General features: G+C 71.3%; 48 protein-coding genes, 1 tRNA gene and 2 pseudogenes (1 of these 51 running past the window's edge). 25 read left to right on the forward strand and 26 right to left on the reverse strand.

Features of this window, described 5'->3' with window-relative positions:
- Positions 1–227: 227 nt before the first annotated feature.
- Entirely contained in the window at positions 228–500 is a 273-nt protein-coding gene (locus B1H55_RS00005) for a hypothetical protein (protein WP_073451987.1), read from the reverse strand.
- Between the two features lie 157 nt (positions 501–657).
- Here B1H55_RS00005 and B1H55_RS00010 point away from each other — a divergent pair, with 157 nt between their 5' ends.
- From B1H55_RS00010 to B1H55_RS00060, 10 genes and pseudogenes are all read left to right on the forward strand, one after another.
- Complete coding sequence (locus tag B1H55_RS00010) at positions 658–1,014, forward strand: hypothetical protein (RefSeq protein ID WP_077241111.1); 357 nt, start codon at positions 658–660, stop codon at positions 1,012–1,014.
- A 60-nt stretch (positions 1,015–1,074) separates the two neighbouring features.
- Positions 1,075–2,589 (forward strand): annotated as a pseudogene (locus B1H55_RS00020) (DUF6571 family protein).
- Positions 2,590–3,214: 625 nt separating this feature from the next.
- Entirely contained in the window at positions 3,215–3,967 is a 753-nt protein-coding gene (locus B1H55_RS00025) for a hypothetical protein (RefSeq protein ID WP_080461493.1), read from the forward strand.
- Positions 3,968–4,031: 64 nt separating this feature from the next.
- The gene (locus tag B1H55_RS00030; RefSeq protein WP_073451976.1) at positions 4,032–5,003 is read left to right on the forward strand and encodes a helix-turn-helix transcriptional regulator; all 972 of its coding nucleotides are present in this window, start codon (positions 4,032–4,034) and stop codon (positions 5,001–5,003) included.
- Position 5,004: 1 nt separating this feature from the next.
- Positions 5,005–6,057, forward strand: a complete 1,053-nt coding sequence (locus tag B1H55_RS00035) for a helix-turn-helix transcriptional regulator (RefSeq protein WP_077241112.1) — start codon at positions 5,005–5,007, stop codon at positions 6,055–6,057.
- Positions 6,058–6,144: 87 nt separating this feature from the next.
- Positions 6,145–6,402 carry a Sec-independent protein translocase subunit TatA gene (gene tatA / locus B1H55_RS00040; protein ID WP_073451972.1) on the forward strand — a complete coding sequence of 86 codons (258 nt, stop codon included), beginning with the start codon at positions 6,145–6,147 and terminating at the stop codon, positions 6,400–6,402.
- Between the two features lie 89 nt (positions 6,403–6,491).
- On the forward strand, positions 6,492–7,355 hold the full coding sequence (gene tatC, locus B1H55_RS00045; protein WP_073451970.1) for a twin-arginine translocase subunit TatC: 864 nt from the start codon (positions 6,492–6,494) through the stop codon (positions 7,353–7,355).
- Between the two features lie 20 nt (positions 7,356–7,375).
- Positions 7,376–10,339, forward strand: coding sequence for a DEAD/DEAH box helicase (locus tag B1H55_RS00050; RefSeq protein WP_073452047.1), 2,964 nt, complete (start codon positions 7,376–7,378; stop codon positions 10,337–10,339).
- Positions 10,336–12,066, forward strand: coding sequence for an apolipoprotein N-acyltransferase (lnt, locus tag B1H55_RS00055; RefSeq protein WP_307190202.1), 1,731 nt, complete (start codon positions 10,336–10,338; stop codon positions 12,064–12,066). The genes B1H55_RS00050 and lnt overlap by 4 nt, the downstream gene beginning before the upstream one ends.
- On the forward strand, positions 12,063–12,827 hold the full coding sequence (locus B1H55_RS00060; protein ID WP_077241113.1) for a polyprenol monophosphomannose synthase: 765 nt from the start codon (positions 12,063–12,065) through the stop codon (positions 12,825–12,827). The genes lnt and B1H55_RS00060 overlap by 4 nt, the downstream gene beginning before the upstream one ends.
- Positions 12,828–12,992: 165 nt before the next feature.
- Here B1H55_RS00060 and B1H55_RS00065 read toward each other — a convergent pair whose 3' ends face one another.
- Positions 12,993–13,349: an RNA polymerase-binding protein RbpA gene (locus B1H55_RS00065; RefSeq protein ID WP_073451961.1), complete on the reverse strand. Its 357-nt coding sequence runs from the start codon at positions 13,347–13,349 to the stop codon at positions 12,993–12,995.
- Between the two features lie 224 nt (positions 13,350–13,573).
- Here B1H55_RS00065 and B1H55_RS00070 point away from each other — a divergent pair, with 224 nt between their 5' ends.
- On the forward strand, positions 13,574–14,197 hold the full coding sequence (locus B1H55_RS00070; RefSeq protein WP_077241114.1) for an alpha/beta fold hydrolase: 624 nt from the start codon (positions 13,574–13,576) through the stop codon (positions 14,195–14,197).
- A gap of 62 nt (positions 14,198–14,259) precedes the next feature.
- On the opposite strand, the gene B1H55_RS00075 is transcribed toward B1H55_RS00070, so the two are convergent.
- From B1H55_RS00075 to B1H55_RS12065, 3 genes are all read right to left on the reverse strand, one after another.
- Positions 14,260–14,835 carry a GNAT family N-acetyltransferase gene (locus B1H55_RS00075; RefSeq protein WP_077241115.1) on the reverse strand — a complete coding sequence of 192 codons (576 nt, stop codon included), beginning with the start codon at positions 14,833–14,835 and terminating at the stop codon, positions 14,260–14,262.
- A gap of 35 nt (positions 14,836–14,870) precedes the next feature.
- Positions 14,871–17,345 (reverse strand): ATP-binding cassette domain-containing protein, encoded by a 2,475-nt coding sequence (locus B1H55_RS00080; protein WP_077241116.1) that lies wholly within the window; start codon positions 17,343–17,345, stop codon positions 14,871–14,873.
- 157 nt (positions 17,346–17,502) lie between these two features.
- Positions 17,503–17,877 carry a hypothetical protein gene (locus B1H55_RS12065; RefSeq protein ID WP_143221428.1) on the reverse strand — a complete coding sequence of 125 codons (375 nt, stop codon included), beginning with the start codon at positions 17,875–17,877 and terminating at the stop codon, positions 17,503–17,505.
- A 228-nt stretch (positions 17,878–18,105) separates the two neighbouring features.
- On the opposite strand from B1H55_RS12065, the gene B1H55_RS00090 reads away from it, so the two are divergent.
- Both B1H55_RS00090 and B1H55_RS00095 read left to right on the forward strand, forming a co-directional pair.
- Positions 18,106–18,813, forward strand: a complete 708-nt coding sequence (locus B1H55_RS00090) for an SGNH/GDSL hydrolase family protein (protein ID WP_370427850.1) — start codon at positions 18,106–18,108, stop codon at positions 18,811–18,813.
- 69 nt (positions 18,814–18,882) lie between these two features.
- Positions 18,883–19,890: a LacI family DNA-binding transcriptional regulator gene (locus tag B1H55_RS00095; protein ID WP_073451951.1), complete on the forward strand. Its 1,008-nt coding sequence runs from the start codon at positions 18,883–18,885 to the stop codon at positions 19,888–19,890.
- 155 nt (positions 19,891–20,045) lie between these two features.
- Here the strand turns inward: B1H55_RS00095 and B1H55_RS00100 are convergent, their stop codons facing one another.
- On the reverse strand, positions 20,046–22,067 hold the full coding sequence (locus B1H55_RS00100) for a sucrose-specific PTS transporter subunit IIBC (protein ID WP_172575572.1): 2,022 nt from the start codon (positions 22,065–22,067) through the stop codon (positions 20,046–20,048).
- 356 nt (positions 22,068–22,423) lie between these two features.
- Between B1H55_RS00100 and B1H55_RS00105 the strand changes: the two genes are divergently transcribed.
- The gene (locus B1H55_RS00105; RefSeq protein ID WP_073451948.1) at positions 22,424–24,052 is read left to right on the forward strand and encodes an Hsp70 family protein; all 1,629 of its coding nucleotides are present in this window, start codon (positions 22,424–22,426) and stop codon (positions 24,050–24,052) included.
- A gap of 158 nt (positions 24,053–24,210) precedes the next feature.
- Here B1H55_RS00105 and B1H55_RS00110 read toward each other — a convergent pair whose 3' ends face one another.
- From B1H55_RS00110 to gndA, 6 genes are all read right to left on the reverse strand, one after another.
- Positions 24,211–24,726: a MerR family transcriptional regulator gene (locus B1H55_RS00110; RefSeq protein WP_073452043.1), complete on the reverse strand. Its 516-nt coding sequence runs from the start codon at positions 24,724–24,726 to the stop codon at positions 24,211–24,213.
- A 370-nt stretch (positions 24,727–25,096) separates the two neighbouring features.
- Entirely contained in the window at positions 25,097–25,576 is a 480-nt protein-coding gene (locus tag B1H55_RS00115; RefSeq protein WP_143163829.1) for a bifunctional nuclease family protein, read from the reverse strand.
- Between the two features lie 93 nt (positions 25,577–25,669).
- Positions 25,670–26,320 carry a transcriptional regulator FtsR gene (ftsR, locus tag B1H55_RS00120; RefSeq protein ID WP_073451944.1) on the reverse strand — a complete coding sequence of 217 codons (651 nt, stop codon included), beginning with the start codon at positions 26,318–26,320 and terminating at the stop codon, positions 25,670–25,672.
- A gap of 89 nt (positions 26,321–26,409) precedes the next feature.
- Complete coding sequence (locus B1H55_RS00125) at positions 26,410–26,856, reverse strand: FHA domain-containing protein (RefSeq protein WP_073451942.1); 447 nt, start codon at positions 26,854–26,856, stop codon at positions 26,410–26,412.
- Between the two features lie 156 nt (positions 26,857–27,012).
- Positions 27,013–29,769, reverse strand: a complete 2,757-nt coding sequence (pepN, locus tag B1H55_RS00130) for an aminopeptidase N (protein ID WP_073451940.1) — start codon at positions 29,767–29,769, stop codon at positions 27,013–27,015.
- A gap of 18 nt (positions 29,770–29,787) precedes the next feature.
- A complete protein-coding gene (gene gndA / locus B1H55_RS00135) occupies positions 29,788–31,263 on the reverse strand; it encodes an NADP-dependent phosphogluconate dehydrogenase (protein ID WP_077241118.1) in 1,476 nt (491 codons plus the stop codon).
- A 240-nt stretch (positions 31,264–31,503) separates the two neighbouring features.
- On the opposite strand from gndA, the gene zwf reads away from it, so the two are divergent.
- From zwf to B1H55_RS00170, 7 genes are all read left to right on the forward strand, one after another.
- A complete protein-coding gene (gene zwf, locus B1H55_RS00140) occupies positions 31,504–33,075 on the forward strand; it encodes a glucose-6-phosphate dehydrogenase (protein WP_077241119.1) in 1,572 nt (523 codons plus the stop codon).
- Positions 33,072–34,073, forward strand: a complete 1,002-nt coding sequence (locus tag B1H55_RS00145) for a glucose-6-phosphate dehydrogenase assembly protein OpcA (RefSeq protein ID WP_073451934.1) — start codon at positions 33,072–33,074, stop codon at positions 34,071–34,073. Before zwf ends, B1H55_RS00145 begins: the two co-directional genes overlap by 4 nt.
- Positions 34,070–34,867, forward strand: coding sequence for a 6-phosphogluconolactonase (gene pgl, locus B1H55_RS00150; protein ID WP_077241120.1), 798 nt, complete (start codon positions 34,070–34,072; stop codon positions 34,865–34,867). Before B1H55_RS00145 ends, pgl begins: the two co-directional genes overlap by 4 nt.
- Before the next feature lie 44 nt (positions 34,868–34,911).
- Entirely contained in the window at positions 34,912–35,835 is a 924-nt protein-coding gene (locus tag B1H55_RS00155; RefSeq protein ID WP_073451930.1) for an aldo/keto reductase, read from the forward strand.
- Positions 35,836–35,914: 79 nt separating this feature from the next.
- Positions 35,915–36,955 carry an HNH endonuclease family protein gene (locus B1H55_RS00160; RefSeq protein ID WP_077241121.1) on the forward strand — a complete coding sequence of 347 codons (1,041 nt, stop codon included), beginning with the start codon at positions 35,915–35,917 and terminating at the stop codon, positions 36,953–36,955.
- A gap of 85 nt (positions 36,956–37,040) precedes the next feature.
- Positions 37,041–37,508, forward strand: a complete 468-nt coding sequence (locus B1H55_RS00165) for an RNA-binding S4 domain-containing protein (RefSeq protein ID WP_077241155.1) — start codon at positions 37,041–37,043, stop codon at positions 37,506–37,508.
- Position 37,509: 1 nt separating this feature from the next.
- Complete coding sequence (locus B1H55_RS00170) at positions 37,510–38,568, forward strand: alpha/beta hydrolase (RefSeq protein ID WP_073451926.1); 1,059 nt, start codon at positions 37,510–37,512, stop codon at positions 38,566–38,568.
- 40 nt (positions 38,569–38,608) lie between these two features.
- Here B1H55_RS00170 and B1H55_RS00175 read toward each other — a convergent pair whose 3' ends face one another.
- From B1H55_RS00175 to B1H55_RS00195, 5 genes are read right to left on the reverse strand one after another with little or no spacing between them, the layout of a single operon-like run.
- Positions 38,609–39,490 (reverse strand): HAD family hydrolase, encoded by an 882-nt coding sequence (locus tag B1H55_RS00175; RefSeq protein ID WP_073452039.1) that lies wholly within the window; start codon positions 39,488–39,490, stop codon positions 38,609–38,611.
- A gap of 24 nt (positions 39,491–39,514) precedes the next feature.
- Positions 39,515–39,910 (reverse strand): type II toxin-antitoxin system VapC family toxin, encoded by a 396-nt coding sequence (locus B1H55_RS00180; RefSeq protein ID WP_077241122.1) that lies wholly within the window; start codon positions 39,908–39,910, stop codon positions 39,515–39,517.
- Positions 39,901–40,119 (reverse strand): type II toxin-antitoxin system Phd/YefM family antitoxin, encoded by a 219-nt coding sequence (locus B1H55_RS00185; RefSeq protein WP_077241123.1) that lies wholly within the window; start codon positions 40,117–40,119, stop codon positions 39,901–39,903. Before B1H55_RS00185 ends, B1H55_RS00180 begins: the two co-directional genes overlap by 10 nt.
- Positions 40,120–40,166: 47 nt before the next feature.
- A complete protein-coding gene (locus B1H55_RS00190; RefSeq protein ID WP_371836556.1) occupies positions 40,167–41,966 on the reverse strand; it encodes an MDR family MFS transporter in 1,800 nt (599 codons plus the stop codon).
- Entirely contained in the window at positions 41,963–42,673 is a 711-nt protein-coding gene (locus tag B1H55_RS00195; protein ID WP_077241124.1) for a TetR/AcrR family transcriptional regulator, read from the reverse strand. Before B1H55_RS00195 ends, B1H55_RS00190 begins: the two co-directional genes overlap by 4 nt.
- Before the next feature lie 234 nt (positions 42,674–42,907).
- On the opposite strand from B1H55_RS00195, the gene B1H55_RS00200 reads away from it, so the two are divergent.
- The 3 genes and pseudogenes from B1H55_RS00200 to B1H55_RS12730 form a co-directional block, all read left to right on the forward strand.
- On the forward strand, positions 42,908–45,376 hold the full coding sequence (locus B1H55_RS00200) for a glycoside hydrolase family 31 protein (protein WP_080461495.1): 2,469 nt from the start codon (positions 42,908–42,910) through the stop codon (positions 45,374–45,376).
- A 637-nt stretch (positions 45,377–46,013) separates the two neighbouring features.
- The gene (locus tag B1H55_RS13060) at positions 46,014–46,100 is read left to right on the forward strand and encodes a sigma factor-like helix-turn-helix DNA-binding protein (protein WP_420866430.1); all 87 of its coding nucleotides are present in this window, start codon (positions 46,014–46,016) and stop codon (positions 46,098–46,100) included.
- A gap of 317 nt (positions 46,101–46,417) precedes the next feature.
- Positions 46,418–47,077: pseudogene (locus B1H55_RS12730) on the forward strand (transposase); the annotation flags it as partial.
- Between the two features lie 584 nt (positions 47,078–47,661).
- Here B1H55_RS12730 and B1H55_RS00210 read toward each other — a convergent pair.
- From B1H55_RS00210 to B1H55_RS00225, 4 genes are all read right to left on the reverse strand, one after another.
- A tRNA-Pro gene (locus B1H55_RS00210) sits at positions 47,662–47,738 on the reverse strand.
- Positions 47,739–47,935: 197 nt separating this feature from the next.
- Positions 47,936–49,030, reverse strand: a complete 1,095-nt coding sequence (locus B1H55_RS00215) for a ThiF family adenylyltransferase (RefSeq protein ID WP_231952972.1) — start codon at positions 49,028–49,030, stop codon at positions 47,936–47,938.
- A gap of 104 nt (positions 49,031–49,134) precedes the next feature.
- The gene (pgi, locus tag B1H55_RS00220; RefSeq protein WP_077241126.1) at positions 49,135–50,790 is read right to left on the reverse strand and encodes a glucose-6-phosphate isomerase; all 1,656 of its coding nucleotides are present in this window, start codon (positions 50,788–50,790) and stop codon (positions 49,135–49,137) included.
- Between the two features lie 67 nt (positions 50,791–50,857).
- Entirely contained in the window at positions 50,858–51,229 is a 372-nt protein-coding gene (locus tag B1H55_RS00225; RefSeq protein WP_073451914.1) for a VOC family protein, read from the reverse strand.
- A gap of 110 nt (positions 51,230–51,339) precedes the next feature.
- Here B1H55_RS00225 and B1H55_RS00230 point away from each other — a divergent pair, with 110 nt between their 5' ends.
- On the forward strand, positions 51,340–51,942 hold the full coding sequence (locus tag B1H55_RS00230; RefSeq protein WP_077241127.1) for a DNA-3-methyladenine glycosylase I: 603 nt from the start codon (positions 51,340–51,342) through the stop codon (positions 51,940–51,942).
- A 127-nt stretch (positions 51,943–52,069) separates the two neighbouring features.
- Here the strand turns inward: B1H55_RS00230 and der are convergent, their stop codons facing one another.
- The 5 genes from der to B1H55_RS00255 form a co-directional block, all read right to left on the reverse strand.
- The gene (gene der, locus B1H55_RS00235) at positions 52,070–54,253 is read right to left on the reverse strand and encodes a bifunctional cytidylate kinase/GTPase Der (RefSeq protein WP_073451910.1); all 2,184 of its coding nucleotides are present in this window, start codon (positions 54,251–54,253) and stop codon (positions 52,070–52,072) included.
- A 358-nt stretch (positions 54,254–54,611) separates the two neighbouring features.
- A complete protein-coding gene (locus B1H55_RS00240) occupies positions 54,612–55,844 on the reverse strand; it encodes a prephenate dehydrogenase (protein ID WP_080461496.1) in 1,233 nt (410 codons plus the stop codon).
- Positions 55,841–56,845, reverse strand: a complete 1,005-nt coding sequence (locus tag B1H55_RS00245) for a pseudouridine synthase (protein ID WP_080461498.1) — start codon at positions 56,843–56,845, stop codon at positions 55,841–55,843. The genes B1H55_RS00240 and B1H55_RS00245 overlap by 4 nt, the downstream gene beginning before the upstream one ends.
- Positions 56,842–57,501 (reverse strand): SMC-Scp complex subunit ScpB, encoded by a 660-nt coding sequence (gene scpB, locus B1H55_RS00250; RefSeq protein ID WP_080461499.1) that lies wholly within the window; start codon positions 57,499–57,501, stop codon positions 56,842–56,844. Before scpB ends, B1H55_RS00245 begins: the two co-directional genes overlap by 4 nt.
- Positions 57,498–57,671: the 3' end of a segregation and condensation protein A gene (locus tag B1H55_RS00255; RefSeq protein ID WP_371836557.1), read on the reverse strand. 699 nt of this gene lie beyond the right edge of the window; the window shows 174 of its 873 coding nt (coding positions 700–873); its start codon lies off the right edge, out of view — the gene reads right to left on this strand; its stop codon occupies positions 57,498–57,500. Before B1H55_RS00255 ends, scpB begins: the two co-directional genes overlap by 4 nt.

Below are 57,671 nucleotides of genomic sequence, written 5' to 3' on the forward strand. Positions count from 1 at the left end.
GGGCGTGGCGGCGCGCTGATGAGGCCGAATGTCGTGCCAGCGGCGGTGAGCCGACAACCAGGCCGACACGGTTCGGGCGGTAGCGCACGGCGCGCCCGAGGGTGGCACGATAGGACAGCATGCGGGGACCTCGCATTCAGGGGAGCTTCTTTGGTCAGAACCCATCCTGGATGCGCTTCCCGCGTGCACCCCCACACGACACGCACCCTCCCCCAGCATCCCAACGATCAGGCCGGGCGCACGCCCCACCCCGGTGAGAAAACCTCATCGATCACGGCCACGGCCGGTTCGACGTCGGTGACGGTGGCGGCTCGGGCATCCCGATTGCTGGTGGACACGGAGGACGGGGATGTGGATTGCACGGGGTTCGGGATCCCGTGGGTGCCGGGGGCTCCGGAGGGATCGTCCGACTGCACGGTGGTGTTCACCCGTTCGAGCGCTCGCCGCCAGGGTGGGGTGACGCCGGTGGACGTGTCGGTGTCGTATGCGGCCTCGTACACCGCCTCGGATAGGACCGGTGGCGAGTTGGGGCGGGCCTCGACCAGCTCTCAGGCACTGATTCCTGTCGCCGAGGTCCAGGCCGTCAACGTGACCCCCACTGGGTGATGAGGGCCTGGACGTGTATCGAGTGTTGAGAACGGGAAGGGGTGGACTGCGGTGGCGCAGAATCAGAAGCGGGTGGCGATCGGTCTTGTCCGTGATGAGTTGGAGGACATCCAACGTGATCTGGGCACGAGTGCGGCGATGGTGCCTTCGAAGGCTGAGCAGCTGACGGAGGGGCTGGGTGGGTCGGGCAGCGTGTGGCAGTCCGAGGTCGCCCAGACGTATCACGATGAGTTGGTGGTGCTGGAGGATGCGGCCTGGGAGGTCAACGCCGTGGTCAGCAGGGCCGGTGAGGCCTTCGATGGAGAGCCGGTTCAGGTGGACGATGATGATAAGGCCTTGCGGCACCGGTGGTTGGCGGATCATCCGGGGATCGTGGGGCGGGCGGTGGTGTCCCATGTATTCGGCTGACGCGGCTCGTGGGGCTGATGTGTCGGAGCTGCATGATGTGAGGTGGTTGCGGTGACCTATGTGTATTTGAATGAGAGGGCGACCCCGGATCTGATCGATGGGTTGAACGCGTATGCGGGCAGGATGAGTGATTGCCAGGCCGATGCCGTTGAGGCGAACGCCGCCGCCGGGAGTGTGGTTGATCTGGGCGTGCTGGATCTGGACTCGTTGGCGGAGAAGGTCAAGGGGTACGCAAAGGGGCTTCAGGATCGTCTTGATGCGGCGATCGCGGCGAACTCGTCAGGGATAACCTTCGGTCAGGGTGGCATGATCGCCTACTACATCCCGGACGGGTACGAGGACACCGCGGGCAACGCGCGGCACTTCAATACCGATACCATCAATCGCGCCAACGCCGATGCCGCCACATTGAGGGGTCTGCACGAGAATGGTGGCACGGCTGAGTAGTGGAACGCCGCACAGGCCTCGATCGCTGAGATGAAGGACGATCCGCACTACTCGCAACTGCTCGTCCAGGGTGTGGGGATTGAGACCTATCTGGCCCTTCCGATCGACGCCCAGAAGGCCTATTGCGCTCAGGAGGATCTGTCGGATGGGACGCCGGGGGAGTACAAGCCGAAGACCGACAAGGACGGTAAGGACCTGGACGTGCTCGTCGCCACCCTGGGCTGCGGTCTGGCTGGAGCCTCGCGCGGTGACACAAATGGCGATCTCGTTGAGCAGGTGGTCACTGCTTATGACCACAACCACAATCTGGCCTCGGGGCTCGACGCTAAGATGTCGGTCCCGCAGGCGGAGTACGATACCACTTTCATCGTCGAACTCGCCGAGCGGATGGAGGAACGCGTCGACGCCTCTGCCGTGTACTTCACCCCTACTGTCGGCCCGGGCGTGAAACCGGATGAGTACTTCGTGGGAGCCTCTACCAACCCTATGGCGGGTCCGTTGTCCGCCATGGGGAACAACCCGGAGGCGGCGCTGGAGTACTTGGCGCCCTCGGATAAGAACCCGGCGATGGTGGTGGGCCCGGACGGCACCCTGACGGTGCCGCTGGAGGGCAGCGAGTACGACCCCAATGCCAATCGCTTGACGTCCACCGGGCGTCACACCACTGGCAGACAGCGCATGGACCTGCTCTTGAGCATGAAGGACACTGATAAGGAGGCCCTGACGGCGGCGCTGTCCGGGGTGTCGGCCAACCGCGGCGACGACAACGGCGCAGTCGACCACCGCGCCACGTGGGCCAGCGGATACGCCCTCAAGACCATGCAGGATTGGGACATCCGGACGATGGATGCCGGCGCCAAGAGGAACATCGGCACCTTCGTCATCAACTTCGGTGGCGAGCTGACGAACATGGGAGGAGAAAAAGATTCACCGACGTATCGTGCGGATTGGAAGACGGCGACGATTCCCGACTCGGTGATCCCGGCCGATCAGCAAGGAAAGGCGATCGACGCGCTCATCAAGGGCATCGTCGATGATGATGATGCCGTCTCGGCGGCCGGTCAGGGAGCGTTCAATTACTCTCAGCGCTGGGCGGACAAGGAGGCGAAGCATGAGTTGACCGACTAGCCCGGCCAATCTGATGCCGAGAGGAACAGGGAGGCCCAGAACGGCATGCATGACGCGTATTACGGGGCTCGCCAGTCCAGCGGGCATATTGATCTGGTCGCCAATAAGGAGAACGCCGACAGGAAGGTCGATGCCGCCAATAACCGCGCCCGGGCCAGTGCCGCGTTCTCGGCGCTGAGCTCATTCGGCGGCCCGTACCTTGCCCCGGTGGGGAAGGTGGGGGCGATCGGTGCCACGCTCGCCGGGGTCAGCGACTACTCCACCGTGGTCGACTCGGGGTGGAGCCGTCTCATTACGAGGCGAGTATCATCCAGACCGCCGCCCGCAACGGCCTCATCGACGACTCCGTCATCCCCGCGAGTTCGTGGTGGGACCCGGATACGCGGACGGTGTCGATCAGTGATTCGCAGTTGAGGAGTGATTTTTCAGCAGTGGTACGAGGAGAATAGTGATGAGATAGGCCTGGAGGATTCTCTCAGGCATATGGATACGGAGGCTGTTGATGTGCACTGAGCGCCCGGTAGGCGGCCCGGGTTCGGGCCGGGGTCAGGGTGAGGAGGCTGGAGGTGGCGCGCCGATCTGGTCGAAGGGTCTTTTCGTGGGGCGTCGCGTGGAATGGGGCGTAGTGATCCTCATCGTCTGCGTGTTGGCGGCCGCCTCGTTCATCCATTATTTGAAGTACGGGCGCGAGGACGAGCCGGCCGTCCCGGAGACGATATGTGACGGCCTGCTCAATGTTGAGGAGATCAGCAGGCTCGCCCACGGTCCTGTTGGGAGCGAGGAATATCATAAGCTCGGCAACGGGGACGAGCTGTGTACCGCGAAGCGTCCGCTCGAACCCGGCAACAAGCACGGCTCCCCCCGTGGCCTGTTTACCTATGAGCTTCAGCGGGTCTACTCGAGGAGCGTCACCTCGTCTGGCCCTCGGTACAAGCCGGGTGGTGGTGTCAAGCTTCGTGTCTCGTCGCTTGATGCCTCGATCGCCGGGGGTGAGGAGGGGGTTGCTCGGATCGATCCGCCTGTGGATGGTGAGGGGGATGCGTTCCTGTGGTGCCCGCCCAACAACGAGGCGGAGCAGTGCCTTGCCATTTGGTTCACTGAGGACTTCATCCTCGTGGTGCGCTTCAACAACCCCGCCCACTCCGATCCCGAGGGCCTGGGAGATGGGCCCACGAGCTTCGGTGAGATCTGGAGCCTCCTTCCCGACCTCATGGACTACGTCGGCACCCGCGTGGTCGAGGCCGGGCCGCCCTCGATCTGGCGCAACACCCCACCGCCCTCACCAACCACCGCTGATCCCGAGGCCACCGCTTCCGACGGGCCGGACGCGGTTCCATCCGACCCCGCATCGCGGGCCCCAACACCGAGCGGCGAATAGGTCCCGAGTCGAGCAGCCTCTGCCCGTGAGGCGCGGCGAGGAGTCCGGGGCCTACGCTGGAGGCGTGCCCACGACCGCCATCCCCGCCGAGGAACGGCAGATCAACCTCCTGCTCGCCCTGCGCGCCACCCGCACGGGCCTGACAGCCGCCCAGATCATCCGGGACATATCCGGCTACGACCCGGCCGGCGGCGCCACCGCTGCCCGCATGTTCGAGCGGGATAAGGAGGCCCTGCGCGAGCTCGGCATCGACATCCTCACCGAGGGCCCCGCCGATGCCGTCCGCTACCGCATCGAGGAGGACGACTACGCCCTGCCCGCCATCCACCTCGACTCCGCCCAGGCCGGCGCCATCGCCCTGGCCGCCTCCGCCTGGTCCGACGGCGCCCTGCCCGCCGCCGCCCGCCGGGCGCTCACCAAACTGCGCGCCGTGGCCGAGACGGGCAGCAGCGCCCTACCGGACCTCACCGTCGACCTCGCCGGCCACGAGATCCCCCTGACGCTGCTGACCGCCATCGAGGACCGCCGCGCCGTCACCTTCGACTACGCCTCCTCCTCACCCGGCAGCTCCGGGGCCACGCGGGCCCGTCGGGTCGAGCCCCATCGGATCGCCCGTCTCGAGGGTGCCTGGTACCTCGACGCCCGGGACCAGGACGCCGGCCGGCCCCGCAGATTCCGCCTCGCGCGCATCCTCGGCCCCATCACCCCCATCGGCCCTGCGGGCGCCTTCGAGCCACCGCCCCCCGCCGCCCCCGAGCCCAGGACCGCGCGGCTCGCCGTGCTGCCCGGGCGTGCCCTCGGCCTCAGGGCCCGAGCACAAGATGCCCCGCCCGACGACGCGCCCGGTGAGCGGTGGCAGGGACGCGAGCTCATCCGCGTCCCCTACGCCGATCCCTTCAGCTTCGCGGGCGCCCTGGCCGCGCTCGGCGACGCCGTCGTCGTCCTCGGACCCGCCGACCTGCGCGAGGCCGTCCTCGCACACCTGCGCGGCGCGGCCGGACTCACGGCCGATGCCGTGACCGAGGGGGAGGACTGACATGGCCCGCACCCCCGCCGCCGCACGCCTCGTCCGCCTCCTCGCCCTGCCCGCATGGGTCGCGGAGAACGACGGCGCCACCATCGCCGAGGCCGCCGCCCACTTCGAGGTCGATGAGGACACGATCCGCCGCGATGTGGGCACCCTGTGGGTCTCCGGCCTGCCCGGCGGCCTGCACGACGACCTCGTCGACTTCTCCGCGACCGCCTGGGAGGCGGGCCGTCTCAGCCTCAGCCAGGCCCACGGCCTCGACCGCCCCGTGCGCCTGTCCCACGAGGAGGCCGTCTCCCTCCTGCTGTCCCTGAGGGTGCTGCGCGGCGTTCTCGGCGCCGACGCCGGGGCCGCCACCGCTCTGGGCGGCGCCGAGAGCACACTGGCCTCCCTGCTCGGCCCTGCGGCGCCCCCGCCCGACGACGACCCCCTCGGCGCGCCCGGGGCTCCCAACGGGCCGGGCTCTCCCGGCGAGCCCGGCCCTGTCGGCCCCGCCTCAGAGGCGGACCCCACGACGATCCTCGCCCAGGTGCGCCGCGCCCTCGACGAGGGACGCAGACTCCACCTCTCCTACGTCTCGGCCACCGACGTTCCCTCCGAGCGCGACGTCGACCCCATCGCTCTGCGCTCCGACGGCTCCATGCTCACCCTGACCGCCTGGTGCCTGACCGCCAGGGCCGAGCGGAGCTTCCGGCTCGATCGCATCCTGTCCGCAAGCGTCCTCGACACCCCGGGCACCGCCCACCGGAGGCGCCGAAGCCCCCAGGGCCGCAGCGCCGGTCACGATCAGGATGAGATCGAGGCCCCCACGGCCGAGCTCATCCTCGAGCCCACCGGTCGCTGGCTCATCGAGCAGCTGCCGCGCACCCGCGCCGAGATCCTCGATGACGGGGCCATCCGCGCCGTCGTCGAGGGGCGGGACTGGGACTGGCTGCGAGGCCTCGTCCTATCCACCGGGCGCCACCTGCGCTCCGTCGCCCCCGCGCACCTGGCCCGGAGTTCGCGCGAGGCCGCCCTCGCCGCGCTCGATGCTTACGCCGACGGTGGAAACCCCTCAGCCTGAGCGAAGCGGTGAACGGGGCGCTCATCCGGGCCCGCTACACTCGGGGGCGATCAAGTCGCGCATCGTCAAGCGGAAGCAGGAATCATCATGGGAGCCCTCAAGCCCTGGCACTGGATCGTGCTGCTCGTCGTCATCCTCCTCGTCTTCGGGGCCGGCAAGCTGCCCGAGATCGCCTCGAGCCTCGGCCAGTCGATGAAGGTGTTCAAGAAGGAGGTCAAGGAACTCCGCGAGGACGACGCCCCCGCGCAGATCCAGCAGCCCCAGCAGGGCACCTACTACACCCAGCCCACCCAGCCGGGCCAGGCCGCCCCCCAGCAGAACGCCGAGGGCACCAACCAGCAGTAGAGCCCGACGCCCCGGAGCGCACCCACGGATCCGCCCGGATCAACGCCGCAGCAGCGGCCCACCACACCCGCCGTCGCAGGAAGCAGCTCATGGTCACCGTGCCCAAGGCCTCCAAGGCCCGCCGCAAGGACAACCCCGAGGCGCGCATGTCCATCGGGGACCACCTGCGCGAGCTGCGCAACCGCATCGTCATCTCGGCGATCGCGATCGTCGTCGGGTCGATCGTGGGCTACTTCCTCTACGACCCCGCCTTCGCCCTCATCACGCGCCCCATCTCGCAGGCGAACGCCAAGGGCGCCAACCTGTCGCTCAACTTCGGCACGGTGCTGTCCTCCTTCGACATCCGCCTGCGCGTATCGATCTGGCTCGGCTTCATCCTCTCCTCGCCCATGTGGATGTATCAGTTCTGGGCGTTCGTCGGCCCGGGCATGACGCGCAAGGAGAAGCGCTACGCCTGGCTGTACTGCGGCATCGGCGCCCTGCTGTTCCTCGCCGGCGTGGCCCTGGGCATCTGGATCCTCCCGCACGCCATCGACATCCTCACCGGCTTCATCCCGGCCGGGGCGACCACCGGGTTCATCGATGCCAGCCCCTACCTCTCCTTCGTGACGCGGATCATCCTGGTCTTCGGGCTGACCTTCTTGCTCCCCGAGGTCCTCGTGGCGATCAACCAGCTGGGGCTCGTCAAGGGTCGCACCCTCCTGCGCGGCTGGCGGTGGGCCGTGGTGGGCATCGTGGCGCTCATGGCCGTGGCCAACCCCCTGCCCGACCCCTGGTCGATGATCTTCATGTCCATCCCGATCATCGGCCTGTACTTCGGGGCCTGTGGAATCGCCATCGCCCACGACAACCGCCTCGCCAAGCGCCGCGCGGCCCTCGATGCCGAGCTCGACGCCGCCCTCGCCCGTCCCTCGCGATCCGCGATCGAGGCCGGGCCGGAATCGGCCTCCTGAGCCGCGCGCTCCCGATGCCGATGACGCCGCCCCGCCTCCCGGACACCGCCGCCTCGCCCGCGGAGCGCTACGCCGCCGCCCGCCGCCGCCAGGCCGACGCCCGGACCGAGCTCGCCGTCTTCGCCGCCGGGCTCGACTTCGAACTCGACGACTTCCAGGTCGCCGGCTGCCAGGCACTTGAGCGCGATGAGGGGGTTCTGATCGCCGCGCCCACCGGGGCCGGCAAGACCGTTGTCGGGGAGTTCGCCGTCCACCTGGGACTGGCCAAGGGCCTCAAGACCTTCTACACCACGCCCATCAAGGCCCTGTCCAACCAGAAGTATCTCGACCTGGCGCGCCGCCACGGCACCGAGCGCGTCGGCCTGCTCACCGGCGACACCTCGATCAACCCCCACGCCGACGTCATCGTCATGACCACCGAGGTCCTGCGCAACATGCTCTACTCGGGCTCGAAGGACCTCGAACGCCTCGGCTACGTCGTCATGGACGAGGTCCACTACCTCGCCGACCGCTTCCGCGGCCCCGTGTGGGAGGAGGTCATCATCCACCTCGCCCCCGAGGTGCGGGTCGTGTCCCTGTCCGCTACGGTTTCCAACGCCGAGGAGTTCGGGCAGTGGCTCGGTGAGGTGCGGGGGAGCACCGCCGTCGTCGTCTCCGAGCACAGGCCCGTGCCCCTCACTCAGCACATGATCGTCGGCCGCAGGCTCCTGCCCCTGTACTCCCACAGCCAGGCCGCCTCCGTGGCCGCCCTGGAGGATGCCCGAGGCGACGGCGCCCCGCCGGCGGACTCCGCCCCGGCTCTCAATCCCGATCTCGTCAAGGCGGTGCGCGCCGCCCAGCGGGCCGCGGCCGAGGGCGCCGCGTCGAAGAGCCGCGGCGGGGACGGTCCCCGGCACTGGAAGAGCGGTGGGCGAGCCCCCCGGCGCGGTGCGGGGGGCGCCCGGCTGGGGCGCCTCCGCCCGCCCTCCCGCCTGACCGTCATCAGCGCCCTCGAGGAGGCCGACCTCCTGCCCGCGATCGTCTTCGTGTTCTCCCGGGCGGGCTGCGAGGCGGCCGTCGGCCAGGCGATGGCCGGGGGAGTGGATCTGACCACCCGGGAGGAGACCGAGGCCATCCGGGAGATCATCGACCGCCGCACGTCCGCCATCCCCGCACGGGATCGAGGAGTCCTCGGCTTCCACTCCTGGGCCTCGGCGCTGGAGCGAGGCGTGGCCGCGCACCATGCGGGCCTGCTCCCGGTGTTCAAGGAGACCGTTGAGGAGCTCTTCAGCGCGGGCCTGGTCAAGGTCGTCTACGCCACCGAGACCCTGGCACTCGGCATCAACATGCCGGCGCGCACGGTCGTCCTGGAATCGCTGCGCAAGTGGAACGGCTCCGCCCATGTCACCCTCAGTCCCGGCGAGTACACGCAGCTCACCGGTCGCGCGGGGCGGCGGGGCATCGACACCGAGGGCCACGCGATCGTCCTGGCCGCCGACGACGTCGAGCCCTCCCTCGTCTCCTCGCTGGCCTCCCGGCGCACCTACCCGCTCGTCTCCGCCTTCCGCCCCACCTACAACATGGCGGTCAATCTGCTGGGCCGCACCAGCCGCGAGCGGGCGAGGGAGGTCCTGGAGTCCTCCTTCGCCCAGTTCCAGGCCGACCGGGGCGTCGTCGAGCTCGCCGCGCAGGCCCGCCGCAAGCGCCGCGGCCTGGAGGAGCTCGAGGCCCGGATGAGCTGCCATCTCGGGGACTTCCGCGAGTACGCCGCCCTGCGCCAGGAGATCGCCGAGGCGGAGGCGGACCTGTCCAGCGAGCGCCGCTCGGCCCGCCGCGTCGAGGCAGGGCGGTCCATGGCCTCCTTGCGGCGCGGCGACGTCGTTGTCTACCGCAAGGGACGGCGCTCCCGGCACGCGGTGGTCCTCTCCGGCGGGGAGGACCGCACCGGGGCCCCGGCGCTGACCGTCCTGGGCGAGGACGGGCGCGTGGTCACCCTCAGCCCGGACACCTCGCCCGACGGCGTCATGCGGCTGGGCTCCCTGCGCGTGGCCAGCAGTGTGGACGTGCGCCGCCGCGAGCACCGCGACCGGCTCGTCGGGCGCCTCATCGACGCCATCCGCTCAGGCACGCTCTCCGAGGCGCCCGTGCGCAAGCGCCGCCGCACCAGCCCCGCCCAGCGGCGCGGCGAGGCGGACGGCCGTGCCCAGGCGACCACCGCCGAGCGCATAGAGGACCTGCGGCGCCGGTTGCGAGCCCACCCGTGTCACGGCTGCCCGGACCGCGAGGAGCACGCCCGCGTGGGACGCAAGTGGGCCAGGGCCCGCGCCGAGGCCGCCCGGATCATGTCCCGCATCGAGACTCGCACCGGCACGATCGCCCGGCTCTTCGACGCCGTCTGCGAGGTCCTCCTGCAGCTGGGCTACCTCGAGCCCGCCGAGGAGGGGCGCCCCGAGGCCGAGCTGCGGGTCACGAGCGCCGGGCGCCTCCTCGCCCGCATATACGCCGAGAGGGACCTCCTCATCGCCGAGTGCCTGCGCTCCGGGCTCTGGGACGCGCTGGGGCCGGCCGAGCTCGCCGGGGCGGTCTCGGCCTGCGTGTACGAGCCGCGCCTGAGCGCACAATCCCTGGGCCTGCCCGTCTCCCCGGACAGCGGGCTGGGGCAGGTCCTGCGCGGCGAGCTGCGGATCTCCCGGTCCATCAACGACCTGGAGGGCCTGGGGCGCATCGCCCACTCGCCGGGTGCAGAGCCGGCACTGGCCGGGGCCGTGGCCGCCTGGGCGCGGGGAGCCGGGCTGGCCGAGGTCCTCGACGCCACCGATATGACCGCCGGGGACTTCGTGCGCTGGGCCAAGCAGCTCCTCGACGTTCTGGGCCAGCTCGCCGGACTCGTCCCCGAGCCCGGCACCGATGCGCGCGCCGCCGAGGCGCTGACCGCGCTGGCGCGCACCGCCGCCGAGGCGAGCCTCGACGTCGGCAGAGGGGTGGTCGCATGGTCCGGGGTGTGAGCGTCCGCGCGGGCACTGGTCCGGGCCGGGGGGAGCGCCTCGCCCGTGCACTGCGGGGGATGATCCTGCCCACGGCCTGGGCGAGCGCCTCGGGCCTGGCCCTCACCTCGGCCTTCGCCCCGCTCAACTGGTGGTGGGCGGCACCGGTGGGCGTGGCCGGGCTCGGCACCATCGTGCGCGGGCGGACGTGGGGGAGGAGCGCCTGGCTCGGCTTCGTCGTCGGGCTGGCCTTCTTCGCCCCCCTGCTCCACTTCACGGTGCCCGCCATGGGCAACGCCCTGGGCTGGGTGGCGCTGACGATCACCGAGGCCGCCTACCTCGCGCTGCTCGGCGCCGCCTGGTCCTGGGTCAGCGGGCTCGGGCCGCTCGACGACCGGCGCGGAGAGGACCGCGAGGATGGCGGGGACGGCGTCCCGGGATGGCACGGCGCCGCAGCCCGAGTGGCCGCCCTCGCGGTGCTGTGGGCCGCCGTCGAGGAGCTGAGGTCCTCCTGGCCCTGGGGAGGCTTCCCCTTCGGGCGCCTCGCCTTCGCCATGGCCGACTCCCCGCTCCTGCCCCTGGCCTCCATCGGAGGCGTCACCGGGCTCGGCCTGCTCGTCGCGCTCATCGGCGCCCTCCTGGCCGAGGCCGCCCGCGCCCTGCGCCACGGCCCGGGCCTGGGGGCGCTGGCCGCCGTCATCGCCGCGGGAGCCGCCGCCGTTGCGCCGCTGGCCATTCCCATGCCGTCCCGGGCCGAGTCCGGCACGCTGCGCCTGGCCGCCGTCCAGGGCAGCGTCGCCGACGCGCAGGACTCCTACGATCGCGCCCTGGAGGTCACCGGCAAGCACGCCGATGAGACCACCCGTCTCGCGGGCGGGATCGGCCCCAGGGCCGTCGACGCCGTCGTCTGGCCGGAGAACGCCGCCGACCTCGACCCGCGCGACCACTCCGCATCCGCGCAGCGGATCGACCGGGCCGCCCGGGTCATCGGCGCCCCGATCCTCGTCGGAGCGGTCAAGTACGAGGACGACGCGCGCTACAACGACCTCCTCCTGTGGTCCCCGGGCACCGGGGCCGGTCCCTACTACCGCAAGCACCGCCCCGTGCCCTTCGCCGAGTACGTCCCCCTGCGCCCCTGGATCAGGCGCGTGACCACGCAGGTGGACCGCATCGGCGTCGACATGCTCCCCGGGACCGGCCCGACCACCCTCGCCGTGCCATCGGCCTCCCAGGGGCGGGACGTGCCACTGGCCATCGGCATCTGCTTCGAGGTCGCCTACGACGATCTCCTGCGCGACGCCGTCCGCCAGGGCGGCGAGGCGATCATCATCCCCACGAACAACGCCAATTTCATCGGCACCTCGGAGACCGGCCAGCAGATCGCCCAGGGCCGGGTGCAGGCCGTCGCCCACGGCCGCGCCGTCCTCCAGGTCTCCACCACCGGCACGACCGCCGTCATCAGCCCTCGAGGGGTCATCGAGCAGGAGCTCCCCGACAACGAGCAGTCCTCGCTCGTGGCCGATCTTCCGCTGCGGACCACGCTGACCATCGCCGACCGGCTGGGCCGCCTGCCGGCCATACTCGTCCAGGCCGCTGGGGCGGCGCTGGCCATCGCCGGTATGGTGTCCGCTGGACGACGGCGCTGGGCGGCCCGCGCCCCGCGCGCGCATGCGGCTACCCGCCGTCGCCAGTCAGGCCCGGCGCCCACGGCCGGGCGATCATCGACCACACGGAGGAAGCGCACGTGAAGGCACTCGTCGTCATCCCCACATACAACGAGATCGAGTCACTGCCCGTGGCCCTGGATCGAGTGCGCGAGCACGCCCCGGCCGCCGACATCCTCGTCGTGGACGACAACTCCCCGGACGGCACCGGTGACCTCGCCGATGGTCGTGCCGCTGCGGACGAGCAGATCCACGTCCTGCACCGCACCGAGAAGAACGGCCTCGGCCCCGCCTACCTCGCCGGGTTCTCCTGGGGACTGGGCGCAGGCTACGAGCTGCTCGTCGAGATGGACGCCGATGGCTCCCACCGCGCCGAGGACCTCGCCCTGCTCATCCAGCGCGCCGAGATGGCCGACGCCCCGGACCTCGTCATCGGCTCGCGCTGGGTGGCCGGGGGAGCCACCGAGGGGTGGGACGCCAAGCGCGTGGCCCTGTCCCGCGCGGGCAACCTCTACATCAACGCCATGCTCGGCCTGCGCGTCAAGGACGCCACCGCCGGCTTCCGCGTCTACCGCGCCGACCTGCTGCGCCGCATGGACCTATCGGCGATCGAGGCCCTCGGCTACGGCTTCCAGGTGAACATGACCAAGCTCGTCGACGAGGCCGGCGGGCGCATCGTGGAGATGCCCATCACCTTCCTGGAGCGCGAGGCCGGCCAATCCAAGCTCAGCGGCGGCATCTTCACCGAGGAACTCGCCCTCGTCACCCGCTGGGGTGCCGCCAAGCGGGGCGCGCAGCTCGCCGGCCTCGTCTCCGCCGCCGCCCAGCGCCTGCGGGGCAAGTGAGCTCGGGTCCCGACTGCGCGGGCACGGGATCCGTCGTCGGGGCCACCGAGGTGCGGTGGCGCGCCTGCGCGAGTACGGCGGCGGAAGAACAGGCGCGGCCGGGCCGGCTCCTCATGGGAACCGCCCGGCCGCGCCTGTCTCTTCGGGGCCTTGCTTCGGGGGAGCTCAGAAGCGCTCGCGATAGATCTCGCCGGTGCGCAGCATCTCCAGGCGCTCGTCGAGGAGGACCTTGAGCTCGTCCATCTCCCGCCGCTCCAGGAGCATGTCCCAGTGCGTGCGGGGGGCCTTCTTGGGCTCATCGGACTCCGGCTCGTCCTCCTCGCCGCGGCGCACCGCGGGAAGACCGCACTCGGGGCACTCCCAGACCTGGGGGACCTCCGCCTCCATCGCCATGGGGACCACCGTGACATGCGCCTCGGGGCACTCGTAGGTGATCTCCTGGCGCTGGACGAACTCGACGCCCTCCTCGGACTCCATCGACTTCGCGCCGATGGTCATGCCTCGCAGTGCGCGGTCTGCCATGCCTGTGCCTCCTGGGTGCGGTGAATCGGGGCGCCGTCCCGCCCGATCACCGCGCGGGTGAGGGGCCAAGGGGGCGGTTGGCGCCGTGGACCTCAACACGGGGAGGGCCGGGAATGTTCCCGGGCCCCGTCGGGCCAGGCCACATCATAGCGTTCGCGGGCGCGCGGCCTCATCACGTGAGATGCTGCGGTCATACCCTGAACGAATGGCTGGAGGAGGCCCTGATGTCCGACGCCATGACAGCCCTGCAGCCCACGGCGCGCGGATCACGGGCGCGCCTGCGGCTCTGGCCCGGGCGCCGCGCCGAGCCGCTCGGCCTGTGCCTCGTGGTCCCCGGCCTGGGCTACACGGCCTCCATGCCGCTGCTGTTCTGGCCGGCAACCGCCCTCACCGAGGCGGGATGGGCGGTCGTCGCCCTGGAATGGGACGAGCCGCCGGGCAGCCTGGAGGAGCTGGAGAGCCAGGCCCACTGGACGCGGTCCGCGTCCAAGCGCATGACCGGCCGGGAGTCGCCGATGATGATCGTCGGCAAGTCCTTGGGCACCCGGCTGGCCCCCTGGGCCGAGCGCGAGGCGATCCCGGCGGCCTGGCTCACCCCGATGCTCGACGACGAGGCGATCCTCACCACCCTCGAGCTCGGCAGGGCGCCCGCGCTCGTTGCCGGCGGGACCGCGGACCCGGCGTGGCGCGGTGGGCCCCGGCCCCGGATGGACCTGGAGGTCCTGGAGTTCCCCCAGGCGGATCACTCCCTGCTCATCGCGGGCGACTGGCAGCGCTCCATGCGCGTTCAGAACCGCATCACCTCGAGGATCCTCGATCTGGCCGCCAGGGTCGTCGCGCGGGGCTAGCGGCCACCGCCGTCGAGTTCGTACTTTCGGTGACGAGCTCGTCCTCCCACCCACCGAACTCGTCACCGAAAGTACGAACTCGCATCCGGCATGGGCGGTGGGACTCGCAGTGCCCGGCTCATGAGGGTGAGGTCGAGGAGGCGCCCGTGCTTCTCGCCCGCGGCTGGGATCGTGCCGACGACTACGAATCCGTGGCGCTCGTGCAGATGGATGGAGATGTCGTTGCCCGCCTCGATGGCGGCGATCATCGTGCGGTCGCCCGCACGCCTTGAGGCGTCGATGAGCGCGGCGAGGAGCCTTCCGCCGACGCCGCGGCCCTGGGCGGTGGGGGAGAGGTAGACGGAGTCCTCGACGGTGCGCGCGTAGCCCTCGTAGGCGCGCCAGGGCACGGCCACTGCGAAGCCGATGATCCGGTCGTCGTGGGGAGGGATGCCATCGCCCGTGCCGGTCCCGGGCGGGTGCCGCTCGACGGCGACGAGCGCCGTGCCGCGCGTGACGGCGGGCTCCAGCCAGGCGACGGCCTGCTCCGGCGTCTGCTCCCGCTCGGTCCACACGGCCAGCGTGTCGCGCACCGCCGCATTGCGAATGCCCCTGATGCCCGCCGCGTCGTCGAGGCTCGCGGCCCGGATGATCATCATTCCCGCAGTATGCGCCCGGAGTGGCGCCTCGGCGCTCAACCGCCGAGGTACTCAGCGAGGTGCCGGCCGGTCAGGGTGGCGCGGGAGGTCACGAGATCGGCCGGTACCCCCTCGAAGACGACGCGGCCGCCGTCGTGCCCCGCGCCGGGGCCCATATCGATGATCCAGTCGGCGTGAGCCATGACGGCCTGGTGATGCTCGATGACCACGACGGTCCTCCCGGCCTCGACGAGGCGGTCGAGAAGGTCCAGCATCTTGTCCACATCGGCCGGGTGCAGGCCGATGGTCGGCTCGTCCAGGACGATGACGTCGCCGTCCTCCCCCAGGTGGACGGCGAGTTTGAGGCGCTGACGCTCGCCTCCGGAGAGCGTGCTGAGGGCCTGCCCGAGCCTCACGTATTCCAGGCCGCAGTCCGCCATCCGGTCCAGGATCCGCATCGCCGCGGGCAGGCGGGCCTCGCCGTCGCCGAAGAACTCCCGCGCGGCGCCGACGCTCAGCTCCAGGACGTCGGCGATCGACAGGCCGCCGAGGGTGAAGGTCAGGACCTCCTCGCTGAAGCGCTTCCCAGCGCACGCCTCGCAGCGCGATTCGACGGTCTCCATGAAGCCCAGCTGCGTCTCGATGATCCCCGAGCCGCCGCACACGGGGCAGGCTCCTTCGGAGTTCGCGGAGAAGTGCGCGGGCTTGGCCCCGGCGTCCTTGTTCGCCTTGGCGAAGGCCTTGCGGATGGGGTCGAGGAGCCCGGTGAAGGTGGCGGGGTTGGAGCGGCGCGAGCCCCTGATGGGGGACTGGTCGATGGTGACGACGCCGTCCATGGGGGACAGGTGGCCGTGGACGAGGCTGGACTTGCCCGAGCCGGCCACGCCTGTGACAACAGTGAGCACGCCGCGCGGGATATCCACGTCCACGTCGCGCAGATTGTTGGTGCTGGCACCGCGGATCTCGATGGCGCCGGCGGCCCGGCGCGGGGAATCCTTGAGGCGGGCTCGGTCGGCGAAATGGCGGCCGGTGAGGGTGCCGGAGCGCCGCAGTCCGTCGACCGCGCCCTCGAAGCAGATCCTCCCGCCGGCATCGCCCGCGCCCGGCCCGAGGTCGACGACGTGGTCGGCGATGGCGATCGTCTCAGGCTTGTGCTCGACGACGAGCACCGTGTTCCCCTTGTCCCGCAGGTCCTTCAGCAGGGCGTTCATCCGGTGGATGTCGTGAGGGTGGAGCCCGATAGTGGGTTCGTCGAAGACGTAGGTGACGTCGGTGAGTGCCGAGCCGAGGTGGCGCACGAGCTTGGTGCGCTGGGCCTCGCCGCCCGAGAGCGTGGAGGCGGGCCGGTCCAGGGAGAGGTAGCCCAGGCCGATGCTGACGAAGGCGTTCAGGCTCTCGCGCAGGGAGACGAGCAGGGGAGCGGCGCCCGTCAGGCCGTCAACGCGGGGCAGTGGCGCGGGGCCCGGGGCGCCGTCGCCGTTCTGGCCTGCGGCCGCGCGCTGAAGGCGGGCGATCCAGTCGGCGAGGTCCGAGATCTGCATGGCGCAGGCATCGGCTATGGAGCGACCGTCGATGAGGCAGGTCCGGGCGGGCTCGGCCAGGCGGGTGCCGCCGCATTCCGGGCAGGTCCCGAACACGACGGCGCGCTCGACGAATGCCCGGATATGCGGCTGCAGGGCCTCCGGCTCCTTGGAGAGCATGGACTTGCGGATCTTGGGCACCAGACCCTCGTAAGTGATGTTGACCCGACCGACCTTGATCTTGGTGGGCTCCTTGTAGAGGAAGTCGTCGAGCTGCTTGGGCGTGAAGGTGGAGATCGGCTTGTCGGCGGGGAAGAAGCCGGAATCGGTGAACGCCCGCACGGACCATCCATCAGCGGTGTAGCCGGGGATGGTGATGGCGCCGTCGGCCAGGGAGCGGGTCCCGTCGTAGAGCTCGGAGAGCCTTATGTCAGAAATGCGGCCGAGGCCCTCGCAACGCGGGCACATCCCGCCGACGACGCTGAACCGCTTGCGCTCGACGACCTTGCGTCCACCGCGCTGGGTCGTGACCGCGCCGCCGCCGGTCACGGAGGGCACGTTGAAGGCGAAGGCCTGGGGGCCGCCGATACGGGGGGCGCCGAGGCGCGCGTACAGGACGCGGAGCATCGCGCCGATGTCGCTGGCCGTGCCCAGCGTTGATCGCGGATTGGAGCCCATGCGCTCCTGGTCGACGACGATCGCGGGGGTCAGCCCTTCCAAGCGGTCGACGTCGGGGCGCGCGACCGACGGCATGAATCCCTGGATGAAGGCCGGGTAGGTCTCGTTGATGAGCCTGCGCGACTCAGCGGCGATCGTGGATAGCACGAGCGAGGACTTGCCTGAGCCCGAGACTCCCGTGAAGACCGTGAGGCGCCGCTTGGGGATCGTCAGGCTGACGCCGTCGAGGTTGTTCTCGCGCGCGCCGATGACGACGATCGCGTCGCGGTGGTCCCGCGACTCGTGCGCGGCCACTGCCGTTGTGCGGCTCGCGCGCTGCTTCTCACTCCGCATTCGGCCGATCATGCCAGATATGGGAAGCGCGTCCGCGCGGCCATGCCACGAGCCGGCGCCCCTCTCACGATTCACCGATAATGGACATTATGTCATTTTCGATTGGTTGACCGCACCGGGGCGCCCACCAGGATCGGTCCCGTGCCGACTCCCGCCCTCAGGCGGGCCCCTCCTCCGTCGCCGCCAGGTCCATCAGCAGTCGGCGCGCCCGGAGAGTCACCATCATGATCGTCGTTCCCACGACGAGGCCGAAGGCCCCCAGCGGCCACAGCACGAGTGCCGCCGCGCCGCGCCCGAGGACGATCGCGAGCAGCCCGAGGCAGGCCAGGACGGCTCCCGCGGTGATTCCCGTGCGCCATACGGGCGCCAGGGCTCCGCGCCCCACCTGCCCGGGGACTCCCTCGTCCCGGGCGAAGGCTCCCGGGCGGGCGTCGAGCCGAACCTGAGGCGCCTCGATCGGTGCCCCCGACTCATCGATGTAGATTGTCCCCGACGTCCCCGCCCCAGTTCCTGCGGACCCACTTCCGGCCATGATGCGAAGCTATGACCGCGACCTTCGTCGGAGCCCTGAACGACCTGTGAGGAGGCTGGTAGCGATCCGTCGATGAGCCGCGCTGATCGACGATGACATGAATGACATAAGTATTCATCTGGTGATGGCTCTCCCGCAGCGCCGGTGCTCGCTCGCGCCCGGCTGTGCCGGGCGACGGCGCAGCCGCAACGACCTGCGCCGTCGCGACCAGCGGCCTACGCTCGGGGCATGATGTCCCCAGACCCGCCGGAGGGACCCAATGGCCCGACAGTCCCCCGGCCGACGCCCCATCCCACCGCCGTCTTCCTCGGCGACTCCGTTGTCACGGGCTGGAGGTCTGTCAGCCACCCCCGTAACCGTTTCTCGTCGCTGGTCTGCGAGCATCTGCGTTGGCGCGAGGTGAACCTGGCGGCCGACGGCATCGGCTTCTTCTGCCGACGCGGCGGGAAATTGCCCGGGGGCGGCCGCTCCCCCTCCTGTCGGGACACCACCTGGCTGGAGACGGCCCTGCGCGCCGAGCCCGATGTCGTGACCGTCTGCCTCGGGCTCAACGACGCCGCATTCCTGCCCTCCCAGCGGGAGCTCGTTGAGCAGGCCATCGAGCACGACCTCGCCTTCCTGGCCGAGCGCCTCCCGGGCGTTCCCACGATCATCGCCCCCTACTTCCCCGCCCTCGGTGTCGGGCCCCGCTTCGGCGTCATCCACCGGCTCGTGCACGACCACGCCACCCGCCTCGGGCTGGCCTCCACCGACGCGATGAGCGCTGCGATCGACGCCGATGAGAACAAGCTCGCGATCGATGGGATCCACCCCAACGACGCCGGTCACGCCGCCATCGCCCGCGCCATGATCGCCGTCTACCGCGAGATGGTCCCCGGCCTCGCCGCCACTCCCCCGCCCTCGGCCGCATCGTCGGGCACGGGCGCCCCGTTGTAGCAGTCCGGCGCGCGCGGGCATAGGCTTGCCCGCGGTTCTCCGTCCGGACGTCAAGACATAGGAGTTGCTGTGCCTCAGCGCCGAGAGCCGACGCTCACCGACGTCGCCGAGCTCGCGGGTGTCTCGCTGACCACCGTGTCACGAGTCCTCAACAACCGCGGGTACCTCAGCGAGGCGACCAAGGAGCGGGTCAGCGCCGCCATCGCGGAGCTGAATTACCGGCCGAACCAGGCCGCCCGCGTCCTGCACGGCATGGCCACCCGGAGCATCGGCGTCATCGTCCCGACGGTGGCCCTTCCGTTCTTCGGCGAGCTCGCCGCGCAGCTCGAGATCGCATTGGCGGAGCACGGCTACCGCATCCTGGTGTGCAACTCCCAGGGCCGCGCCGAGCGCGAGCGGGAGTATCTCGACCTGCTCGTCTCGCACCGGGTGGACGGCATCATCTCGTCGGCCCACAACGAGGACCTCGCTGACTACGGCACGGTCCGCATGCCGCTGGTCATGATCGACCGCGACCTCTCCCCCGCCATCCCCAACATCCGTTGCGACAACGTCCGGGGAGGCGTCCTCGCCACCGAGCACCTCCTCCAGCGAGGGGCGCGCCACCCGCTGCTCCTCACCTCGCGCACGGGTCGGCGCAACGGCCGTGAGGCCGGCTACCGCAGTACGTTGGCCCGGGCGGGCATCGAGACGCAGATCGTGGCCGTCGACTTCAACACTCCCGAGCCGGAGCGGACCCAGCGCATCAACGACGAGCTGACCAGCCGGATCGGCGGTTTCGACGCCGTCTTCGCCACCGATGATCTCACCGCGGCCGGCGTCGTGGAATGGGCCCGATCGGCCGGCCTGAGCGTCCCCGAGGATCTGCGAGTCATCGGATTCGACGGCACGCGGGCGATCCGCCAGGCGATGCCGGGGCTGACCACCATCCAACAGCCCATCGCAGAGCTCTCGCGCCGCGCCGTCGCCGAGCTGCTGGCCCAGATCGAGGCAATTCACGACGGCGTCGAACTGCGCGCGCCGGGGATCGCCCCGATTGAGCTGCCCGTCGAGCTCATCGTCGGCCGGACCACCTGAGCGGCACTGCTCCTCATCAGCGCTGCGAACCGGTCTCGGTGACGTTTTCGACCGGTCTCGATGGCGATAACGACCGGTCTCGAGCAGGGAGCCGGGCTCATCGCATTCCCGCGATGGGCCCGGCTCCCTGCCGGCGGTGGGTCAGCGGCGGACGCTCAGCCGTGGTTGACGCTGAACAGCGCGTCGCCGCGCGAGGCGTCGTGGGTCCCGGCCTCGGAGATACCGGAGAACTTGTCCCCGTTGGACACGACGATCGGTGTGACGATCTGGTATCCGGCCGCCTTGACCGCGTCCCAGTCGACCTCCACCAGCGGCGTGCCGCGGCGGATGACGTCGCCCTGGTGGACCTTCGGGCTGAAGTGCTTGCCGTCGAGCTGGACGGTGTCCATGCCGACGTGGATGAGCACCTCCACGCCGCTGGCGGCGCGGATGCCGTAGGCGTGGCCGGACGGGAAGGCCACGATGACCTCGCCATCGACCGGCGAGACCACCGGTCCCGCCGACGGGACGACCGCCAGGCCCGGGCCGAGCAGCCCCTGGGAGAAGACGGCGTCCTCGACCTCGGACAGCGGGACCACGCGGCCCTCGATGGGCGAGGTGACGGAGAAGTCCTCAGCGGCCTCGGCGGGGAGCTCGACCTTGACCGCCTCATGGGGCTGGCCCTCGGCGGTGTGCTCGTGGATGGCCTCCGCCTCGGCCTCGAGCGCGGCCTCGTCCTCGACATCGCCGTCGGCCAGGGAGGCGGCCCCCTTGGCGGTGCGGGAGTAGAAGTAGGCCCCGCTGAAGGCGAGCACCGCGACGAGGACCTCGAGGGCGAGATAGGCCGGGATGTGCTTGGGGACCATGGATACGAAGCCCACGAAGCCCGCAGCGCCGAGCGCCTGGCTGCGCACATCGAACAAGGACACCAGGGCGGCGCCGATGGCCGCCGACCCCATGCCGATGAAGAACGGCCAGCGCAGGCGCAGGTTGACACCGAAGATCGCGGGCTCGGTGATGCCGAGGAGCGCGGAGACACCACCGGCGCCGGCCAGGCCCTTCATCTTGGCGTCCCTGGTGCGCAGGAAGACCGCGATGGCGACGGCGCCCTGGGCGACGTTGGCCATGGAGGCGATCGGGAAGATGAAGGACCCGCCGGTGTTGGCGATGTCGGAGATGAGCGGGATCTCCACCGCCGGGAAGGACTGGTGCAGGCCGGTGACGACGATCGGCGAGTAGACGAGGCCGAACAGGGCGCCGCCCAGGGGGCCGAGCGTGTTGTACGTCCAGTCCAGGCCGTCGGTGATCCAGATGGAGAGCTGGCGCGTGATCGGGCCGACGACGACGAAGGTGAGGAAGCCGGTGCCGAGCAGGGTGATGAGCGGGGTGAGGAGGAAGTCGGCCGTGCCGGACAGGCGCTTGTGCAACTGCTTCTCGATGACCGACATGAGATAGGCGACGCAGATGATCGGGATGACCATCGCCTGGTAGCCGATCTTCTGGACCTCCAGGCCGAACAGCTGCCAGCTGGGCGCTGCCCCCGTGAACTCCCAGAACTTCGCGGCCGCCTCGGGGTTGCTCATGTCATAGGCGCTCAGCAGAGAGCTGGAGACCATGGCGGCGCCCATGGCCCCGCCGAGGTAGACGTTGCCGCCGAAGCGCTTGGCCGCCGAGAAGCCCACGAGCACGGGGAGGAACGCGAAGGCCGCCGAGGAGATGAGGTTGATGAGGTCGGCGTAATCGGCCAGCCAGGTCCACCGGTCCTTGAGCGACATCTCGCCGAAGAGCCCCTCGGCCGTCAGGACGTTGTTGATGGCCATCATGAGACCGCCGGCGATGAGGGCGGGGAGGATCGGGACGAAGATGTCCGCGATCATCTTGATGAACCGCGAGGCGAGGTTGCCGGACTGGGCGGCGACCTGCTTGGCCTCATCCTTCGAGACCTCCTTGACCCCGCCGGTCGCGATCATGCGATCGAAGACGTGGTCCACATCGCCGGGGCCGACGATGATCTGGTACATGCCGCCGGCGATGAAGGTCCCCTTGATATCGGGGTCCTTGTCGAGGGCCTTCTGATCGACCTTGTCCAAGTCCGCAAGGACAAGTCGCAGGCGGGTCGCGCAGTGCGCGGCTGCCGTGATGTTCTCCGCGCCGCCGACGTAGGTCAGGACGTCGGTCGCCACCCGGGCGTGATCCATTGCCACCCGGTGCCTCCTCTCAGTGGTCGGCACTGCCAGGCGCCGCCCTCCCAGTCACCGGGCGCGGCGAGCCGCGAGATGGGGATCCTGGGGGTTGGGATGAGGCGCCACGGGGTCATCGATGATCCCCTGGCAGGGCCTGTGTCAAACGTGAGTCACACTACCGTTACACGCCCGCCCGGGCAAGGCCGGTCTGACTGCCGGGCGATGCGACCGCCGATGCCGCTGCAGGCACGGCTCGTGGGCCCGCCCGCGCCCCGCCCGCCGGGGGCCCGGTCGTCGCGTCCGTACCTGATTCTGCCCGTCCCTCGGTGGGGCTCGGCCGCATTCGCCCGGGTCCCGCTAGGCTCAGCACTATGACAGCCGAGCGCCCGCGCACCTCAGGGACCCTGCCCGCCTCCTCCTCACGCGGCCGCCGCCGAGCCAAGGCCCCGGCCCCGGGCGAGAGTCGGCCCGGCCCCTCGCTCGGCATCGACCTGGGCACCACGCGCACCGTGGTGGCCCGCGTCGACCGCGGGAACTACCCGGTCGTGCCCTTCCCCGATGAGCACGGCGACGCCCAGGAGTACCTGCCCTCGCTCACGGCCCTGACCCCCGACGGCCTGGTCCACGGCTTCGCCGCGCGCGCCGCCGCCCGCGAGGGCGCCCCGCTGCTGCGCAGCCTCAAGCGGCGCCTGTCGAGCCCGCGCATCACCCCGGCCACCGAGGTCGAGCTCGGGGGCCGGCGCTTCACCGTCCTGGAGATCCTCACCGACTACCTGCGCCATCTGCGGGCCCAGCTCAAGGCGGCCCCCGGCATGGACGGCACCGACCCCGGCGCGCGGGGATCGCGTGTCTCGGTCGCCGTCGCCGTTCCGGCCCACGCCTTCGGCGCCCAGCGCCTCCTGACCCTCGAGGCCTTCGGCGACGCAGGCTTCAACGTCATCGCCATGCTCAACGAGCCCAGTGCGGCGGGCTTCGAGTACACGCACCGCAAGGCCCGCACCGTGTCCTCCAAGCGCACCCGGGTGCTGGTCTACGACCTCGGCGGCGGCACCTTCGACACCTCGCTCGTGGACGTGCGCGGCGTCGCCCACGAGGTGCTGGCCTCCCGCGGCCTGGGGGATCTCGGCGGCGACGACGTCGACCTCCTCCTCGCCCAGCTCGCGCTCGAGCGCGCGGGCGTGCGGGAGGAGGACCTCGATGATCGCGAGGTCTCCGATCTGCTCGACCAGTGCCGCGATGCCAAGGAGGCCCTCGCCCCCCAGACCCGGCGCATCGCGCTGGACGTGCGGGGCAAGGACATCATCATCCAGACGGCCGAGCTCTACGAGGCCTGCAAGCCCCTCCTGGAGCGCTCCCTGGACGTCATGGAGCCGCTCATCGGCCGTCTCGCCGACGGCGATCCGGATCTCACCGAGGTCGCCGGCGTCCACCTGGTCGGCGGCGGCTCCGCGCTGCCCCTCGTGCCCAGGATGCTGCGCGAGCGCTTCGGCGCGCGGGTCCACCGCTCCCCCTACCCCGGCGCCTCCACCGCGATCGGCCTCGCCATCGCCTCGGACCGCGATTCCGGCTATGACCTCATCGACCGCCTCTCGCGCGGCTTCGGAGTCTTCCGCGAGGCCGATGACGGCCGGCGCACAACCTTCGACGCCATTCTGGGCGAGGACGCGATCCAGGCCGGCGCCACGCGCGAGGGCACGGTCATCACCCGGGAGTACACGGCCGTCCACAACATCGGCTGCTTCCGGTTCGTCGAATGCGCGGGCGTCGACGCCGACGGCGAGCCCCGCGGTGAGCTCGCCCCGTACCAGGAGATCATCTTCCCCTTCGATCCCGCCCTGCGCGACGAGGACCTCTCCGGGCGCCCCGTCGAGCGCACGGGCGCGGGCCGCCGCGTTCAGGAGCGCTACGAGATCGACTCCGCAGGACTCGTGCAGGTGACGATCACCGACCTGGAGGACGGCTTCTCGCGCCGCTACGTCCTGGGGCGTCAGACCGCCTGAGAGCCCGGACGCGGCGGACGCCCCGCCGACCTCAGGGGCCGGCGGGGCGCTCCAGTGCCTCGGGCGATCGCGACGGCGCTTCAGCCGCCTGGCGCCCCGGGATCGACCGCCGCTGGGGGAATACCGCCAGGAAAGGCCGAGGACGGCCTGAGCGGATCTTAACCGGCCTGGCGCTTGGCGGCCCGCCGCTTGGCGAGCTCATCCTCGACGACCGGGGCCTCGGCGCGGTCCACGGGAAGCTCTGCGAGGGAGCCCTCGACCTCGTGCCAGACCCGGCCGACGGCGATCCCGAAGACGCCCTGCCCTCCCTGGACGAGGTCGATGACCTCATCGGCGGAGGTGCACTCGTAGACGGAGGCGCCATCGCTCATGAGGGTCATGGAGGTGAGGTCCTCGACACCCCGTTCGTGGAGGGCGTCCACCGCGGTGCGGATCTGCTGGAGGGAGACCCCGGTGTCGAGCAGGCGCTTGACGATCTTGAGCAGGAGGATGTCGCGGAAGGAGTAGAGGCGCTGCGTCCCCGATCCCTTGGCGCCGCGCACCGTCGGCTCCACCAGGCCCGTGCGGGCCCAGTAGTCCAACTGCCGGTAGGTGATGCCGGCGGCGCGGCAGGCGACCGGCCCGCGGTATCCCGAGGATGTATCGAGGTCCGGAAGGGTGTCGCCGAAGAGCATGCCCTGGGCGAGCTGCGGTGCGGATGCGTGAAGACTCGCTTCGTTCGCGCTCACAGGGCTGCTCCTCACAGTTCGGTTACTGGCCTTCGGTCGTGACGGGCTGCCGCCGACGACCGCATGGTCCACGATAGAGGGCTATCCGCTCCCACTCAACGAAGGGCGCGCCGAGCGGGACGCCCCTTGTGGGTATCAATCTCAACCTCAACTCGATGCGCGATACCCGGGGGCGGGGTTTGGCCTGGCATTTCAGCATTTCATGGGTCGCATGGCAACGTGACCGACGTCACCTCAAAAATCACACCTGTCACACACGCCCCGCGTGTCGCGCTGGGCGGGAGCGGGGTGCGCCGACTGACGCCGGATCCCGCCCTCACCTGGCCGGGGGATCATCCGGGATGGCAGTGGCGAGACTGCGGCGCCAGCGCGCCATCCGCTCGTGCATGGTCTGCTCGCCCAGGTCCACCCCGCGCAGCCGCAGAAGCGTCTCCGAGGCCAGGATCGGCCGGTCCAGGGCGCCCGCCAGGACGAGCGCATCACCCGGGGCGCAGGGGATCTCCCCCACTTCCCCGTGCTCATCCCTGTCGGCGAGCGTAAGGCCGCATACGAGACGAGCATCGGCATCGACCCCCAACCTGATCTGGAGGATGGAGCCGCCCAGCATCTGGACGCTGCGCGCCAGCACGCCCACCCAGCCGGGCTGCGTGGAGGGACCGGGCTCGGAGAGGACGAGTCCCTCGCGCGCGGTGACGGGAATGGCGACCATGCCGGGTCCACCGGCCTCGACGAGGATCGCGACGAGACCGGTGGATGCTGCGGTGGATCGGATGCCCACGAGATGCATGGGGCGCACGCCACAAGGCTACGGGTCGGCCAGGTGCCGCGTCCGGCGAATGGGCCACTGACTGGCGGCGATCGCCATCACGGGGGCGGGCGGCGGTACGGCTCAGGGCAGGGCGCGCACGGCCAGGTGCAGCAGCTCCCCGTACAGCTCGCCGACGAGGCCGGCGAGCCGGGTGGCGGAGTCCTCCGCAGCAGTGGCCGAGCGGCGCCGGGCGGACTGCGTGGCCTGATCGATGGAGTCCGCGGCCCGCTCGGCGCTGGTGCGCACCGATCGCAAGTTGCGCAGGGGCAGCCCCAGGCGCGCGGCCTCCAGCGCGAGGCGCGTGATGCGCAGGCTCTGGGGAGCGAAGCGCCCGCGGGCGTCAGCGGCTATGAGACCGGCGGAGATGAGCTCGTTGACCTCCACCTCGGAGGCCCCTGTGAGGGCCCTGAGGTCATCCAGGCTCATGTCCGCGCCCTCGACGGCGCGGCCCTGCGAGGCCACCACCCGCGCGACCGGGGCCGGATCCGGCGCCAGCGCCGAGGCGTCCATGTCCTCCAGCCGCTCCCGGATGACACCCAGCGGCAGGTACTCGTCGCGCTGGGCGGTCAGGGCGAAGCGCAGCCGGGCGACGTCGGCCTGCGAGTAGCGCCGGTAGCCGTTGCCGATCCTATGGGGCGAGATGAGCCCTTCGGCCTCCAGATAGCGCAGCTTGGAGACCGACAGCGCGGGGAACTCGGCCCTCAGCGCCTCGACGACCTCGCTGATCTTCATCGTGGCCTCGCGGGAGACGCCGCGCGGCCACGGCCCTGGAGCCTCCCGCCTGGCGGCGGGGGCCTGCTCGCGGGCTCGAGTGGGCCGGTTCACAGGGCGGGCGCGGCGGGGCCGGGGTGGTAGGTCATCCGGAACTTGCCGATCTGGACCTCATCACCGGCGCGCAGGACGGCCTGCTCCACTCGCTCCCTGTTGACATAGGTGCCGTTGAGCGAGCCCGAGTCGCGCACGGCGTACCCGCCGCCGTCGACGGCGGAGAAGATCGCGTGCTTGCGCGACACGGTCACGTCGTCGAGGAAGATGTCGGCGCGGGGATGGCGGCCGACGGTGGTCTGCCGGGCGTCCAGGAGGAATCGCGCCCCGGTGACCGGGCCGTGCTGGACGATCAGCAGCGCCGTGCCCGCGGGCAGGGCGGCGATCGCAGCCCGGTCCTGAGCCGAGAGGCCGATGACCTGGACGTCGACGTCGGCGGAGAAATCGATCGCGCCGAGGGTCTGGGTCGACGTGGTGTCCGAATCCGATGGAATGCTCGTCATCGTGGCCCCCTCTGGTAGGGCGGCGCTCGTCGCGCCGCGATGGGCCCACCATACCGGTCCCCGCGCGCCATCGTCGCGCCGTTCGGGCGGTCACTCCCTTACCGAACGCGGGAATACGGCGTCCCGACGGGGCTCCGGGGCGGGACTGCGGGCCCGTCAGGCCAGCACCCGGCGGGCCCGCAGCGACCGGGCCAGATCATCCTCCGACTTGAGCACGAGGCGCCGCAGGGCTGCCGGAGCGCCGGCGTGGTGGACCAGCCAGGACTCCACCTGGGACAGGTCATCGCCATCGCCCGCGAGGGGGAACAGCCCCAGCACGATGCGCGTGGCGATCTCCTGGCGGCGCTCGGACCAGATCCTCTCCAGGGAGTCGAGGTACCGGCCGGTCAGGGGCGCGGTCAGGCCACGGTGCGCGGTGGTGGAGTAGGCGCTGATGAGGGCGCCGACCTCGTCGTTGGACAGGGCCCGGTCCTGAAGGAGCCTGGTGAGGATCTCCTGCTTGGCCTCGGCACTGGGCGCGGCGAAGCCCGCCTGGAGGGCGCTGACCCGGCCGGAGGCCGAGGGATCGGCGCGCCGCTGGGCCTCGAGTTCGCCCTCGGCCAGGGCATCCAGGCGGGCGAGGGCCCCAAGGGCCTGCCAGCGCAGCTCGGCGGTCATCTCCAGGCCCGGCAGGCCATCGTCGAGGAGGGAGTGCAGTCGGGACACCGCCTCCCCCACGGCGCGACTCCCGCAGGGATCCTCCCCGTCCTCCCCCAGCACTGAGGCGTTGCCCGCCAGGGCGAGCCAGGCGCGCGCACGCGCGAGCTGGGCGCCCGAGCCGGGCCGGCTGCGCGTGAGCAGCTCCCAGCCATCGGCGCCGCGGTCCTCCCCCGGGGCCGGCCCCGGCAGGCCGAGGAGCCGCCCCACGAGGTCGCGGCGCTCCTGCCCGTCGGCGTATGTGAGCGCGGCGCGAGCGGCCTGTGAGAGCAGCGTGGCGAGGGTGGAGAGCTCGGTGGCGTCGTCGGCGTGGGCGAGGACCGCCGTGACGAAGTCGGTCGGACTCAGGCGGGCGTCGCGCAGCAGGTTGTGCAGGCCCGACCACGCCAGGGCGCGGGCCATCGGGTCCGTCAGCGCGCCGAGCGAGTCCAGCATGACGCGCAGGGACGCCGAGTCCGGGCGCACGACGGCGTATGTCAGGTCCTCGTCATTGACGATGACCAGGTCGGGCGCGGCCAGGCCCGCGGCCCCGGGGATCTCGGTGACCTCCTCGGCGAGGGTCGCGGGGAGCCTCCTCACGCGCACCAGGGCACCGGAGGCATCGAAGGAGTAGAGGCCGATGATGAGGCTGTGAGGGCGGAGGACCGACTCGCCGGTGACGGGATCGGCGCAGGCCTGTCTGACGGCGAGCCGTGAGATGGCGCCGTTCTCGGTCTCGATCTCCGTGGTCAGGATCGAGGGGCCGCAGGTGCGCAGCCAGGCGCGGGCCCAGGGGCGCATGTCGCGCCCGGAGACCCGGCCGAGGGCGTCGAGGAAGTCATCGAGGCTGCCATTGGCGAAGGCGCGCGAGGCGAACCAGTCTCGCGCGGCGGCGTGGAACGCCTCGTCCCCCACATGCGCGACGAGCTGCTTGAGGACGGACGCGCCCTTGGCGTAGCTGATGCCGTCGAAGACCTGCCGAGCGGCCTCGACGTCGTCGACGTCGGCCACGATCGGGTGCGTGGTGGCGGCGCGCTGATCCTCCAGGTAGGCCCAGGCCTTACGGGTCGAGGCGAAGGACACCCAGGCGTCCTCGTATCCGAGGGCGCCGGCCGCCCAGGTGCCCTGGTGGTCGGCGAAGGACTCTTTGAGCCAGGTGTCGTCCCACCAGCGCGGGGTGACGAGATCGCCGAACCACATATGGCTCATCTCATGCAGGACCGTGTTGGCCCGGGAGGCCCTCTGCGCGGAGGTGGCCGGGCCCCGGAACAGGTAGCGCTCCTCGCTGAAGGTGACGCAGCCGGGGTTCTCCATGGCCCCGAGGTTGTACTCGGGGACGAGGACGGAGTCGTAGGAGCCCCAGGGGAAGGGGAAGCCGTAAGTCCGTTCCAGCAGATCCAGGCCGTCGCTGGTCAGGTTCAGGAGCTCGTCGGCGTCCAGGTGCTCGGCCAGGGAGGCGCGGCAGCACCACGACAGTGGCACCGGCTCCTCGCCGGGGCGCTCGGGGCTGCGCCACCGGCCCATCGCCCGGTGCCATGGCCCTGCGGCGAGCGCCGTGAGATAGGAGGGCAGGGGCCTGGTGGGCGCGAAGCGGGTGATGACGGCGTCCTCGGGCAGCGGGCCCGGCGGCCACCGCCTCGTCGCGCCCGCCCCGTCCCACTCCCCTCCCTGCTCGCCGGCACCGGTGGTGGCCTCGGGCAGGCCGTTGGCCAGGACCGTCCAGGACGCCGGGTGCGCCACGGCGAGGGAGACCGGCGCCTTGAGATCGGGCTGCTCCATGACCGGCCAGGCGCGCCGGGCGTCGGCCGGCTCGAAATGCGTGTAGAGGTACGTCGCCCCGTCCACAGGGTCGTGGAAGCGGTGCAGCCCCTGCCCGGAGTTGGAGTAGAGCCCCCGCGCGGTGACGACGACGTCGTGCTCCCCCTGGCCGAGGAGGGGGAGCGCGAGCCGCGACCCGTCCCAGTCGACTTCCTCCTCGCGGCCGTCGACCACGAGCGAGTCGACACCCTCGCCCTGGAAGTCCACCCACAGGCCCCGCGCGGGGCGCTCCAGCGCGAGGCGGAGGCGGCCGCGCACCGGGAAGACGCGCTGGGAGGCGTCCTGGGCGCCGGTGAGATCGATGTCGATCCCGAGGGCCCTCAGGGTCACGGCGCCGGAGCGCCATGCGGCCTCATCGCGCCCGATGCCCGTGGGCGAGGCGGGGCGCCGCGGAGGCTCGGGCGCGCTGATGGCCTGCATCCTCGTCCCGTCCCGGCCTCAGTCCCACTTCTCCTCGACGCGCTCCGGCGCGGACCAGGTGACGTGGTAGGTGCCCTCCGGGTCGTCCACGCGGTGGTAGGTGTGCGAGCCGAAGAAGTCGCGCTGGCCCTGGATGAGGGCCGCCGGCAGGCGCTCGGCCCGCAGCTGGTCCACGTAGGCCAGTGACGAGGCGAAGGCGGGCGCCGGGACTCCGGCCAGGGCCGCCGTGGCGACGATGCGGCGCCAGGCGGGCAGGGCGGCCTCCAGGGCGGAGGCGAAGACCGGCGCGGTCAGGAGGCTGCCGAGCGCGGGCTCCTCGTCGTAGGCGCGGGTGATGTCGTCGAGGAAGCGGGCGCGGATGATGCAGCCGCCGCGCCAGATACGGGCCATGGCGCCCAGGTCGATCTGCCAGCCGTAGAGTTCGGAGGCGGTGGCGATCTCGTCGAAGCCCTGGGCGTAGGCGGCGATCTTGGAGCCGTAGAGGGCGTCCTTGACCGCCGCCACGAACTCCTCGCGCTCCTCGGGCGTGCTCAGCGCCGGGGGCTGGGCGGCTGCGTCGAGGGAGGCGTGGCGCACGGCCATGCGGGCGCCTGCCGAGGAGGAGGCTGCGCGCGCGAAGGTCGCCTCGGCGATGGCGGGCACGGCCACGCCGAGCTCCAGGGCGGTCTGGGTGGTCCACACCCCGGTGCCCTTCTGACCGGCGGCGTCGACGATGACATCGACGAAGGGCCTGCCCGTGGCGGGGTCCGTGCGCGAGAGGACCTCGGTGGTGACGTCGATGAGGTAGGAGTCGAGCTCGGAGTCCTTCCAGGCGCGGAAGACCTCGGCGATCTCGGCCACGCTCATGCCCGCCACGCCGCGCAGGAGATCATAGGCCTCGGCGATGAGCTGCATATCGGCGTACTCGATGCCGTTGTGAACCATCTTGACGAAGTGGCCCGCGCCGTCGGGGCCCACATGGGTGCAGCAGGGGACGCCGTCGACCTGGGCGGAGATGGACTCGAGCATGGGGCCGAGGCGGTCGTAGGACTCCGCCGTCCCGCCGGGCATGATGGAGGGGCCCAGCAGCGCGCCCTCCTCCCCGCCGGAGACGCCCATGCCCACGAAGTGCAGACCGCGATCGCGCAGGGCCTCCTCGCGGCGGCGGGTGTCGGTGTAGAGGGTGTTGCCGGCGTCGACGATGATGTCGCCGGGCTCCATGAGCTCGGCGAGCGCCTCGATGACCTGCTCGGTGGCGGCCCCGGCCTGGACCATGATGATGGCCACGCGGGGACGGCGCAGGGAGGCGACGAAGTCGGCGAGCTCGGCAGCGGGCACGAAGGCGCCCTCGTCCGCGTAGCGGTCCATGAGCTTCTCGGTGCGGGCCAGGGTCCGGTTGAAGACGGCCACCTCGTGGCCGTGGCGGGCCAGGTTGCGGGCGAGGTTGGCTCCCATCACCCCCAGGCCGACGACGCCGAGGTCTGCGGTTGAGGGGGCAGGGGTGAAGCTGGTCATCGCGTTGCCTTTCGGTGGATCGGGGCCCGGGCAGCCGATGCGGCTGGCGCCTTCGGCCCCGCTGCGCGCGGGGATCCTCGCGTGGGCCGCTGCCAACAGTAGCCCGCGCGGAAGGCCGCGGCGTTACCGGCCCCGGCCCCTTACTCTCCACGTGAAACACGCCGGGGTCCAGCGCGCCGGGCGCCTAGAGTGAGGCCGGTCGTGGAGCCCTGCGGCCGACACCACCCCAGAAAGGCACCCGTGCCAGCATCCACAGCACCGGCCCAGCCCCGTCCCCCCGCGGCGACGGCGCTGCTCGACAGTCGCGACCTGCGACTCCCAAGGATCGCCGCCCCCTGCGTCCTGGTGATGTTCGGCATCACCGGCGATCTCGCGCGCAACAAACTGCTGCCGGCCATCTACGACCTGGCCAACCGCGGCCTGCTCTCCCCCAGCTTCTCCCTGGTGGGCGTGGGCCGGCGCGACTGGGACGATGACGCCATGCGCGACTACGTCGAGCAGTGGGCGCGCGCGGGTGCCCGCACCCCGTGGCGCGACACCACCTGGGAGCAGCTGGCGGCCGGGATGCGCTTCGTCCCCTTCTCCTCCTTCGAGGACGATGACGCCTACCAGCGCCTGACCGGCGTGGTGGAGGACCTCGACGCCGCGCGCGGCACGGCCGGCAACCGAGCCTTCTACTTGTCGATCCCCCCGGGCTGGTTCCCCGCCGTCACCGAGCGCATCGCCCGCTCCGGCCTGGTGGAGCGCGACGAGCGATCCTGGCGGCGCGTCGTCGTCGAGAAGCCCTTCGGCCATGACCGGGCCTCCGCGCGCGAGCTCGACGAGCTCATCGGCCGCATCGTGCGGCCCGACGACGTCTTCCGGGTCGACCACTACCTGGGCAAGGAGACGGTCCAGAACATCCTGGCGCTGCGCTTCGCCAACACGATGTTCGAGCCCCTGTGGAACCAGCGCTACGTGGACCACGTGCAGATCACCATGGCCGAGGACATCGGCATCGGCACGCGCGCCGGCTACTACGACACCATCGGCTCGGCGCGCGACGTCATCCAGAACCACCTCCTCCAGCTCCTGGCCCTGGTGGCGATGGAGGAGCCGACGTCGATGGACGCTGCGGCCGTACGGGCCGAGAAGGAGAAGGTCCTGGCCTCGGTGCGCCTGGAGCGCGGCGGCGTCCTCGACCTGGACGCCACGACCTCCCGGGGCCGCTACGCCCCCGGCTACCAGGGCGGCACCGCGGTCAAGGGCTACCTGGAGGAGGACGGCGTGGCGCCGGACTCGCGCACGGAGACCTTCGCGGCGCTGCGCCTGGAGATCGCCAACCGCCGCTGGGCGGGCGTGCCCTTCTACCTGCGTGCGGGCAAGCGCCTGGCCCGCCGGGTCACCGAGGTCGCCATCGTCTTCCGCCAGCCGCCCTTCCTGCCCTTCGACGACGCCGCCACCGCCGGTATCGGCGCCAACACCATCGTGCTGCGCATCCAGCCCGACGAGGGCGTGACCCTGCGGGTGGCCTCCAAGGTGCCCGGCACCCAGATGGAGCTGCGCGACGTGACGATGGACTTCGGCTACGGCGCCACCTTCAACGAGGAGTCCCCCGAGGCCTACGAGCGACTCATCCTCGACGCCCTCCTCGGGGACGCCCCGCTGTTCCCCCACCAGCGGGAGGTGGACCTGTCATGGAGGATCCTCGACCCGGTCATCGAGCACTGGTCGGCCTCGGGGTCACCGCGGGATTATCGCCCCGGCTCCTGGGGGCCCGAGGACGCACACGATCTGCTCGCCCGAGAGGGCCGTGCCTGGAGGCGCTCATGATCACCACGCTCACCGCCACCACCACCGCCAGGATCACCTCGGCACTCCTGGCCGACGAGGGCGCCCATGGGCACTCCCACGTCCTGACCCTGCTCATCGCCTGCGACGCCGAGCACCTCGAGGCCTCCCTCGAGGCCGCTCATGGGGCCAGCCGGGACCACCCCAGCCGCATCATCGCGGTGGTCCCCGAGCGCGAGGCGACCCAGGAGCCCTCGGGACCCCGCAGCCGGGACGGGCATGTCGCCTCCGACGTCAGGGGGCACCTCGACGCCGAGATCCGCACCGGCCATGACGCCGGCGCGGGCGAGACGATCGTCCTGCGCCCCTGGGGCGAGGCGGCCGACCACATCGATACGCTCGTCGTCCCCTTTCTCCTGCCCGACACGCCCGTGGTCGTCTGGTGGCCCCATGAGTGCCCGCCCGTGCCCGCCGACGATCCCCTGGGGCGCCTCGCCACCGCGAGGATCACCAACACCCCGGCCCTCGAGCGGCCCGAGACCGCCCTGCGGGGCCTGGCGCCGAGATCGCGGCGCGGGGACATCGACCTGGCGTGGACGCGCATCACCCTGTGGCGCGCCATGGTCGCCTCCGCCCTCGCCCCCGCACTGCGCGGCGCCGGCGTGACCTCGATGGTCATCGAGGGCGAGCACTGCAACGCCTCCGTGGCGCTCATGACCTCCTGGCTGAGACTCCGCCTCGGAGTGCCCGTGGAGCGCCGCGATGTGGGGGGTTTCAAGGGCATCGCGTCCGTCCAGGCCCGCACCCCCGAGGGCGAGATCACCATCACCCGCGTCGACACCGACCGGGTGCGCGTCTGCCGCCCCGATGGGCGCGAACCGCAGATCGCCACCATGACCCGGCGCAGCGACGTGACGACCCTCGATGAGGAGCTGCGCCGACTGTCCCCCGATCCCCTCTACGGGGAGGTCCTGGCCGCCTTCCTCGCCGAGGGCCCCCGGGCCCAGGAACCACAGCCCTCACAGGAGGCCACGCGATGACCGACTCCACTGCCTCGCGCCCCGGCGCGCGCCACGACATCGAGTCCGCGGCGGCGGACCTGCCCGCACCTGCGGTCGACATCGCCCCCACCCGCGAGGAGGCCTCCGAGCGGGCGGGCGCGGCGATCGCCGCGGCCCTCGCCGAGGCCCTGTCCACCAGGGGCACTGCCCATCTCGCACTGACCGGGGGCTCCGGGGGCAGGGCCATCGCCCACGCGCTGCCCGCCGCGCTCGCCGAAGCCGGCATCGGTCCCCAGGACCTGCGGGGGGTGCACATCTGGTTCGGCGATGAGCGCTTCGTTCCCGCGGGCGACCCCGAGCGCAATGACCTCTTCGCCGCCCCCCTGGCGGAGGCCGGCGTGCCCGAGGAGAACATCCACCGCCTGGCCGGGCCCGATGCCGCCGCCAGCGTCCTCGTCGCCACGGAGGCGCTCGAGCGCGATCTGGCCCTGGCCGGTCCCGCCGGCGGGCGCTTCGACGCGGTCCACCTGGGCATGGGCCCCGATGGGCACGTCTGCTCCCTCTTCCCCGGCCATCCCGTGGCACTGACCACCGGGAGGGACATGGCCGCCGTCGAGGACTCCCCCAAGCCCCCGCCGCAGCGCGCCACCCTCACCTTCCCGGCGCTCCACCGCTCCCGCCTCGTGGTGCTCCTGGCCTTCGGTCAGGACAAGCGCGACGCCGCCCGCACCGGCCTGGCTTCCCCCGACGCCGCGCTCGCCCCGATCTCCTGCGCCCGGGGCGAGCGGACCCTGTGGTTCCTCGACGAGGGAGCCGCTCCGCGGGACAGATGATCCTCCTCGCTCCGGGCCGGCCTGTGGCTGAGTAGGCTGGCGCCATGAGAAGCTCCAGCCTTGGCACCTCGGAGATCCCCGCCTCCAACATCATCCTCGGATGCATGCGCATCAAGGATCTCGACGACGCCGAGATCCGCGAACTCGTGTCCACCGCTCTCGATGAGGGCGTGTCGATGTTCGACCACGCCGACATCTACGGCGGCGACCACGCCTGCGAGGAGCGCTTCGGGGCGGCCCTGGGATGGTCCGCATCCGAGCGCGAGCAGGTCATCCTCCAATCGAAGTGCGGGATCCGCGAGGGCTACTACGACGCCTCGGCGCAGCACATCATGGCCTCGGTGGACGAGTCCCTGAGGGCACTGCGCACCGACTACCTCGACGTCCTCCTCCTGCACCGCCCCGATGCCCTCATGGAGCCCGACGAGGTGGCATCGGCCTTCGACGCCCTGGTCGCCTCGGGAAAGGTCCGCGCCTTCGGCGTGTCCAATCACAGCCGCGGGCAGATGGAGCTCCTGCGCGCGACCGTGACCCAACCGCTCGTGGCCAACCAGCTCCAGCTCTCGCTCACGCACGCTCCGATCATCGCCGAGGGCGTGGCCCTCAACATGGCCGACGCGCAATCCGTGGACCGCAGCGGTGGGATCCTCGACTACTGCCGGATGACCTCCACCACGGTGCAGGCGTGGTCCCCGATGCGCGGACCGGGCTGGGAGGGCCCCTTCCTCGGGGATCGGGACCGCTTCCCCGAGCTCAACGACGTCGTGGACCGGCTGGCGGCCGAGTACCAGGTATCCCCTGAGGCGATCGCCACCGCGTGGATCACCCGCCATCCGGCTCGGATCCAGGTGGTGCTGGGCACGACCAGCCCGGAGCGGCTCCGCCGCAGCGCACCGGGCGCCGACCTGGTCCTCACGCGGCCGCAATGGTATGAGCTGTTCCGATCCGCCGGGCACATCGTGCCCTGAGCCTGTGGACCCGGGCCCGTGACGCACGCTGTCCACAGGCCTGCGCTCAAGGGCCGGCCCGGCGACGTACGGTCGGCCCATGCGCCGTCCCATCCATGCCCCGCCCCTCGGCATGGCGGCATGCGCCCTCGCCCTGGCGGTCGCCCCGATCGGCGCGACCGCCGAGTCGGAGCCGTCGCCTCCCGCCATGCCCGTCGGCGCCCCCGCCGCCCAGGCATGGCTCGACGGCGTCGCCTGGGACGATCGGGCGAGCGCCGTCCTCGATCCGGCCGCCGCGATCGCGGCGCTCGACGAGCTCCCCGCTGATCAGCCCGCCGTCGAGTCCTGGGGCGCCGGCGGCAGCCGCACCGGCTGGTTCGGTAAGGCGTGGGAGGACGTCGACGGCGATGGCTGCGACACGCGCAACGAGATCCTCGCCCGTGACCTGTCCCATGCGGACTTCTCCCGCGCGGACGGGAAGCAGGGCCGTGAGGACGGCGACGGCCGGGGAGCGGCGGTGTGCCCCGACGCCACGGTGTGGAGCGGGGTCCTCCACGACCCGTACACCGGCGCCTCGGTGAGCTTCCAGCGCGGGCAATCGACGTCCGACGCCGTCCAGATCGACCACATCGTCCCGCTCAACTACCTCTACGCCCATGGCGCCTGGGCGTGGGACGCCCGCGCCCGCCTGCTGGTGGCCAACGACCCGCTCAACCTCGTGGCCGTCGAGGGCCGGGCCAACCAGTCCAAGGGAGCCTGCGGCCCGGCCACCTGCCCGATCGGCTCCACGGAGACCGGCACGTGGTCCACCGCTGCCTCCCCCGGCTGGTGGCCCTCCAACGATTCGTTCCGGTGCGAGTACGCGCAGCGCTTCGTGAGCGTTGCCGCCGCTTACCGGCTCGGCCTGCCGGACGCGGATCGCCAGGCCCTGCGCTCCACGCTCGCCGACTGCGCGGCCGGCGGGGATGGCGCCCCCAGCATCATCGAGACTACGAGGGACGCCGTGACCCGGGCACCGGGGGCTCTCCTGGCCGATGTCCGCTACCGGGCGCTCCTCATGGCGGGGATGCTGCTCCTGGGCGCCGGGATCGTGGCGCGGGCGCGCCGTTCGCTCCGGCGGGCATCACGGCGTCGGGGCTGAGCCCCGCCGAGGCTAGGATGCCGCTGTGAGAACCGACGACGGCACCGGGGCGCGGGAATCCCTCGATCAGGCGCGCCGACGGGCGATCGAGGACGCCGCCGGCGCAGGCGGGCCCACGGGTGCGCGCGTGGACGTGTGGCTGTGGAGCACGCGTCAGATCAAATCCCGGTCAGCGGCGACCGCAGCCTGCCGGGCGGGGCATGTGCGCGTCAACGGGGAGACGGCGAAGCCCGCCCAGCAGGTCAAGGTCGGTGACGAGATCCGCTACCGGGTGGATGGTTTCGACCGCCTGCTCCTAGTCACCCGCATTCTCGTCAAGCGGGTCGGCGCGCCCATCGCCCGCACCTCCTACAAGGACTTCTCCGCCCCCAGGCCCTCCCCCCTGGACGCGCCTGCGGCGATCATCCGGGATCGCGGGGCGGGCCGCCCCACGAAGCGGGAGCGCCGCAGGCTCGACGCGCTCATGGGAGGCACTGCGGCGGATCGCGGCGAGCGGGTGATCGCCGATGAGTTGGATGCCAAGCTCGCCAGGGCTTTCGATGAGGAGGATTGAGATGCCCGGACTCGGTGGGCGCTCTTCGACGGGCGCCGCGGCATTGGCCGGGATCGCCGCGCTCGGCGTGGCGGCGGGGGCGGTGGGCGCCAGGCGCCGCGACCTGGGCCCGGCCTTCCACGACGTCGCCTCGGAGCTGCGCGCTCCCCTCCTGGTCTTCGGCCACGGGCCCACGGGGGAGCCCCAACCCGTCACCCCCGAGTCCTTCACCGGCATGATGCGGCTGACCAGCCAGGGAAGGATCTTTCCCCGCCGACTGGGCCGCGAGCGGGTCATCGACTCGGGCGGTCGGAGCCTGCGCCTGTGGCTCTATGAGACCCCCGCCCGGCGCGAGGCCGGGCCGAGCGGCGCGCTCATCTGGATCCACGGCGGCGGCCTCATCGCCGGCGGCCCCGCCCAGGATCATGGGCTGTGCTCGCGCATCGCGCGCGAGCTCGGCATCCTCGTGGTCTCGGTGGATTACCGCCTCGCCCCCGAGCACCCCTACCCCGCGGCGATCGACGATGTCTGGAGCGCGCTGCGATGGCTGCGCATGAGCGCCCCCGCCCTGGGGGTGGACACCGCCCGCGTGGCGGTGGGAGGGGCGAGCGCCGGCGGGGGCCTGGCGGCGGCCCTGGCCCAGCGCTGCCGGGATGAGGAGATGGACCTGGCCTTCCAGATGCTCATCTACCCCATGCTCGATGACCGCACCGGCGCCGGCGGCGTCGACATCCCGGGCCGGGGCGATTTCGTGTGGACGGCCCGGCAGAACGCGGAGTGCTGGCAGGCCTACCTCTCGCATCCCTCGGGGGAGCCCGAGAACCGCCCCTGGGCGGCGGCGGCCCGCCGCGAGGATCTGACCGGCCTCGCCCCGGCGTGGATCGGGGTGGGCGGGCTCGACCTCTTCGTCGACGAGTGCGTGGACTATGCGGGCCGACTGGAGGCCAGTGGCGTGCCCGTGCGGCTGCGCGTGGAGCCGGGCATGTACCACGGGGCGGATATCTGCCAGTGGGCCCGTTCGATGCGGGACTTCCGCGGCGAATCGATCGACGAGCTCGGGCGGGCGCTGCGCCGCGCCTGAAGGGCTCCTCCCCGATCCCGATGACGGGCCCCCGGGCTGCTCAGCCGCGGCCGGCCGGCAGCCGCTCCATGCGCTCCATGAGGGCGGCGACGACGCGCAGGACCCCGTCCTCGGTATTGGCCGGCGCCGTGTAGTTGGCGGCCGCCAGGATGCCGGGATGGGCGTTGGCCATGGCGAAGGAGAGCTCGGAGTAGTCGTAGAGGCCGAGGTCGTTGAGGTAGTCGCCGAAGACGGCGGTCTGGGCGGGGGTGATGCCCAGGCGCTCCTGAATGGCGGCGACGGCGCGCCCCTTGTCCGCGCCGTGGGACATGAGGTCCACCCAGTGCTTGCCGGAGACGACGGTCTGGACGGTGGGCACGGCCGCGCGCATCGCCTCGGCGGTGCCGTTCTCGACGTCGTCGAAGTCGAACACGGCGACCTTGAGGACAGTGTCCAGCGGGAGCGCCAGGAGATCGTCAACGCTGCGGTGGGCGGTGTAGTAGATGCCGATCCGGGCGGCGAAGGGGGCGTCGTCCCTCTCCGTGTAGGCGCACTCCTTGCAGGCCACGACCGCCCCGAGATCGTGGCCCTCGGAGGCGAGGCGGTGGACGGCAGTGATGGCGGCGCGGGCCTCGGCGGGGCTGATGGTCGCGGAGTGGATCTCGATGCCGTCGTGGACGACAAAGGAGCCGTTCTCGGCGATGAGGGGCGAGTCGACGACGGCCTCGCCCAGCACGGAGCGGAGGTTGGCCATCTGCCGGCCGGAGGCCGGGGCGAAGAGGATGCCGCGCTCGCGCATCTCGGCGACGGCGGCGTCGAGTCCCGCGGGGAGGCGGCTCTCGGCGTCGACGAGCGTGCCGTCCATGTCGGTGACCACCAGTCTGAGGTCGACGGTCTCGGGCAGGGCGGCGGACAGGCGGGCGTCGAGCGGTTCACGTTTCACGGCGCTCATCATGTCAGAGGCTCCTCACCAGGACAGGAGCCGGAGCCCATCGCGGGAGGTGATCTTGCGGTCCGCAGTGACGAGGACGGCGCCCTCGAGCTCGGACTGCGCGACGAGCAGTCGGTCGAACGGATCCCGATGCTCCCAATCCATCATGCCCGCGTGCAGTGCGTGGCGGCGTGTGATCTCCAAGTGGTCCGCCCCGATGCTCGCGATCCTGCGGTCCCATGCGGAGACGAGGTCACCGCTATCGAATTTGCCCCGACGTGTCTTCTGGGCGATCTCCAGTGCCGATACTGCCGACACGAGCAGGCTGTTCCCAAGATCCTCCAAGCGCGCCACCACGTGCTCGGGGATCTGCGACGGCTGACCGATGAGCCAGAGCAGCACGTGGGTATCGAGGAGGTAGGTCACTCCCATAGGAGGAGCTCCTCCCCGGGCATCGGCTCATCGAAGTCGTCGGGGATCTCCAGGTCCATGACCCCGAATCGGCGGCGCTGCTGCCCGACGGCGACGAGTCGCGCGACCGGCTTGCCATGGCGCGAGATGGTGATCTCCTCGCCGTGCTCGACACGGCGAAGCGCCGAGGAGAATTGAGCCTTGGCATCCTGGACGCTCATCATGGTCATGGGACCATGACTACTCGGCAGCGACGATTCTGACCAGAATGAATCGGTCAGAACTGACGCGATTCAGGGCATTGGGCACTGCGACCAGCCGAGTGCCCGACTCCCGCGCTCTCGGAGGGCAGGCTTGACGCCTTCCGGGGCGCGGCATCCCCCGGCACTCGGGCCCGGGCGGCGTCGTCGGCATCGCCCGGCTCGCCGTCGTTCCCAGCATTCTCGGCACTGGTGCTCTCGGCCCGGGCGACCTGCTCGAGGGCGGACTGGCGCGAGAGCGGGACGTCCTTGTAGAAGAAGCCGATGACCATGGCCAGGCCGAAGACGGGCACCATGAGGAGGAAGATCGGTGTGAGCGCGTCGGCGTAGGCGTTGGTGATCGCCGTGTGGAGGGCATCCGGGAGCTGGTTGACGAGGGCCGGTGTGAGCGAAGAGCCGGCATCGCCGCCGTGGAAGCCCCGCAGCGCCTCCTGGATCTGCGGGTCCTCGTTCGTGGCCAGCGCCATGAGATTGGCGCCGAGCCGGTCGGCCAGGTTGTTGGAGAAGGCCACGCCGATGAGGGAGGAGCCCAGCGAGACGGCGACCTCGCGGAAGAAGTTGTTGCCACTGGTGGCCGTGCCGAGGTTGCGCGGCTCGACGTCGTTCTGGACCAATGTGACGAGCAGTTGGAAGAACAGTCCGATCCCCGCGCCGAGGACGAAGACGGCGGTGGAGATGATCCACACGGGGGTGGAGGCGCTGAAGGTGCTCATCCACAGCAGCGCGGCGCCGGCGACGACCGGCCCGACGATGAGGTAGATCCGGTAGCGCCCGGTGCGGGTGACGAGGATGCCCGACCCGATCCCGGAGACCAGCATGCCGACCGTCATGGGGACCAGGAGGAGGCCGGAGGCGGTCGCGGAGTAGCCGTAGCTCATCTGGAGGAAGGTCGGCAGGTAGAGGCTGGCGCCGATCATGCCGCCCATGGCCAGCATCCCCTGGACGGTGGAGAGGATGAAGGTGCGGTTCATGAGGACCGTCATGGGCAGGATCGGCTCGGCTGCGCGCTTCTCGACCAGGGGCAGGATGAGCCAGGCCAGTGCGCCGACGGCGATCATGGCGATGAGCGCTGGGCTGGTCCAGTCGAGCTGGTTGCCGCCGAAGGTGGCCACGAGGACGATGAGCACGGCCCCGAGGTTCATCAGGCTCAGCCCGGCCCAGTCGATCGTGGCCCGGAGCTTGTGGACCGGAAGCTTGAGAACCGCCCACACGGCGATCCAGACGACGACGCCCAGCGGCAGGTTCACCCAGAAGACCCAGTGCCAGGAGACGGAGTCGGTCAGCCAGCCGCCGATGATGGGGCCGAGGACGGAGGCGATGCCGAACATAGCGCCCATGGGGGCCATGTAGGTGCCGCGAACGCGCGGCGGGATGAGGTCACCGGTGATCGCCTGGGAGGAGATCATGAGGCCGCCGCCGCCCAGGCCCTGGAGGGCCCGCCAGACGATGAGCGCCGTCATGGAGTCGGCGGTCCCGCACAGCGCCGAGCCGACGAGGAAGAGGGCGATGGCGATGAGGAAGAGGGTCTTGCGGCCCACGAGGTCGCCGAGCTTGCCGTAGACCGGCATGGCCACGGTGACGGCGAGGGTGTAGGCGGTGATGATCCACGCCATGTGGCTGGCACCGCCGAGGTCGCCGACGATGGTGGGCAGCGCGGTGCCGACGATCGTCTGGTCGAGGGCGGACAGGAACATCACGACGAGCAGGGAGGCGTAAACGGCCCAGAAGCGTCGGTCGGGCTTGAAGACGTCCGCTGCCTCGATGGTCTCTGGCTCCCCGGCCTGCACGGTGGGGGTGTCGGTGTCGCGCTTGGTCACGCGTGGTCCTTTCTCATGACGGCGGCGTTCGCCGTGGGGCCGGTGAGGATGCCGCGGAGGCCGGCGGTGACGAGGTCGAGTGCCTCGGCGAGGGTCCCGGGACCAGCTGATCCGCGGGAGGACGGGGCCGCCTCACCATGGGGCACATCGGTATCGGGATCGTCGCCATCGCCGGCCCACAGCTCGAAGGCCGCCCTGTACAACGTGGCGGCCAGTGCGGCGGCCGCGACCACCTGAGGGGAGCCGAGGTCCGCCCCCAGGCGCTGGGCGAGGGCGGCGCGAACAACCGAGTGGACGAGGCGCACGCGCGACTGGAGCTCGGGGACGACGCTCGGGGCATCGCGGAGCACGCGGCGCAGCCGCTGGAACTCCTCGGCGTCGCTGGCCATAGGGGCGACGGCGTGAGTGATCAGCTGATGGAGGTCGGGCAGGAGCTCGCCGTCGGAAGCGACGAAGGCCTCGATCTCGGCCTGGGGCGGGACCTGGGGCGCCCGGAGAATGAGGTCGGCCTTCGTGGGGAAGTAGTTGAAGACGGTGCGCCGGGAGCACCCCGCGTCCGCCGCCACATCCTCCACCGTGATCGCCTCGTATCCGCGCTCCGCGGCGAGCCGGAGGGCGCTGGCCTGGATGGCCTCGCGGGTGCGGCGCGCGTTGGTGGCGCGCAGGCCCGCCGCAGGAGCGGCGCCGTTCGCGGGTGGAGGACTCATGGCATGAGGATTGCACTCAGTGCAGCCTTGCACCAAGTGCAAAACGTGTGCTCATGAGCACACGGCGTCAGAACACCCGGGTGGTGGTGGCGCGCTGCTCCCCCCGGCGGGCATGGGACGGCTACCCGTTGTGGCGCCTCGTGATGGATGATGAGGCGCAGCAGATGCTCCTCGCCCGCCTCGTCGTCCACGAGCCCTCTCGCGGGCCCCCACCGTCGCAGTCAAAGGCCGATCATGACCTCTCCCCTGTCCTCCGCCTCCAGCGAGCCGCGGATGGCCCCCGCCCGCCCCGACGCCGTCGTGACGGCGGGATCCGCCCGCTTCACCGTGCTCACCGATCGGCTCATCCGCATGGAGCACTCCCCTGACGGGGTCTTCACCGACGCCGCCACCCAGCTCGTCCTGTCCCGGGACCTGGGCCCCACGCCGACCTTCCGGGTGGTGCGGGGCGATGACCGCCTGGAGATCCTCACCGAGCACCTCCACCTGGCCTACCAGCCCTCGCGGGGCTTCTCCCGCTCAGGGCTGAGCGTCAGCCTGCGCACCGCCGTCCTCAACCTCCACGGGGGCACCTGGCATCACGGCGATGCATGGGACCCCCACGAGAGCTACCCGACGAACCTCGGCGGCACCCGCCGCACCCTGGACGAGGCCGACGGCAGGGTGGACCTGGGAGCGGGGCTGCTGTCCACCAACGGCATCGCCGTCGTCGACGACTCCGGCTCCCTGCTCCTCCAGGAGGACCAGTGGGTGCGGCCGCGCCCGGGGGCCGACCCCGTGGACGGGGCCCCGGGCGGAGAGGACCTCTACCTCTTCGGCTACGGCCAGGACTACCGCGGCGCCCTGCGCGACTTCTTCGCCCTGACGGGCCCGACGCCGCTGGTGCCCCGGGCGCTCCTGGGCAACTGGTGGAGCCGCTACCACCCGTACTCCGAGGAGGAGTACCTCGCGCTCATGGACCGCTTCGCCGCGGAGGAGCTGCCCTTCTCCGTGGCGGTGCTCGACATGGACTGGCACTGGGTGGACATCGACCCGTCCATCGGCAACGGCTGGACCGGCTACTCCTGGAACACCGAGCTCTTCCCCTCCCCCTCGCGCTTCCTCGCCGCCCTCCATGAGCGGGGCATGGAGGTGACCCTCAACCTGCACCCGGCGGCCGGCATCCGGCGCCACGAGGACGCCTACGCCCCGATGATGCGGGATCTGGGCCGCGATCCCGGCTCCGGTGAGGAGATCCCCTTCAACATCACGGACAAGGCCTTCGTGTCCGCCTATCTGGAGCGCGCCCACCACGCGCTGGAGGAGGAGGGCGTCGATTTCTGGTGGCTCGACTGGCAGCAGGGAGGCGTCACCGATATCCCGGGCCTCGACCCCCTGTGGATGCTCAACCACATCCACTACCTGGATTCCGGCCGGGAGCGGGAGGGCGGACGGCGCCGCCCCATCACCTTCTCCCGCTTCGCGGACGCCTCCAGCCATCGCACGCCCATCGGCTTCTCCGGCGACACGGTCACCAGTTGGGACTCCCTGGCCTTCCAGCCGGAGTTCACGGCGAGGGCGGCGAACATCGGCTACTTCTGGTGGTCGAATGACATCGGCGGCCACATGTTCGGCGTCAAGGACTCCGAGATGATGGCGCGCTGGGTGCAGCTGGGCTGCTTCTCCCCCATCAATCGCCTCCATTCCACGGCGTCGGTCTTCAACTCCAAGGAGCCGTGGCGCTACTCCCGCGATGCCCGCGCCACGATGAACGCCTACCTGCGCCTGCGCCACCGGCTGGTGCCGAGCCTGTACACGTGGGCCCGGCGCGCGGCGACCGACGGCCTCGCCCCGATCCGCCCGGTCTACCACGATCACCCGTGGCGCGCGGGGGCCTACTCCCATCACACGGAGTTCCTGTTCGGCGGCCTCCTGGTGGTGCCCATGGTCCACCGCTCCGATGCCGCCACCGGGCTCGCCCAGGAGAGCGCGTGGCTGCCGCAGGGCACGTGGTTCGATCTGCCGACCGGGCGACGGTATTCGGTCGTCTCCGAGGACGGCGCCGAGCTCTCGCTCTCGCGGCGCCTGGAGCAGGTGCCGGTGCTGGCGCGCGCGGGCAGCCTCCTCGTGCTCGCCGGTGACCTGTCCGAGGCCGCGGGCACCAATCCGCGGTGCCTCGACGTCGTCGTGGTGCCCGGGGCCGACGGCGTGTTCATCCTGGAGGAGGACGATGGCTCTCCTGAGCCCGGCCCGGATGCCGTGGTGCGCACGCGCTTCGCCCTGACCTGGGATGAGAGTGCCGGGCGCGCGCACTTGAAGATCAGCCAGGAGGGCCCGCGGGACGTGGTGCCCGAGGCGCGGGAGATCACCGTCCGGCTCCTGTCGGCCGGTGGTGACGTGCGCGCGTCCCTGGATGGGCGAGCGCTGGAGGCGCGTGGTCGGCGGGCCGATGGGATCACTCTCGGCGGCGGGATCGACATCGCGTTGGGCGAGGTTCGCCCGGCCGACGGCGCGGTGGTGGAGCTGGAGGGTCTGCGAACCGTGCCGCCGGCTCTGGCCGATGAGGTGTTCTCCATCCTCGAGCCGGTGGAGATCGACTACATGGTGAAGGACCGCGCCTGGGATGTCGTCCGGTCGGGGGCGACCGGCGGGGCGCTGCTCGGCGGCCTGCGCGCCGTGGGAGTTCCCGACGCCGTGCTGGCCGCGATCGCCGAGGTCGCCTGAGGCGCGCTGAGCGTGGCGGCCCAACGAAGCGGCGTCGGGCCGGGCGGCCGGTGCTTCCCCCTATCCCCATCGTCCGCCGTCTCGGCCAGCGTCGAGTTCGTACTTTTGGTGACGAGTTCGTACCCTCACTCACCGAACTCGTCACCAAAAGTACGAACTCGACAGCACGCGCACGCCGCCCGGCCGCTTGATTGTTGAAAGCATCTCTCTGTCAGGCCCCGGGTTTGGTGGAGGGTGTTTGATCTGGTGCCGGTGGTCGCCGGCTGGGGTTGGCTGGTGGTCCGCTCGTCGGCGGCCGGTTGCCAGGCGCTCTCGTGCCCGGGCGGGGGTGCGCATGGCCATGGCGCAGTGGGGACGGGTGGCGCCCGCCCAGCGGGGCCCACTGGGCGGTGGAGATCACGGGCGTCGTCCAGCCCCTGCCAGGGATCGCGACTGTCGAGGTAGGCGCGGTTGCGGATCAGCCCGGCCCTAGTGACGGGAGCCCCGGGCCTGGGCCATCGCGCCTGCGTAAGAGTCGTCTGTGGAGCCGACCGAGGCCACCGCCCGGCAGTCGGCCAGGGCCTGCCCATAGCGGATGGGGCAGTACTGCACCCCGCGGTCGCAAGCGGTGATCCAGGCCCGCACGGTCTCAGCTCTTCTGGCACAAGGGCTGACCGTGCAGGACGTCGCGACCCTGATGGGGATCACCAAGGGGAGGGTCTCGCAAATCGCCAAGGCAGCGTGAAGGACGCCGCCCCGGCGCCGCTGCACTCGGCGGCGTGGGCACCATGCCCGCCTCGGGGCTCCGGACGCTGCTGGCCCCACTCACCGTCGCAGTGGGATGTCGGCTCCATCATGTACCGGGGCTCCATACATGCTGATTCCAGCAGGTGCACTTCTCAACAAAAACGGCCACCTGGACTATTGAGTGTTTTTCGAACTGTGCTTGTTTTCTGGCTCTTCCCAGTTGGTGTGGGTGGTTGGTTGAGTGTGTCGGTGGCTGAGGGGGCGGGGCCTTCCAATGATGGAGGCTCCTGCACTGCCCATCCGGAGGATCTCGACGTGCTCGATGCTGCCTTCGCGGCCCCTGACCTGGCAGTCTTCTGCTGTCTCGATGAGCTCGGTCTGGTGGATGTCGGCCGGCGTCCGGGCCCGGATCGGGCGGTGAAGTGAGTGCCGAGTTGCTCAACCGGATCCCTGGTGGAGGGGTAGCGGCGGCAGGGCGCTGTCGCGTGCGGCGCATACGCGACAGCTCGCGCATGAGCCGTTCGAGCACCGCTCGACCACGCTGCTGGTCCGCGTGCGCCGCTGCAAGTGCTCTGGATGCGGGCGCTCGGCTTGAGGACCTCACCGCTGCAGTGGCGCGGCGAGTGAAGCGATCCCGTCGCGCGATGCGGTGGGCGCTGGAGGCACTGGTGATCGACCACCTCACCATCTCGTGCATCACCACAGGTCTCGGGGTGTCCTGGCACACGGCCGATGATGCGGCCCTCGCCGAGGGCAAGCGCGTGCTGACCGACGACCCGGGGCCGGTTCGACGGCGTGAAGGTCGTCGGCGTCGACGAGCGCGTCTGGCGCCGCACGAGGTCCGGGGACAAGTACGTCACCGTCATCATCGATCTCACCCCGGGTATGTGACAAGACAGGTCCCTCGCGGTCGGCGCGAGCGGGATCGAGGTCGTCGCGATGGACGGCTTCACCGGCTTCAAGACTGAAGCGTCCGGGGTTTGGTTCCGTGGCTATTGCGCAACCTCACGAACCGCACCGCCCGCTCATTACCAGACACCGGCGGATTCAGACACCACCCACACCCCCGTTTGCGATGAGCCATCAATCCCGATATCTTACTTAGTCCGGGCTCCCTGGGCCCGCGTGCCTCAGGACAACGTCTAAGTGAGGGCGAGGAAGACCAGGGAATTGAGCCTATCGCTGAGATTCACCCCCCTGGCGGCGGCAATGATGGACTTTGCATCGATCGCCGGGAAGAGCCCCACGTGCCTGCTGATCCGAGTCCCCCGAACTGCCTGTCAGTCCTGAAGACTCCACTGGTCCAACCAGCCCACAGCGCATGCGATCGAGCACCTCGCTGACGAGCGCGGTGTACGCCGAATTGTGCTCCGGAAGCTTCACCCCTCTACGGGCAGGGGTCCACGAGAACGGACCAGGCCCGGGAGTCGACCTCGTGCACCCCCACCAGACCCGCCAGACCAGGCCCGAACCCGCCCCGCAGGCCCCTCAAACACCCCTTGGCAAGCAAAAACCCGCGCCATGGGTCAACCATGACACGGGTTTGAGTGTGAGGTTAATGGTCGGGCTGGCGGGATTTGAACCCACGACCCCTTGACCCCCAGTCAAGTGCGCTACCAAACTGCGCCACAGCCCGTTGCCTCACGTCCCTGCGGCCGGAATCACCTCCGCCGCTCGGGTCCGCTCGGAACGTGTAGAACCTTAGCCCACCGTGGCCCCGCAGGCGAAACCGGCGCGCGGTGACGCCGGTCACGGCGGGAGCGACGGCGGAGTCAGCCGATGCCGATGCGTCACGATCCCGCCGCAACCGGCCCTCGCGGCCCGCAGCGCGGCTCAGGCCGACTCGTACCAGGCGCGCGCACCGCCCTCGAGGTTGGTCAGCGCTCCCGCGTATCCGGCGGCCTGGAGGGCCTCGATGGCCTTCTTGGAACGGACGCCGCCCTGGCAGGTCACGATCGTCTCCTTGTCGGCGTCCAGCTCCCCGGCCCGCTCGATCACCTCCCCCAGCGGGATGTGGACCGCCCCTTCCACGGGCATGGCGGCGATCTCGTCGGCCTCGCGCACGTCCAGGAGGGTGTAGGCCCCACCGGGCTTCTCCCCCGCCGCGATGCGGGCGCGCAGTTCAGATGCGGTGATGGTGTTCATGGTCTCCTCGTTCCTTTCTGCTGGTTCGGGCGCGGCGCAGGTGTCCTCCACCGCCTCGAGGCTCGTGATGGTGGGGCTCGGCCCGCACAGGGGGCAGCCGGGGCGCTTGGCCACGGGTACTTCGCGCACGCCGGCACCCCAGGCGTCCAGGAGCAGGAGGCGGCCGATGAGGGGCTCCCCTCCCCCGACGATGAGCTTGAGCGCCTCGGCGGCCTGCATGGTGCCGATGATGCCCGGCAGAACGCCGAGCACACCGGCCTGGGCGCAGGACGGCACGGAGCCCGGTGGCGGCGGCTGGGGGTGGAGGCATCGGTGGCAGGGCCCCCGGGCGGCGTCGAAGACCCCCACCTGGCCCGCCGAGTGCAGGACGGCGCCGTGGACGAGCGGGATGCCGAGCAGGGCGCAGGCGTCGCCCACGAGGTAGCGGGTGGGGAAGTTGTCGGTGCCGTCGACCACCACGTCCCAGCCCTCCATGAGGCGCAGGGCGTTGGCGGCGTCGAGCCGCTCCTCGTGGAGGATGACCTCGACGTCGGGGTTGAGCGCGGTGATCGCCGACGCCGCCGAGCGGGCCTTCGAGGAGCCCACGCCGGCCGTTGTGTGGATGATCTGGCGCTGGAGGTTGGAGGCGTCGACGACGTCGAACTCGACGATCCCGAGCGTCCCCACTCCGGCGGCGGCGAGGTAGAGCGCGGCGGGCGCGCCGAGGCCGCCCGCTCCGATGAGCAGGACGCGGGCGGCCCGGATGCGCTGCTGGCCGACGACTCCGACCTCGGGGACGAGCATGTTGCGCGAGTACCGGGCGCGCTCGGCGTCGGACAGGGCCCGCAGGCGCCCGTCACTGATGACGGGCGCCCACGGGGCTCGGCCCTGAGGGGGCGCGGCGGCGCTCAGTGGCGCAGCTCCCGGTAGCGGCGGATGAGGGCCTGCGTGGAGGAGTCCTGAGCGGCCAGCGCCTCGGCGTCGCCCTGCACGGCCGGCGCGATCTCCAGGGCGAGCTTCTTGCCGAGCTCGACGCCCCACTGGTCGAAGGAATCGATGCCCCACACGATGCCCTGGGTGAAGGTGATGTGCTCGTACAGGGCGATGAGCTGGCCCACGACGCCGGGGGTGAGCGCGGGGGCGAGGATCGACGTCGTCGGCTTGTTCCCGGCGAAGACCCGGGCGGGGACGATCGGCTCCGGCGTGCCCTCGGCGCGCACCTCCTCGGCGGTCTTGCCGAAGGCGAGGGCGGCGGTCTGGGCGAGGTAGTTGGACAGGAAGAGCTCGTGGACGTCGACACCGCCGTCGGTGACCGGGTGGGCGGGGTTGGCCACGGCGATGAAGTCGGCGGGGATGAGCCGGGTGCCCTGGTGGATGAGCTGGTAGAAGGCGTGCTGCCCGTTGGTTCCGGCCTCGCCCCAGAAGACCTCGCCGGTGTCGGTGGTGACCGAGGATCCGTCCCAGCGCACGGACTTGCCGTTGGACTCCATGGTGAGCTGCTGGAGGTAGGCGGGGAAGCGGTGCAGGTACTGCGAGTAGGGCAGCACCGCATGGGAGGCGGCGTGGAAGAAGTTGACGTACCAGACGTTGAGCAGGCCCATGAGCATGGGGGCGTTCTCGGCCGGGTCCTTGGTGGCGAAGTGCTCGTCGACGACGTGGAAGCCGGCCAGGAAGTCCGCGAAGTTCTCCGGGCCGATGGCGACGGCGAGCACGGTGCCGACGGCGGAGTCGACGGAGTAGCGCCCGCCGACCCAGTTCCAGAAGCCGAAGGCGTTGTCGGGGTCGATGCCGAACTCGGCGACCTTGTCCAGGGCGGTGGAGACGGCCACGAAGTGCTTGGCGATGGCGCCCTCGGCGCTGATGCCGCGCTCGGTCAGGGCGGAGAGGAACCAGTCGCGGGCCATGCGCGCGTTGGTGAGGGTCTCCAGGGTGGTGAAGGTCTTGGAGGCGATGATGAACAGGGTGGTCTCGGGGTTGAGGCCCTTGACCTTCTCCGCGCAGTCGTTGGGGTCGATGTTGGAGATGAAGCGGCACTCCAGGCCCTCCTGGACGTAGGGCTTGAGGGCCTCGTACACCATGACGGGGCCGAGGTCGGACCCGCCGATGCCGATGTTGACGACGGTCTCGATGCGCTTGCCGGTCACGCCGACCCACTGGCCGGAGCGCACGCGGCGCGCGAAGTCGTAGACGCGGTCGAGGACCTTGTGGACGTCGCCGACGACGTCCTGGCCGTCGACCATGAGCGCGTCGTTGGCCGGGCGGCGCAGGGCGGTGTGGAGGACGGCGCGGTCCTCGGTGACGTTGATGTGCTCGCCGGCGTACATGGCGTCGCGGCGCCCGGGCACGTCCACCTCGATGGCGAGGGAGGCCAGGGCATCACGGACATCGTCGGTCAGGAGGTTCTTGGACAGGTCGATGGTCAGGTCCCCGACCTGGTAGGTGAAGCGTTCGGCGCGCTCGGGGTCCTGGGCGAACCAGGCGCGCAGGTCAGGGCGCATCCCGATGTGCAGCTCGGTCAGGCGGGTCCAGGCGGGCGTTGCGGTGGCATCGATAGGCGTCTGCATGCGCACAAGCCTAGCGGTTGGGCGCGACGGCGTCGCGTGGTGCTCGGGCACTCCGGAGCTGCTGCGCTCAGCCGTGGAAGACTGCCTCGAGGTTGTGCCCGTCCGGATCCAGCACGAAGGCGCCGTAATACCCCGGGTGGTACTGAGGCCGCTCCCCCGGGTTGCCGTTGTCCCTGCCGCCCGCTGCCAGCGCCGCTTCGTAGAAGGCATCGACCTGCTCGGCCGATTCGGCGGTCAGCGCAAGGTGCATGGCGGTCGGCTCATCGGCGGGAACCAACCACAACTCCGCATTCGGACCGTTCTCACGCCCCATAACGCCCAGCCCGATCACTGGACCGTGCTCCACGACCACCTGGTAGCCCAGGGGCTTAAGCGCCCTCGCGTAGAAGGCCTTCGCCGCCGAAGTATCACCGACTCCCAGCGAGATATGATCGATCATACGAGCCATCGTAGGACCTGCCCTGGTGCGAGGTCAACGGCTCAGCGCTGGCCGCCGAGCGGCGCGACCAGGCCCTTGTGATCCGACCCAGCGGTTGAGAAGGTGAAGGCATGAGCGACCTGATCATCGGGGAGGACGGACTGGCGAGGCCGGTGTGGGCGGCGGCGGACCCGCTGCTGCGCAAGTACTACGACACCGAGTGGGGCATGCCCGTGCGCACCGAGCAGGGCGTTTTCGAGCGTCTCAGTCTGGAGGCCTTCCAGTCGGGGCTGTCCTGGCGCACGATCCTGGCCAAGCGGGAATCCTTCCGGGAGGCCTTCGCGGGCTTCGAGCCGGAGGCGGTGGCAGCATTCGGGGATGAGGACGTCACCAGACTGGTCGCGGACGCCCGGATCGTGCGCAATCGAGCGAAGATCCTGGCCACCATCTCCAACGCCCGAGCCACCGTGGCCCTGCGGGAGGACGCCGAGGTGGACGGCGGACTGGCGGGACTCGTGTGGTCCTATCGACCGGCCTCCACACCCGCCCCGCGCAGTCTCGCGGAGGTTCCCACTTCTTCACCGCAGTCCGAGGCGCTGGCCCGCCGACTCAGGCGCCTGGGCTTCCGCTTCGTCGGCCCGACCACGCTCTTCGCCCTCATGGAGGCCATTGGCATCGTCGATACCCACCTGGTGGGCTCGCACCGACGCGGCTCCTCCGGAATATGGTCCTGAGGCGGTGCCGGGCGCCTCAAGCCCGCGCCCGACACGCCTGCGTCAGGCGCCGACGGCGGGCGGGGTGGGATCCGCCCTCATCCTTCTCGCCCTCATCGCCATCCCCCGGCCAGAGCTCCCCGATGACCTACCGCCGCTGGCGCTTCTCCCTCACGCGCACGCCGATCTGGATCGGGGTGCCCACGAAGCCGAACTCCTCGCGCAGGCGGCGCTCGATGAAGCGCCGGTAGCCGGCATCGAGGAAGCCGGTGGTGAAGATGACGATGCGCGGCGGGCGCACCTGCGCCTGGGTGGCGAAGAGGATGCGCGGCTGCTTGCCGCCTCGCAGCGGGTGCGGGGTGGCGGCCTGGAGCTCCCCGAGGAAGGAGTTGAGGCGGCCGGTGGGCACACGGGTGCCCCAGCCCTCCAGGGCGGCGTCGAGCGCGCGCACGAGCCTGTTCGTGTGCCAGCCGGTGGCGGCGGCGAGGTTGATGTGCGGGGCCCAGGAGACGTGCGCGAGGTCGTGCTCGATCTCCCACCGGAGCATCTTCTGGCGGTCCTCGTCCACGAGGTCCCACTTGTTATTGACCAGCACGAGCGCGCGCCCGGCGTCGACGGCCTGCTGGATGACGCGCACATCCTGCTCCGTCAGCGGCTCGGAGGCGTCCAGGAGGACGACGGCGACCTCCGCCTTCTCAATGGCCCCCTGAGTTCGCAGGACGGCGTAGTAGTCGGCGCCCCGCGACTGGCGCACGCGCCGGCGGATGCCCGCGGTATCGACGAACACCCACTGGCGCCCATCGAGCTCGATGATCTCGTCGACGGGGTCCCGGGTGGTGCCGGCCATCTCGTTGACGACGACGCGGTCCCGCCCGGCGATGGAGTTCAGCAGTGAGGACTTGCCGACGTTCGGGCGCCCCACGAGGGCGATGCGGTGCATCCGCCCCTCGGGGGCGGCGGGGGCGACGGCCGAAACCTCCGGGAGGACCTCCATGCAGGCGTCGAGGACCTCCCCGCTGCCGCGCCCGTGGAGGGCGGAAACGGCGTGGGGCTCGCCCAGGCCCAGGTTCCACAGGGCGGCGGCGTCGCCCTCCTGGGCCGGGGAGTCCACCTTGTTGGCGGCCAGCACGACCGGCTTGCCGCTGCGCCGCAGGAGGCGGACCACCTGGGCGTCGGTCTCGGTGATCCCCACCTGCGCATCGACGACGAGCAGGACGGCGTCGGCGAGCTCCACGGCCACCTCGGCCTGGGAGGCGACGGAGGCCTCGAGGCCCTCGACGTCGACCTCCCAGCCGCCCGTGTCCACGATGGTGAAGCGGCGGCCGGCCCATTCGGCGGGATAGGAGACGCGGTCGCGGGTGACGCCCGGCCTGTCCTGGACAACGGCCTCGCGGCGCCCGAGAACCCGGTTGACGAGGGTGGACTTGCCGACGTTCGGGCGCCCCACCACGGCGAGCACCGGCAGCCCGGCCTCGAAGGCGGCGTCCCCGGAGGGGAGCTCCTCCTCGCCGTCGAGGAGGGCGACGTCCTCCTCCTCGAGCTCGTACTCCTCCAGTCCGGCGCGCAGGGCGTCGGCCCGCTGCTCATCGGCCCGGTCGCGTTCGGCGGCCTCGGCGCGGGCGGCCTCGATGAGGCCCAGGACGTGCCCGACGGTCTCCTCGAGCGTCATGTCGGAGGAATCGACGAGAGTGACGCCCTCGGGGGCGGTGAGGAACTGGGAGACGGTGGCGTCGTCCCGGTCGCGGCGCACCACCTGGTCGCGCAGGGCGGCGGCGTCCACGCTCTTGCCCGCGGCCTCCAGGTCACCGGCGCGGCGGGCCAGGCGGGCCTCCTCGCTGGCCGTCACCAGGAGGCGGACATCGGCGTCGGGGGCGATGACGGTGGTGATGTCGCGGCCCTCGGCGACGATTCCCTTCCCCGCGCTGAAGGAGCGGTGAAGGTCGACGGCGTCGCGGGACTCGCCTGCGATGATCTCGCGCTGGAGGCGGGCGAGCTCGGCGCGCACATCCAGGTTGGTGGCGACCTTCGAGACGACGGAGGCGATGTGCGGGTCGCGGATGGCCTCGGCGATGTCGACGCCGTCGCAGGTCACCCCCGGGGATGTGGGATCGAGGCCCATGTCGAGGGGCATGGTGAGGATGGCTCGGGTGACGGCCCCCGCGTCCACCTCGTCGGCGGTCAGGTCGATGCCGGTGCGCTCGCACCACCAGGCGGCGGCGCGGTACATGGCGCCGGTGTCGAGGTAGGCCAGGCCCAGCGCGGCGGCGACCCGCTTGGCAACGGTGGACTTGCCCGACCCGCTCGGCCCATCGATGGCGACGACGATTCCCATATGCTCCCGGCCCTTCCTCGCGATGCGCTGGCGCGCTCAACTGGCCAAGCGTCCCATATTCCCCCGCGCTCGCGCCAAAGCCGCCCCATCCCCTCCCCTCCCTCACCGAGACCGGTCGAAAACGCCATCGAAACCGGTCGAAGTGGCGATCGAGACCGGTTCGGCGGAGGTTCGCCCCTCGACCCGGGCGCTCTCTCACGCCGCAGAAACCGTCTCGGCCCTCAGAAACCGTCTCGGCCCGACGTTGCGCCCTCGAACTGCGAGAATGAGGGCGCATGAGCGGGCTGAGACGGTATCTCCGGTGTGAGGGCGTGTTTGCGGGCTGAGACGGTATCTGCGGGCCGAGGCCCGCCCCGCCTCAGGCGACGACGACCCGCCAGCCCCGCTCATCCAGCGCGGCCTCCAGGGACTGGGCGGCGCTGGGCAGCACGGAGATCATGGCCAGGCCCGCGCTCTGCCCGGCGGAGTGCTCCATGGCGAAGTCCTCGATATTGACCCCCGCCTCGCCGACGTCGGTGAACAGGCGGCCGAGGTACCCGGGCTCGTCGGGGACGAGGACCTGCACCTCCGCGTAGCGCCTGGGCGCCCCGCCGTGCTTGCCGGGGATACGGGCCCGACCGGCGTTGCCGCGACTCATGACGTCCGTGATGGCGCTGACGGCGCCGGGCGCGATCGCCTCGGCCCTGCCCGGGGCGGTGTACTCCTCGCTGGCGGCGTCGACGGTGGCCGGCTCGATCCCCCTGATGAGCGCGTCGAGGTCATCGCGCAGGTCCCGCAGCAGCCCGGCCACGGGACCGGCGTTGCCCACGACGATCGCGGACCACAGCCGGGGATCGGAGGCTGCGATGCGGGTGACATCCCTGATGCCCTGGCCCGCGAGCTCGAGCGCCGCCTCCGGCAGCGCCTCGAGACGGGCGGCGACGAGGGAGGAGATCAACTGCGGCATGTGCGAGACGGCGGCGACGGCGTCGTCGTGCTCGGCGGCGCCCAGTCGCACCGGCGCCGCCCCGGCGTCCATCGCAAGGTTGCGCACGGCGATCTCGGCGGCCGGCTCGGCGCCGTCGGCGACGATCACCCAGGGGCGGCCCGCGAAGAGGTCGGAGTCGGCGGCGGAGGCCCCCGAGCGCTCCCGGCCGGCCATGGGGTGCGAGCCCACGTAGCGGGAGGCCGCCGCACCGGCCCGGGCCCTCACCTCCGCGCCCACGCGCGCCTTGACGGAGGCGACGTCGGTGACCACCGCCCCGGGGTGATCCTCCAGGGCCCCGACCACCACCTGCGCGGCCACATCCGGTGGGGTGGCGACGACGACGAGCGCCGGCTCGGGGTCCCCCTCGCTCCTCACTGCGCCGGCGCCCATGTCCCGGGCGAGGGCGAGTGAGGTGGGCGAGGTGTCCTGGAGCTGGACGGGCACGTCGGCCGCTCGCAGGACGAGCGCGAGCGAGGTGCCGAGCAGTCCGGTGCCGATGATGAGCACGGGACCGCGCGTGGCGGCGGGAGGGCGCGCCGCGGCGCCCCCGGGTCCCGCCGTGGCCTCCCCGGCCCCCTGGCCGGGTCGGCTCGCGCGGGCGAGGCGCTCCTCCGATCCGCTCATAGTCCGACCTCCCTCTGGAGCGCTGCGATCTCCTCACCGGTGAGAGCCCTCATGGCGCCGGGCTTGAGGCCGCCGAGCGCCAATGGCCCGAGCCTGGTGCGGGACAGCCGGACGACGGGGTGCCCGACGGCGTCGCACATGCGGCGCACGATCCGGTTGCGCCCGGAGTGCAGGGTGATCTCCAGGATCGAGCCCGCGGGCCCGGAGTCCTTGATGACCACGCGGTCGGCGCGGATGGGGCCGTCCTCGAGCTCGATGCCGCGCTTGAGCTTGCGGGGCACCCACGGCTCGACCCTCCCCTGGACGATCGCCACGTAGGTCTTGGAGATCTCGTAACTGGGGTGCATGAGCCGGTGGGAGAGCTCGCCGTCGTTGGACAGCAGGAGCAGACCCTCGGTGTCGGTATCGAGGCGCCCCACATGAACGAGCCTGATGCGCCCGCTCGCCCCGCCGGAGCCGCCCTGCCCGAACTCGTCGGCGTGCTCGGCCACGTACCGCTCCCCCAGCTCGGCCACGGTGGGCCGCCCCTCGGGGTCCTCCATGGTGGTCACGACGCCGGCGGGCTTGTGCAGCATGACGGTGAGCACATCGGGGTTGGTCAGGATGCGCGATCCGTCCACGCGGATCTCCTGGCGGGCGGGATCCACGCGCACCCCGGCCTCGGTGACGACGACGCCGTCGACGCTCACGCGGCCCGCGGCGATGATCGCCTCGCAGGCCCGGCGGGAGGCCACGCCGGCGTGGGCGAGGACCTTCTGGAGGCGCTGCCCGGAGTCGACGTGCGGGTCGTCCTCGCCGCCCCGGGAGGCCCTGCGGCGCTCGTCGGCGAGCCGGGCCTCCTCGTCCTCGGCCATGGCGCCGTCGTCGAAGGCGGCGATCTCCTCGGGCGTCAGGGCGGCGGCGCCGAGCTCCTCGATGTCGTCCTCGTCGTAGAACTCCTCGACGCCGAAATCGCCCAGGGGGAGATCGTCGTTGCCGGTGCTGTGGCCGCGGGTGCTCATCGCGTCTCCGTCTCGTGCTCGATGTCCTCCAGCTGGGAGGCGTCCGGGAGTTGGGGTGCCAGGGGCGGCAGCTCGTCGAGGCTGTCGATCCCCAGGTACTCGAGGAACTCGTTGGTCGTACGGTAGAGGATCGCGCCGGAGGTCTCATTGCCGGCCTCCTCGATGAGCCCGCGGGCGTGGAGGGTGCGCACGACGCCGTCGACGTTGACCCCGCGGATCGCAGCGATGCGCCCGCGAGTGACGGGCTGGCGGTAGGCCACGACGGCGAGGGTCTCCAGGGCGGCCTGGGACAGGCGCGCGGAGGCTCCGCCGATGACGAAGCCCTCGACGATCCCCGCGTGCTCGGGCGCGGAGGCGAGGCGCCATCCCCCTGCCACGCGCCGCAGGATGAAGCCGCGCCGCCGTCCGGCCGCCCCGGCCGCCCCTGCGGACTCGCCCCGGTACTCGGCGGCCAGGGCCTGAAGCAGCGCCTCGGCCTCCTCGGCCCCCAGCCCCAGGGCCCCGCCGAGCGCGGCGGGCGTCACGGGCTCATCGGAGACGACGAGCACCGCCTCGGCCGCGGCCAGCAGCTCATCGCTCGCGACGGCGCCGGCCGCGGGCGCCCCCTCGCCGTCGGCCCCCGGGGCGGCCTGCGCCGCCGCATCATCCCCGCTCATGAGAACTCCTCCCCCAGGCCGTCCATGTCCGGGGCCATGATGCCCGCCAGATCGTCCTCCCCGCCGCACCATGTCACCGTGATCTCGCCCATGGCCTCCCCCTGCTCCAGGTCGACGCTGCCCTGCCGGTGGAGGATGAGCAGACCGAGGAAGCGGGCCACGACGACGGC

The organism is Actinomyces denticolens (genome assembly GCF_002072185.1).
GTDB lineage: Bacteria > Actinomycetota > Actinomycetes > Actinomycetales > Actinomycetaceae > Actinomyces > Actinomyces denticolens.

Excerpts from the sequence above, each read along its gene's own strand:
- B1H55_RS00070 (WP_077241114.1), top strand. The coding sequence starts at position 13,574 with ATGTCCGACGCCATGACAGCCCTGCAGCCCACGGCGCGCGGATCACGG.
- B1H55_RS00245 (WP_080461498.1), bottom strand. The coding sequence starts at position 56,845 with ATGAGCACCCGCGGCCACAGCACCGGCAACGACGATCTCCCCCTGGGC.
- B1H55_RS00145 (WP_073451934.1), top strand. The coding sequence starts at position 33,072 with ATGATCACCACGCTCACCGCCACCACCACCGCCAGGATCACCTCGGCA.
- B1H55_RS00160 (WP_077241121.1), top strand. The coding sequence starts at position 35,915 with ATGCGCCGTCCCATCCATGCCCCGCCCCTCGGCATGGCGGCATGCGCC.
- B1H55_RS00125 (WP_073451942.1), bottom strand. The coding sequence starts at position 26,856 with ATGACGAGCATTCCATCGGATTCGGACACCACGTCGACCCAGACCCTC.
- B1H55_RS00100 (WP_172575572.1), bottom strand. The coding sequence starts at position 22,067 with ATGGATCACGCCCGGGTGGCGACCGACGTCCTGACCTACGTCGGCGGC.
- B1H55_RS00185 (WP_077241123.1), bottom strand. The coding sequence starts at position 40,119 with ATGACCATGATGAGCGTCCAGGATGCCAAGGCTCAATTCTCCTCGGCG.
- B1H55_RS00180 (WP_077241122.1), bottom strand. The coding sequence starts at position 39,910 with ATGGGAGTGACCTACCTCCTCGATACCCACGTGCTGCTCTGGCTCATC.
- B1H55_RS00075 (WP_077241115.1), bottom strand. The coding sequence starts at position 14,835 with ATGATGATCATCCGGGCCGCGAGCCTCGACGACGCGGCGGGCATCAGG.
- B1H55_RS00050 (WP_073452047.1), top strand. The coding sequence starts at position 7,376 with ATGACGCCGCCCCGCCTCCCGGACACCGCCGCCTCGCCCGCGGAGCGC.
- B1H55_RS00155 (WP_073451930.1), top strand. The coding sequence starts at position 34,912 with ATGAGAAGCTCCAGCCTTGGCACCTCGGAGATCCCCGCCTCCAACATC.
- B1H55_RS12065 (WP_143221428.1), bottom strand. The coding sequence starts at position 17,877 with ATGGCCGGAAGTGGGTCCGCAGGAACTGGGGCGGGGACGTCGGGGACA.
- scpB (WP_080461499.1), bottom strand. The coding sequence starts at position 57,501 with ATGAGCGGGGATGATGCGGCGGCGCAGGCCGCCCCGGGGGCCGACGGC.
- B1H55_RS00090 (WP_370427850.1), top strand. The coding sequence starts at position 18,106 with ATGATGTCCCCAGACCCGCCGGAGGGACCCAATGGCCCGACAGTCCCC.
- B1H55_RS00035 (WP_077241112.1), top strand. The coding sequence starts at position 5,005 with ATGGCCCGCACCCCCGCCGCCGCACGCCTCGTCCGCCTCCTCGCCCTG.
- B1H55_RS00240 (WP_080461496.1), bottom strand. The coding sequence starts at position 55,844 with ATGAGCGGATCGGAGGAGCGCCTCGCCCGCGCGAGCCGACCCGGCCAG.
- B1H55_RS00230 (WP_077241127.1), top strand. The coding sequence starts at position 51,340 with ATGAGCGACCTGATCATCGGGGAGGACGGACTGGCGAGGCCGGTGTGG.
- B1H55_RS00215 (WP_231952972.1), bottom strand. The coding sequence starts at position 49,030 with ATGCTCGTCCCCGAGGTCGGAGTCGTCGGCCAGCAGCGCATCCGGGCC.
- B1H55_RS00200 (WP_080461495.1), top strand. The coding sequence starts at position 42,908 with ATGACCTCTCCCCTGTCCTCCGCCTCCAGCGAGCCGCGGATGGCCCCC.
- der (WP_073451910.1), bottom strand. The coding sequence starts at position 54,253 with ATGGGAATCGTCGTCGCCATCGATGGGCCGAGCGGGTCGGGCAAGTCC.
- tatC (WP_073451970.1), top strand. The coding sequence starts at position 6,492 with ATGGTCACCGTGCCCAAGGCCTCCAAGGCCCGCCGCAAGGACAACCCC.
- B1H55_RS00110 (WP_073452043.1), bottom strand. The coding sequence starts at position 24,726 with ATGCTCTTCGGCGACACCCTTCCGGACCTCGATACATCCTCGGGATAC.
- tatA (WP_073451972.1), top strand. The coding sequence starts at position 6,145 with ATGGGAGCCCTCAAGCCCTGGCACTGGATCGTGCTGCTCGTCGTCATC.
- pgl (WP_077241120.1), top strand. The coding sequence starts at position 34,070 with ATGACCGACTCCACTGCCTCGCGCCCCGGCGCGCGCCACGACATCGAG.
- pgi (WP_077241126.1), bottom strand. The coding sequence starts at position 50,790 with ATGCAGACGCCTATCGATGCCACCGCAACGCCCGCCTGGACCCGCCTG.
- gndA (WP_077241118.1), bottom strand. The coding sequence starts at position 31,263 with ATGACCAGCTTCACCCCTGCCCCCTCAACCGCAGACCTCGGCGTCGTC.
- B1H55_RS00065 (WP_073451961.1), bottom strand. The coding sequence starts at position 13,349 with ATGGCAGACCGCGCACTGCGAGGCATGACCATCGGCGCGAAGTCGATG.
- B1H55_RS00195 (WP_077241124.1), bottom strand. The coding sequence starts at position 42,673 with ATGAGTCCTCCACCCGCGAACGGCGCCGCTCCTGCGGCGGGCCTGCGC.
- B1H55_RS00105 (WP_073451948.1), top strand. The coding sequence starts at position 22,424 with ATGACAGCCGAGCGCCCGCGCACCTCAGGGACCCTGCCCGCCTCCTCC.
- B1H55_RS00170 (WP_073451926.1), top strand. The coding sequence starts at position 37,510 with ATGCCCGGACTCGGTGGGCGCTCTTCGACGGGCGCCGCGGCATTGGCC.
- pepN (WP_073451940.1), bottom strand. The coding sequence starts at position 29,769 with ATGCAGGCCATCAGCGCGCCCGAGCCTCCGCGGCGCCCCGCCTCGCCC.
- ftsR (WP_073451944.1), bottom strand. The coding sequence starts at position 26,320 with ATGAAGATCAGCGAGGTCGTCGAGGCGCTGAGGGCCGAGTTCCCCGCG.
- B1H55_RS00080 (WP_077241116.1), bottom strand. The coding sequence starts at position 17,345 with ATGCGGAGTGAGAAGCAGCGCGCGAGCCGCACAACGGCAGTGGCCGCG.
- B1H55_RS00225 (WP_073451914.1), bottom strand. The coding sequence starts at position 51,229 with ATGATCGATCATATCTCGCTGGGAGTCGGTGATACTTCGGCGGCGAAG.